At 71.2% G+C, this 55659-nt stretch carries 52 protein-coding genes and 2 pseudogenes (2 of these 54 running past the window's edge); 27 read left to right on the forward strand and 27 right to left on the reverse strand.

Annotation, left to right across the window (positions count from 1 at the left end; genetic code table 11):
* Positions 1 to 823 carry the 3' portion of a mannitol dehydrogenase family protein gene (locus ACM9LD_RS11720; RefSeq protein ID WP_415676826.1) on the forward strand. The gene continues 662 nt to the left of window position 1, outside the view, so the window shows 823 of its 1485 coding nt (coding positions 663–1485); its start codon lies beyond the left edge, outside the window; its stop codon occupies positions 821 to 823.
* Between the two features lie 12 nt (positions 824 to 835).
* Here ACM9LD_RS11720 and ACM9LD_RS11725 read toward each other — a convergent pair whose 3' ends face one another.
* Complete coding sequence (locus ACM9LD_RS11725) at positions 836 to 2251, reverse strand: FGGY family carbohydrate kinase (RefSeq protein ID WP_415676827.1); 1416 nt, start codon at positions 2249 to 2251, stop codon at positions 836 to 838.
* A gap of 93 nt (positions 2252 to 2344) precedes the next feature.
* Between ACM9LD_RS11725 and aztD the strand changes: the two genes are divergently transcribed.
* Complete coding sequence (aztD, locus tag ACM9LD_RS11730; protein WP_415676828.1) at positions 2345 to 3607, forward strand: zinc metallochaperone AztD; 1263 nt, start codon at positions 2345 to 2347, stop codon at positions 3605 to 3607.
* Between the two features lie 9 nt (positions 3608 to 3616).
* Positions 3617 to 4498 carry a dephospho-CoA kinase gene (gene coaE / locus ACM9LD_RS11735; protein ID WP_415676829.1) on the forward strand — a complete coding sequence of 294 codons (882 nt, stop codon included), beginning with the start codon at positions 3617 to 3619 and terminating at the stop codon, positions 4496 to 4498.
* Here coaE and ACM9LD_RS11740 read toward each other — a convergent pair.
* Positions 4483 to 5034, reverse strand: coding sequence for an SWIM zinc finger family protein (locus ACM9LD_RS11740; RefSeq protein WP_415676830.1), 552 nt, complete (start codon positions 5032 to 5034; stop codon positions 4483 to 4485). The genes coaE and ACM9LD_RS11740 overlap by 16 nt on opposite strands.
* Position 5035: 1 nt before the next feature.
* The gene (locus ACM9LD_RS11745) at positions 5036 to 6610 is read right to left on the reverse strand and encodes a DEAD/DEAH box helicase (protein ID WP_415676831.1); all 1575 of its coding nucleotides are present in this window, start codon (positions 6608 to 6610) and stop codon (positions 5036 to 5038) included.
* 206 nt (positions 6611 to 6816) lie between these two features.
* Here ACM9LD_RS11745 and ACM9LD_RS11750 point away from each other — a divergent pair, with 206 nt between their 5' ends.
* Positions 6817 to 7575: a TetR/AcrR family transcriptional regulator gene (locus ACM9LD_RS11750; protein WP_415676900.1), complete on the forward strand. Its 759-nt coding sequence runs from the start codon at positions 6817 to 6819 to the stop codon at positions 7573 to 7575.
* Between the two features lie 3 nt (positions 7576 to 7578).
* On the opposite strand, the gene ACM9LD_RS11755 is transcribed toward ACM9LD_RS11750, so the two are convergent.
* Complete coding sequence (locus ACM9LD_RS11755) at positions 7579 to 8037, reverse strand: ribonuclease FAU-1 family protein (protein WP_415676901.1); 459 nt, start codon at positions 8035 to 8037, stop codon at positions 7579 to 7581.
* 448 nt (positions 8038 to 8485) lie between these two features.
* Here ACM9LD_RS11755 and ACM9LD_RS11760 point away from each other — a divergent pair, with 448 nt between their 5' ends.
* From ACM9LD_RS11760 to ACM9LD_RS11770, 3 genes are all read left to right on the forward strand, one after another.
* The gene (locus ACM9LD_RS11760; protein WP_415676832.1) at positions 8486 to 9517 is read left to right on the forward strand and encodes a TRM11 family SAM-dependent methyltransferase; all 1032 of its coding nucleotides are present in this window, start codon (positions 8486 to 8488) and stop codon (positions 9515 to 9517) included.
* A gap of 56 nt (positions 9518 to 9573) precedes the next feature.
* Positions 9574 to 11736 carry an excinuclease ABC subunit UvrB gene (gene uvrB / locus ACM9LD_RS11765; protein ID WP_415676833.1) on the forward strand — a complete coding sequence of 721 codons (2163 nt, stop codon included), beginning with the start codon at positions 9574 to 9576 and terminating at the stop codon, positions 11734 to 11736.
* 163 nt (positions 11737 to 11899) lie between these two features.
* Positions 11900 to 12343 carry a universal stress protein gene (locus ACM9LD_RS11770; RefSeq protein WP_415676834.1) on the forward strand — a complete coding sequence of 148 codons (444 nt, stop codon included), beginning with the start codon at positions 11900 to 11902 and terminating at the stop codon, positions 12341 to 12343.
* A 5-nt stretch (positions 12344 to 12348) separates the two neighbouring features.
* Here ACM9LD_RS11770 and ACM9LD_RS11775 read toward each other — a convergent pair whose 3' ends face one another.
* The 5 genes and pseudogenes from ACM9LD_RS11775 to ACM9LD_RS11795 form a co-directional block, all read right to left on the reverse strand.
* On the reverse strand, positions 12349 to 14679 hold the full coding sequence (locus tag ACM9LD_RS11775; RefSeq protein WP_415676835.1) for a HelD family protein: 2331 nt from the start codon (positions 14677 to 14679) through the stop codon (positions 12349 to 12351).
* Positions 14680 to 14746: 67 nt separating this feature from the next.
* Positions 14747 to 15016 carry a hypothetical protein gene (locus ACM9LD_RS11780; RefSeq protein ID WP_415676836.1) on the reverse strand — a complete coding sequence of 90 codons (270 nt, stop codon included), beginning with the start codon at positions 15014 to 15016 and terminating at the stop codon, positions 14747 to 14749.
* Entirely contained in the window at positions 15013 to 16194 is a 1182-nt protein-coding gene (locus ACM9LD_RS11785) for an FAD-dependent monooxygenase (protein WP_415676837.1), read from the reverse strand. Before ACM9LD_RS11785 ends, ACM9LD_RS11780 begins: the two co-directional genes overlap by 4 nt.
* Positions 16195 to 16249: 55 nt before the next feature.
* Positions 16250 to 17053: an alpha/beta fold hydrolase gene (locus ACM9LD_RS11790; protein WP_415676838.1), complete on the reverse strand. Its 804-nt coding sequence runs from the start codon at positions 17051 to 17053 to the stop codon at positions 16250 to 16252.
* A 53-nt stretch (positions 17054 to 17106) separates the two neighbouring features.
* A pseudogene (locus tag ACM9LD_RS11795) lies at positions 17107 to 17268 on the reverse strand (CGNR zinc finger domain-containing protein); the annotation flags it as partial.
* On the opposite strand from ACM9LD_RS11795, the gene ACM9LD_RS11800 reads away from it, so the two are divergent.
* From ACM9LD_RS11800 to ACM9LD_RS11820, 5 genes are all read left to right on the forward strand, one after another.
* On the forward strand, positions 17216 to 18214 hold the full coding sequence (locus tag ACM9LD_RS11800) for an alpha/beta fold hydrolase (protein WP_415676902.1): 999 nt from the start codon (positions 17216 to 17218) through the stop codon (positions 18212 to 18214). The pseudogene ACM9LD_RS11795 and the gene ACM9LD_RS11800 sit on opposite strands and share 53 nt — an antisense overlap.
* Before the next feature lie 116 nt (positions 18215 to 18330).
* The gene (locus tag ACM9LD_RS11805; RefSeq protein WP_415676839.1) at positions 18331 to 21213 is read left to right on the forward strand and encodes a hypothetical protein; all 2883 of its coding nucleotides are present in this window, start codon (positions 18331 to 18333) and stop codon (positions 21211 to 21213) included.
* A gap of 18 nt (positions 21214 to 21231) precedes the next feature.
* Positions 21232 to 21963, forward strand: a complete 732-nt coding sequence (locus tag ACM9LD_RS11810) for a hypothetical protein (RefSeq protein ID WP_415676840.1) — start codon at positions 21232 to 21234, stop codon at positions 21961 to 21963.
* Positions 21891 to 22316, forward strand: coding sequence for a hypothetical protein (locus tag ACM9LD_RS11815; protein WP_415676841.1), 426 nt, complete (start codon positions 21891 to 21893; stop codon positions 22314 to 22316). Before ACM9LD_RS11810 ends, ACM9LD_RS11815 begins: the two co-directional genes overlap by 73 nt.
* Before the next feature lie 69 nt (positions 22317 to 22385).
* Positions 22386 to 23429, forward strand: a complete 1044-nt coding sequence (locus tag ACM9LD_RS11820; protein ID WP_415676842.1) for a DNA polymerase IV — start codon at positions 22386 to 22388, stop codon at positions 23427 to 23429.
* 4 nt (positions 23430 to 23433) lie between these two features.
* Here ACM9LD_RS11820 and ACM9LD_RS11825 read toward each other — a convergent pair whose 3' ends face one another.
* Positions 23434 to 24090 (reverse strand): MBL fold metallo-hydrolase, encoded by a 657-nt coding sequence (locus ACM9LD_RS11825; RefSeq protein WP_415676843.1) that lies wholly within the window; start codon positions 24088 to 24090, stop codon positions 23434 to 23436.
* Between the two features lie 51 nt (positions 24091 to 24141).
* Here ACM9LD_RS11825 and uvrA point away from each other — a divergent pair, with 51 nt between their 5' ends.
* Positions 24142 to 27000 carry an excinuclease ABC subunit UvrA gene (gene uvrA, locus ACM9LD_RS11830; protein ID WP_415676844.1) on the forward strand — a complete coding sequence of 953 codons (2859 nt, stop codon included), beginning with the start codon at positions 24142 to 24144 and terminating at the stop codon, positions 26998 to 27000.
* A 126-nt stretch (positions 27001 to 27126) separates the two neighbouring features.
* On the forward strand, positions 27127 to 27384 hold the full coding sequence (gene nrdH / locus ACM9LD_RS11835; protein ID WP_415676845.1) for a glutaredoxin-like protein NrdH: 258 nt from the start codon (positions 27127 to 27129) through the stop codon (positions 27382 to 27384).
* Positions 27385 to 27478: 94 nt separating this feature from the next.
* On the opposite strand, the gene ACM9LD_RS11840 is transcribed toward nrdH, so the two are convergent.
* The 5 genes from ACM9LD_RS11840 to ACM9LD_RS11860 are packed head-to-tail and all read right to left on the reverse strand — an operon-like array spanning position 27479 to position 33680.
* Positions 27479 to 28159 (reverse strand): MFS transporter, encoded by a 681-nt coding sequence (locus ACM9LD_RS11840; RefSeq protein ID WP_415676846.1) that lies wholly within the window; start codon positions 28157 to 28159, stop codon positions 27479 to 27481.
* Entirely contained in the window at positions 28125 to 29756 is a 1632-nt protein-coding gene (gene mhpA / locus ACM9LD_RS11845) for a bifunctional 3-(3-hydroxy-phenyl)propionate/3-hydroxycinnamic acid hydroxylase MhpA (RefSeq protein WP_415676847.1), read from the reverse strand. Before mhpA ends, ACM9LD_RS11840 begins: the two co-directional genes overlap by 35 nt.
* Positions 29753 to 31612: an acyl-CoA synthetase gene (locus ACM9LD_RS11850; protein ID WP_415676848.1), complete on the reverse strand. Its 1860-nt coding sequence runs from the start codon at positions 31610 to 31612 to the stop codon at positions 29753 to 29755. Before ACM9LD_RS11850 ends, mhpA begins: the two co-directional genes overlap by 4 nt.
* A complete protein-coding gene (locus tag ACM9LD_RS11855) occupies positions 31609 to 32544 on the reverse strand; it encodes a fumarylacetoacetate hydrolase family protein (RefSeq protein WP_415676849.1) in 936 nt (311 codons plus the stop codon). The genes ACM9LD_RS11850 and ACM9LD_RS11855 overlap by 4 nt, the downstream gene beginning before the upstream one ends.
* A complete protein-coding gene (locus ACM9LD_RS11860) occupies positions 32541 to 33680 on the reverse strand; it encodes a VOC family protein (RefSeq protein ID WP_415676850.1) in 1140 nt (379 codons plus the stop codon). The genes ACM9LD_RS11855 and ACM9LD_RS11860 overlap by 4 nt, the downstream gene beginning before the upstream one ends.
* Positions 33681 to 33807: 127 nt before the next feature.
* On the opposite strand from ACM9LD_RS11860, the gene ACM9LD_RS11865 reads away from it, so the two are divergent.
* Positions 33808 to 34464, forward strand: coding sequence for a TetR/AcrR family transcriptional regulator (locus tag ACM9LD_RS11865; protein ID WP_415676851.1), 657 nt, complete (start codon positions 33808 to 33810; stop codon positions 34462 to 34464).
* A 268-nt stretch (positions 34465 to 34732) separates the two neighbouring features.
* Here ACM9LD_RS11865 and ACM9LD_RS11870 read toward each other — a convergent pair whose 3' ends face one another.
* The 3 genes from ACM9LD_RS11870 to ACM9LD_RS11880 form a co-directional block, all read right to left on the reverse strand.
* A complete protein-coding gene (locus ACM9LD_RS11870) occupies positions 34733 to 35149 on the reverse strand; it encodes a VOC family protein (RefSeq protein WP_415676852.1) in 417 nt (138 codons plus the stop codon).
* Positions 35150 to 35278: 129 nt separating this feature from the next.
* Entirely contained in the window at positions 35279 to 35623 is a 345-nt protein-coding gene (locus ACM9LD_RS11875; RefSeq protein ID WP_415676853.1) for a hypothetical protein, read from the reverse strand.
* Between the two features lie 83 nt (positions 35624 to 35706).
* Positions 35707 to 36093: a recombinase RecA gene (locus tag ACM9LD_RS11880; protein WP_415676854.1), complete on the reverse strand. Its 387-nt coding sequence runs from the start codon at positions 36091 to 36093 to the stop codon at positions 35707 to 35709.
* Positions 36094 to 36376: 283 nt separating this feature from the next.
* Here ACM9LD_RS11880 and infC point away from each other — a divergent pair, with 283 nt between their 5' ends.
* From infC to ACM9LD_RS11905, 5 genes and pseudogenes are all read left to right on the forward strand, one after another.
* The gene (infC, locus tag ACM9LD_RS11885) at positions 36377 to 37015 is read left to right on the forward strand and encodes a translation initiation factor IF-3 (protein ID WP_074850652.1); all 639 of its coding nucleotides are present in this window, start codon (positions 36377 to 36379) and stop codon (positions 37013 to 37015) included.
* A 47-nt stretch (positions 37016 to 37062) separates the two neighbouring features.
* On the forward strand, positions 37063 to 37257 hold the full coding sequence (gene rpmI, locus ACM9LD_RS11890; RefSeq protein WP_068520473.1) for a 50S ribosomal protein L35: 195 nt from the start codon (positions 37063 to 37065) through the stop codon (positions 37255 to 37257).
* Between the two features lie 50 nt (positions 37258 to 37307).
* On the forward strand, positions 37308 to 37688 hold the full coding sequence (gene rplT, locus ACM9LD_RS11895; protein ID WP_068520470.1) for a 50S ribosomal protein L20: 381 nt from the start codon (positions 37308 to 37310) through the stop codon (positions 37686 to 37688).
* Between the two features lies 1 nt (position 37689).
* Entirely contained in the window at positions 37690 to 38487 is a 798-nt protein-coding gene (locus tag ACM9LD_RS11900) for a TrmH family RNA methyltransferase (RefSeq protein ID WP_415676855.1), read from the forward strand.
* Between the two features lie 56 nt (positions 38488 to 38543).
* Positions 38544 to 39821, forward strand: a pseudogene (locus tag ACM9LD_RS11905) (acyltransferase family protein); the annotation flags it as partial.
* Here ACM9LD_RS11905 and ACM9LD_RS11910 read toward each other — a convergent pair.
* Together ACM9LD_RS11910 and ACM9LD_RS11915 are read right to left on the reverse strand one after the other, a co-directional pair.
* Positions 39816 to 40550, reverse strand: a complete 735-nt coding sequence (locus ACM9LD_RS11910; protein WP_415676856.1) for a 2-phosphosulfolactate phosphatase — start codon at positions 40548 to 40550, stop codon at positions 39816 to 39818. The pseudogene ACM9LD_RS11905 and the gene ACM9LD_RS11910 sit on opposite strands and share 6 nt — an antisense overlap.
* A complete protein-coding gene (locus tag ACM9LD_RS11915; RefSeq protein ID WP_415676857.1) occupies positions 40547 to 41023 on the reverse strand; it encodes an Lrp/AsnC family transcriptional regulator in 477 nt (158 codons plus the stop codon). The genes ACM9LD_RS11910 and ACM9LD_RS11915 overlap by 4 nt, the downstream gene beginning before the upstream one ends.
* Before the next feature lie 93 nt (positions 41024 to 41116).
* On the opposite strand from ACM9LD_RS11915, the gene ACM9LD_RS11920 reads away from it, so the two are divergent.
* On the forward strand, positions 41117 to 42571 hold the full coding sequence (locus ACM9LD_RS11920; protein WP_415676858.1) for an MFS transporter: 1455 nt from the start codon (positions 41117 to 41119) through the stop codon (positions 42569 to 42571).
* Here ACM9LD_RS11920 and ACM9LD_RS11925 read toward each other — a convergent pair.
* Together ACM9LD_RS11925 and ACM9LD_RS11930 are read right to left on the reverse strand one after the other, a co-directional pair.
* Positions 42502 to 43989, reverse strand: coding sequence for a nucleobase:cation symporter-2 family protein (locus ACM9LD_RS11925; protein WP_415676859.1), 1488 nt, complete (start codon positions 43987 to 43989; stop codon positions 42502 to 42504). The genes ACM9LD_RS11920 and ACM9LD_RS11925 overlap by 70 nt on opposite strands.
* Positions 43990 to 44050: 61 nt before the next feature.
* Positions 44051 to 44653, reverse strand: coding sequence for a nucleoside deaminase (locus ACM9LD_RS11930; RefSeq protein ID WP_415676860.1), 603 nt, complete (start codon positions 44651 to 44653; stop codon positions 44051 to 44053).
* 69 nt (positions 44654 to 44722) lie between these two features.
* Here ACM9LD_RS11930 and ACM9LD_RS11935 point away from each other — a divergent pair, with 69 nt between their 5' ends.
* Positions 44723 to 45127, forward strand: a complete 405-nt coding sequence (locus ACM9LD_RS11935; RefSeq protein WP_415676861.1) for an MmcQ/YjbR family DNA-binding protein — start codon at positions 44723 to 44725, stop codon at positions 45125 to 45127.
* On the opposite strand, the gene ACM9LD_RS11940 is transcribed toward ACM9LD_RS11935, so the two are convergent.
* Together ACM9LD_RS11940 and ACM9LD_RS11945 are read right to left on the reverse strand one after the other, a co-directional pair.
* The gene (locus ACM9LD_RS11940) at positions 45096 to 45515 is read right to left on the reverse strand and encodes a DUF5360 family protein (protein WP_415676862.1); all 420 of its coding nucleotides are present in this window, start codon (positions 45513 to 45515) and stop codon (positions 45096 to 45098) included. The two genes, ACM9LD_RS11935 and ACM9LD_RS11940, sit on opposite strands and share 32 nt — an antisense overlap.
* Positions 45512 to 45844 carry a DMT family transporter gene (locus ACM9LD_RS11945; RefSeq protein ID WP_415676863.1) on the reverse strand — a complete coding sequence of 111 codons (333 nt, stop codon included), beginning with the start codon at positions 45842 to 45844 and terminating at the stop codon, positions 45512 to 45514. The genes ACM9LD_RS11940 and ACM9LD_RS11945 overlap by 4 nt, the downstream gene beginning before the upstream one ends.
* A gap of 70 nt (positions 45845 to 45914) precedes the next feature.
* Here ACM9LD_RS11945 and ACM9LD_RS11950 point away from each other — a divergent pair, with 70 nt between their 5' ends.
* The 3 genes from ACM9LD_RS11950 to pheT all read left to right on the forward strand — a co-directional run bounded on the left by ACM9LD_RS11950 (position 45915) and on the right by pheT (position 50190).
* Positions 45915 to 46544 (forward strand): TetR family transcriptional regulator, encoded by a 630-nt coding sequence (locus ACM9LD_RS11950; RefSeq protein WP_415676864.1) that lies wholly within the window; start codon positions 45915 to 45917, stop codon positions 46542 to 46544.
* A 75-nt stretch (positions 46545 to 46619) separates the two neighbouring features.
* Positions 46620 to 47675, forward strand: coding sequence for a phenylalanine--tRNA ligase subunit alpha (gene pheS, locus ACM9LD_RS11955; protein WP_415676865.1), 1056 nt, complete (start codon positions 46620 to 46622; stop codon positions 47673 to 47675).
* Positions 47676 to 47721: 46 nt separating this feature from the next.
* The gene (pheT, locus tag ACM9LD_RS11960; RefSeq protein ID WP_415676866.1) at positions 47722 to 50190 is read left to right on the forward strand and encodes a phenylalanine--tRNA ligase subunit beta; all 2469 of its coding nucleotides are present in this window, start codon (positions 47722 to 47724) and stop codon (positions 50188 to 50190) included.
* Here the strand turns inward: pheT and ACM9LD_RS11965 are convergent.
* A complete protein-coding gene (locus ACM9LD_RS11965; protein WP_415676867.1) occupies positions 50161 to 51567 on the reverse strand; it encodes a DHA2 family efflux MFS transporter permease subunit in 1407 nt (468 codons plus the stop codon). The genes pheT and ACM9LD_RS11965 overlap by 30 nt on opposite strands.
* Positions 51564 to 52178 (reverse strand): NADPH-dependent FMN reductase, encoded by a 615-nt coding sequence (locus tag ACM9LD_RS11970; protein ID WP_415676868.1) that lies wholly within the window; start codon positions 52176 to 52178, stop codon positions 51564 to 51566. The genes ACM9LD_RS11965 and ACM9LD_RS11970 overlap by 4 nt, the downstream gene beginning before the upstream one ends.
* A gap of 65 nt (positions 52179 to 52243) precedes the next feature.
* Between ACM9LD_RS11970 and ACM9LD_RS11975 the strand changes: the two genes are divergently transcribed.
* Positions 52244 to 52849, forward strand: a complete 606-nt coding sequence (locus ACM9LD_RS11975; protein ID WP_415676869.1) for a TetR/AcrR family transcriptional regulator — start codon at positions 52244 to 52246, stop codon at positions 52847 to 52849.
* 81 nt (positions 52850 to 52930) lie between these two features.
* Here ACM9LD_RS11975 and ACM9LD_RS11980 read toward each other — a convergent pair whose 3' ends face one another.
* Positions 52931 to 54763: a flavin-containing monooxygenase gene (locus ACM9LD_RS11980; protein ID WP_415676870.1), complete on the reverse strand. Its 1833-nt coding sequence runs from the start codon at positions 54761 to 54763 to the stop codon at positions 52931 to 52933.
* Positions 54764 to 54902: 139 nt separating this feature from the next.
* On the opposite strand from ACM9LD_RS11980, the gene ACM9LD_RS11985 reads away from it, so the two are divergent.
* A protein-coding gene (locus ACM9LD_RS11985) for a GAF domain-containing protein (RefSeq protein ID WP_415676871.1) crosses the window boundary here: on the forward strand, positions 54903 to 55659 show its 5' portion. 446 nt of this gene lie beyond the right edge of the window; 757 of the gene's 1203 nt are visible here — the first part of the coding sequence; its start codon is at positions 54903 to 54905; its stop codon lies beyond the right edge, outside the window.

A 55659-nucleotide genomic window follows, 5' to 3' on the forward strand; every position in this document is an offset into this window, starting at 1 on the left:
GATCGCCGAGCACGTGCGCTTCCCCAATTCGATGGTGGACCGGATCACGCCCGCGACCCCCGGCGGGCTGCGCGCCGAGGTCGCGGCGCGGGCGGGCGTCGACGACCGGTGGCCCGTGGTCGCCGAGCCCTACACCCAGTGGGTGCTCGAGGACGCCTTCGGCGCGGGCCGCCCGCGGTTCGAGGACGCCGGCGTGCAGGTGGTCGACGACGTCGCGCCCTACGAGCTCATGAAGCTGCGCCTGCTCAACGCGGGGCACCAGGCCCTCGGGCACTTCGCCCGCCTGCTGGGCTACGAGTACGTCCACGACGCCGCCGCCGACCCGGACGTGCGGGAGCTGCTCCGTCGGTACATGCAGGAGGAGGGGCGGCCCACACTGCGCCCCGTCCCCGGCATCGACCTCGACGACTACATCGAGACCCTGCTCGAGCGGTTCTCCAACCCCGCGATCGCCGACACCGTCGCGCGCCTGTGCCAGGACGCCTCCGACCGGATCCCGAAATGGCTCGTGCCCGTGATCGTCTCGCGCCTCGACGCCGGTGCCTCGGCGCCCCTCGCGGCCGCGGTCGTCGCCGCCTGGACCCGCGGCTGCGAGGGAGTCGACGACGCCGGAGCGCCGATCGTGCAGGGCGACCGCGCTGCGGACGCCCTGACGGAGCGGGCCGTCCGGTCCAGGACGGAGCCGCTCGCCTTCGTCACGGCGCCGGACCTCTTCGGCGATCTCGCCGACCGTCCGGGGTTCACCGAGCCCTACCTCGCGGCCCTGACTGCGCTGCGTGCGACCGGCGCACGCGCCCTGCTGCGGGGCCTCCTCGCGCGGTAGGCCGTCCGCGGTTCAGGGGCGGTCGAGCACCAGCGCGGCCGCCTCGCGGTAGCGCGCGTAGACCTCCGGCGTGGCCGCGGCCGTGCGCGATTCGGCGACCGGGCGCTGCCACGTCGGCGCCGGGCCGTCGCCCCGGAGCGCCCACGCGGCCTGCCGGGCGGCCCCGCGGGCGACGTACTCGCCGTCGGCGGGGAAGTCCACGGCGCGACCGAAGATCGCGGGCGCGATGTCGCGCACCGCGCCCGACCGGCCGCCGCCGCCGACGACGAGGATCCGCTCGACCGCCGTGCCCTGCTCGGCGATCGCGTCGAGGCAGAACTGCAGGGAGCAGAGCAGGCCCTCGACGGCGGCGCGCGCGATGTTCTCGCGGGTGAGGTTGGTGCCGGTCACGCCCTGCAGCGATCCGGTGGCGTTCGGCAGGTTGGGGGAGCGCTCCCCGGCGAAGAACGGGACCAGGACCAGGCCCTCCGCACCGGGCGGCGCGGCCAGCGCGAGTCGCGCGAATTCTCCGAGGTCCGCGCCCAGCATCCGCGCGGTCGCCGCCAGGACCGGGGCGCCGTTGAGGGTGCAGACCAGCGGTAGCTGGTGCCCGGTCGCGTCGGCGAACCCGGCGACGATCCCCGACGGGTCGCGCGGCGCCGTCGCCGTCACGGCGCTGACCACGCCCGACGTCCCGAGGGAGACGATGCAGTCCCCGGGCCGGGCGTCGAGTCCGAGCGCGGCCCCTGCGTTGTCGCCCGCCCCGGCGCCGAGCCGTGTGCCCCGGCGGAGCGGGCCGTCGCCGACGGTGACCGGTGTCGACTCCGCGGGCCCGAGCACTCGGGGGAGCGTGGGCCGCCGCCCGCGCAGCGCGAGTTCGAGGAGGTCCGTGCGGTACTCGCCCGTCGCCGCGCTGAAGTAGCCGGTGCCGGAGGCGTCCGAGCGGTCCGTCGCGAGGGCGGCGAGCCCGCCCCCGCCGAGCCGCCACGTGAGCCAGTCGTGCGGGAGGCAGACCGCGGCCGTCGCGTCCGCGTGGGCGGGTTCCGCGTCGGCGAGCCAGCGCAGCTTCGCGGCGGTGACGGCGGCGACCGGGACCACGCCCACCGCGTCGGCCCACCGGTCCGGTCCGCCGAGGTCCGCGATCAGCTGCTCCGCCGCGGCGGCCGATCGGGTGTCGTTCCACAGCAGGGCGTCCCGCACCACGGCACCGTCGTGGTCCAGGCACACCATGCCGTGCTGCTGAGCCCCGACCGAGGCGGCGGCGACGTCGTCGAGACCGCCCGCGGCGCGGGCCGCCGCCTCGAAGGCCTCGAACCAGGCCGCCGGTGCGACCTCGGTGCCGGGCGGGTGCGGAGCGGAGCCGGAACGGACGACCTCGCCCGAATCCGCGTCGCACACCACGACCTTGCAGGACTGGGTGGACGAATCGATTCCGGCGACGAGGGGCACGGTGGCGATCCTCCCAGACCGCGGCGTCGCCCATGCACGTATCGCCATGGTGATCTTTGACAATGATTTTCATCAACGATTACACCTGTCCTCATGCCCAAGCACCTGCACCTCGCCGCGCCCCTCCTCGCCGCCGCCCTGCTGGCCGCCGGATGCGGCTCCGCCCAGCCGGATCCGGCACCGTCGTCGGCGAAGGCCTCCGGATCGGACGCCGCCGCGCCCGATGGCGCGACCGAACAGCGTCGCGCGGCGCCGCGCCTCGCCATCACCTACGAGGGCGGGGTGCAGGTACTCGACGCCACCACGTTCGAGCGCGTCGCGGACTTCCCCGGCGAGGGCTACCTCCGGGTGAACCCCGCCGGCGACGGCCGCCACACCGTGCTCTCCGAGGGCGACGGCTTCCGCCTGCTGGACCTCGGCGCCTGGTCCGTGCCCCACGGCGACCACCAGCACTTCTACACCGCCGCGCCGCGTCGCACCGACATCACGATCCAGGCCCCCGAGCCCGGCCACGTGGTCCGCCACGACGGCCGCACCGTGTTCTTCTCCGACGGCACCGGCGCCGTCACGTCGATCGCCTCGGACAAGGTGGGCGACCCCGACGCGCCCCGCGCGACCTACACCGCCGCGAAGCCGCACCACGGCGTCGCCGTCGAGCGGGCGGACGGCTCGATGCTCATCACCCTCGGCGACGAGAAGAGCCGCACCGGCGTCGCGATCCTCGACAAGGACCGGAAGGAGATCGCCCGCAACGAGCAGTGCCCGGGCGTGCACGGCGAGGGGGCCGCCGAGGGCGGCGTCGTGCTCTTCGGCTGTGAGGACGGCGTTCTCGTGGTGCGCGGCAACGAGATCGTGAAGACCGCGGCGCCGACGCCCGGCTACGCGCGCACCGGCAACGTCGCCGCGACCGAGGCCCATGCCGTGGTGCTGGGCGACTACAAGGTCGACAAGGCGGCGAAGCCCGAGCGGCCCACCCGGGTCAGCCTCATCGACACCCGCACCGGCGCTGTCAAGCTCGTCGACCTGCCCGCCTCCTACAGTTTCCGCTCGCTGGCGCGGGGGCAGTTCGGCGAGGCCCTCGTGCTCGGCACCGACGGCGTGCTCCGCGTCCTCGACCCCAACACCGGCGCCGTCGTCCGCGAGGTCAAGGCCGTGGCGCCGTGGAGCGAGGACGCGAACTGGCAGGAGCCGCGCCCCGCGGTCTTCACCCTGGGATCGACCGCCTACGTCACCGACCCGTCGGCCACGTCGATCGTCGCGATCGACGTCCCCACAGGCAAGGAGCTGCGCCGCGGCACCCTCGAGCACACGCCCGACGAGGTGTCGGGCGTCACCGGGGTCGGCACCACTCACTAGTCTGAGGGCATGTTGCGGATCGGACTGACGGGCGGCATCGGCGCGGGCAAGTCGACGGTGGCGAAGGAACTCGCCGCCCTCGGCGCGGTGATCGTGGACGGCGACAAGATCGCCCGCGAGGTCGTCGAACCCGGGACGCCCGGGCTCGCGGCCCTCGCCGAGGCCTTCGGCGAGGGCATCCTCGCCGAGGACGGCAGCCTGAACCGGCCGGCCCTCGCTGCGATCGCCTTCTCGGACGACGAGTCCCGCGCGAAGCTCAACGCGATCACGCACCCGCTCGTCGGCGCGCGGTCCGCGGAGCTGATCGAGGCGGCCGGCCCCGACGCCGTGATCGTGCAGGACATCCCGCTCCTCGTGGAGAACAAGGTGGCGCCGATGTTCCATCTCGTGATCATCGTCTGGGTCGATGCCGAGGAGCGGGTCCGCCGGCTCGTCGGCTCGCGGGGCATGGCCGAGGACGACGCCCGCGCCCGCATCGCCGCCCAAGCCACCGACGAGCAGCGTCGCGCCGTCGCCGACGTCTGGCTCGAGAACACGGGCACGGAGGACGCGACGCGCGCCGCCGTCCGGGCGCTGTGGGCGGACCGCATCGCCCCGTACGCCGCGAACGTCGCCGCGCACCGTCCGGCCGCCCACGCCCCGCGGGTGGACGACCCTGCCTACGACGAGCGGCTCGTCGGGCGCCTGTGGGTCACCCTCGGCGCCGACGCCGCCTCGGTCACGGCCGACGGTGCCGAGGCCGCCGTCGTGCTCGCCGACAACGTTACCGTCGACGCGGTCGCGGAGAAGCTCGCGGCGGCGGGCTTCGCGCCCACGGGGCCGGGGGAGTTCGCGAGCTCCGACCCGGGCCGCGCGGCGGCGGTGCGGGTCACGACTCAGGGCACCGCGTAGAAGTCCCGCACGTGCAGCGCGGCCAGCGGCGTCCACCGCGGCGCCGGCCGGTCGTCCTCAGCGTCACCCGCGGGCGCAGAGGCGCCGTACGCCTGGATCGTCAGCGCGGTCACCGGCTCGTGGTCGACGAGCGTCGCGAGCGCGTACACCGCGGCGAGCACGTGCACGCACATCGTGCTGCGCGCCTTGCAGGAGCAGTCGGCGGCGTCGAGGATGGGCGCGGGCCGCAGCCCGCGGGCGAGCAGCGCCGCGTGGACCGCGTCGTCGGGCTCGGTGCGGGAGCCCAACTCCTCCCGCAGCGCCGTCGCGGTCGCCGGCGCCATCGCGGCGAACTCGAGGTGCGCTGCGGACGCGCTCGCGCCGCTGTGCACGAGAGCGCTGACCCGGCCACCGTCTAACTGCAGCGTGACGCCGCCGTTGCGGGCGAGCATCCGGGCCCGCGGGGCGTGCGTGTTCGGGGTGCTCGCGGTGGTCGGCTCGGCGATGCGGACGAGGTCGGCGCCCCAGGTGGTGAATCCGAAGGGGTTGGTGGCCATGTCAGTTCTCCCGGTTCCGGCGCAGGACGTCCATCAGGCGCTCGTCGTCGAGCGAGGCGAGTTCGGTCACGATCGACCCGTCGTCGGCGTGCACGCCGAGAAGGGCCTTGCGGCGGTGCATCTCGTCGATGTGCTCCTCGATCGTGGTCGCCGTCGTCAAGGTGGTCACCGTGACCGGACGGCTCTGCCCGATGCGGTGGGCACGATCGGTGGCCTGTGCCTCGACCGCCGGGTTCCACCAGCGGTCGTAGTGCAGCACCTCGCTCGCGCGGGTGAGGGTGAGGCCGGTTCCTCCGGCCTTGAGGCTCATCACCAGGACCTCCGGGCCGGTGCCCGCCTGGAAGGCGTCGGCGATCGCGGACCGCTCGGCGACCGGCATCCCGCCGTGGAAGAACGGGACCGCGCGGCCGAGCAGCGACGAGGCCGCCGCGGCGAGCAACTCGCCCGTGTCCCGGTACTGGCTGAACACGAGGGTCGGCCGGTGCGCGGCGACGTTCGCCTCGAGGATCTCCATCGCCACGTCGAGCTTGCCTGACCTGCCCGGCTCCCAGGAGGGTGCGGCACCGTCGATGAGGCCCGGGTGGTTGCAGACCTGCTTGAGCGCGGTGAGCACGGCGAGCAGCCGGCCGTGCCGCTCGAGCCCGCTGCCGAACCCGTCGCCGGCCGCGCGGGCGAGGATCGCGTCGTAGCGGCGGGCCTGCTCGTCGCTGAGGTCGCACAGGACGGGGTTGTCGATCTTCGGCGGCAGCGCGCCGGCCGCGCGGTCCTTGGTGCGGGCCAGCATCACCGGCGCGACGGCCGCGCGCAGGCGACGCAGGGCGCCGTCGTCCCCGGACTCCACCGCGCGGGTGAACCGGCGCCGGAAGACCGCCTTGACCGGGAACATCCGCGGGGCGACCACCCGCAGGATCGCCCACAGGTCGTCGAGCGAGTTCTCGATCGGCGTGCCGGTGAGGGCGATGCGGAACTCCGCGTCGAGCTCGCGCGCGGCGCGGGAGACCTGGGTCCGCGGGTTCTTCAGCGCGTGCGCCTCGTCGAAGACGACGGCGGTCCACCGGGTCCGCGCGAGCTCCGCCGCCGAGAGCCGCAGCCGGGCGTACGCCACGACGGTGACCTCGTCGAGCAGGGACGGCGCGAACCGCGCGATCTCCCGCTGCCAGTTGGTGGCGAGGCTCGTGGGGCAGATCACCAGGAACGGGCCCGGCCCCAGCCGGGTGAGGGCCGCGATCGCCTGCAGGGTCTTGCCGAGGCCCATCTCGTCGGCGAGCAGCGCGCCGCCGTGGTTGTGCAGGGCGCGGAGCAGCCAGGCCACGCCGGCCGCCTGGTAGGGCCGCGGCTTCGCGTCCAGGACGCCGTCGAGGGACGCGGCGGTCGTGACGGTGTCGACGAAGGCGGTGGTCGCGTAAGCGGCGGAGGTGACGGCGGTCCCCGTCGGGTCCGGCTCGGCATGGGCCGCGATCGGCAGCGGCGCCTCCTCGCCCCGGGTCCGATCGGACCATGCGGTGAGCGAGGCGGACGGCCGCGCGGCGCCGGGCAGTGCCGTGACGTCGACGAGGTCGCAGCGGACGTCGCGCACGGCGAGCGCACCGTCGACCGGAACGACGAGCGGGAGAACCGTGGCGCGGGCGGGATCGCCGAGGTCGTGCGAGGACCAGAGGGCGAACTGGTGCAGGTCGGGGAGGTACGTGGCTTCGAGGCTCAGGGCGCGTCCTTCGCGGGATTCGAATAGAGTACGTCGTACGGAGTACTCGAACAGTGTACACAGTACGGAGAAAGATGTCGATGAATCCCGAGGACGAGGGCCGCGCGCTGGTCAGGTTGCTGTGGCGGGCGGAGGCCGGGGAGCCGGCGCCGGGGCGCAAGGGGCCCAAGCAGCGCCTCACGGTCGACGAGGTGGTCGCGTCCGCGATCGAACTCGCCGATGCGGAGGGCCTCCCGGCGGTGACCATGCGGGCGCTCGCCGCGCGCCTCGGCGTCGGACCGATGAGCGTGTACACCTACGTGCCGACCCGCGACGTGCTGGTCGCGCTCATGGTCGACGCGGTCGCGCTCGCGCAGCCGCCGGCCGAGCGGCTCGCCACGCTGCGCGCCTCCCTGGTCGCGGCCGTCCGTGCGCGCCGCGACGAGTACCTCGCGCACACGTGGCTGCTCGACGCGCCCTCGTGGCGGGACGTGCTCGGGCCGGGGAGGATCGGGCAGTACGAGGCGCAGCTCGCGCTCCTCGAGGACCTCCCGATCGGCGACCTCGAGCGGGACTGGCTGATCGTGCTGTTGGAGAGCTTCGCCGCGGGCGCCGCCCGCAGTTCCGGGGCGCGCGGCGCCGCGTCGCGGCCGATGACCGACGCGCAGTGGTGGGAGGTCGTCGGGCCGGAGCTCGCCGCGCTCATGCCGCCCGGGAAGTACCCGATCGCGGGCCGCGTCGGCACCGTCGTCGGCGAGTACTACAGCGCCCCCGGCGATCCGGATGCCGGCTTCGAGCTGGGCCTGCAGGTGCTGCTCGACGGCCTGGAATCGCGGATCCCCGGCCTGCGGGACGGGTAGCGGTCAGCGCCAGGTGATCGGCGCGCCCTCCGCGGCCAGCCAGGCGTCCACGCTGTGCCCGTGCGTCGCCGTGCCGGTGACGGCCCGGACGGCCGCATGCAGTGCCCGCTCGGCGTCCGCCGCGCTGAGCAGGTCCGCCGCCGAGGCGGCGAGCAGCTCGTCGACGTCGATGAGCTCGATCGGCCTACCCGGGTGCTCGACGAGGTCGAGGTACCAGTCCTCGGTGTACCAGACGTTCCCATCCCGGTGGATCCGGGCGACGTCGAGGTACACGCGCTGGTCGCGCTCGTGGCCCGGCGTGAAGTGGAAGATCGTCGCGCGCAGGTCGAACGCGGGGAGCAGCCACGACTCGACCGCGTCGAACTTCGGGTGGTCCGCGCCCCGGAAGACGTACAGCCCGAAGGGCGTCTCCCGGAACTCCTCGACCTCGCGGACGAAGCCCTTGGGATCGGTGTTGGTCATCGCAGGCGGGTCGAAGACCTCGCGCTTGGGCGGGTGCACGGCGCCGTCGTCGACGGCGGCATCGGCGGCGAGGCGCAGCACCAGCGTGACCTCGGTGTGCCCCCGGGGCCGGCCGGCTACCGCGCCGGAGGGCCGGAAGCCGTGGCGCCGCAGCAGCGCGCCGAGCGCGTCGTCGTGGGTGCGGACGAGGATCCCGTCGAGCCCCGACGCCCGCTCGCGCGCCGCGTCGAGGAGGGCGGGCACGGCGTCCTCCGCCGCATCGAGCACCGTCAGGTCCAGCCAGGCGCCGGTCGTCGCGCCGATCGCCGCCGCCCCGTCGACGGTGAGCTCGAAGGTCACGTCCGCGTCCATTCGTCCACGATACGACGCCTCGTTGGGATTCCCGGGTGGCTGCGCCACGGGACCACGTGACGCGTCCGGTCCGGACTCCCCACGTACGATCTCAGCCGTGCCCCAGTACCTGCTCCTACCCGCCCCCGCTGCCAATCGCGTCTACGCGGAGGCCGCCGCGTCCATGGTGCGCGCCGAGCTGACGGTGCTCAGCCGCGCCGCGCTCGGCGGGCGGGTCGGGCCCGTCGAGACCGCGACCGTCGCGGGCGTCGAGTACCTCGCCTTCGAGGCCGACGAGATGACCGAGCGCGACCTCGCCTTCCTCGGCCTCACCTCCGCGTTCTACGCGCTCTTCGAGGTCGACGGCGAGCTGCTGCGGCCCGTCGCCGTGCCCTCGCCCGACCGCTACCCGTCCGACCTGCTGACGATCCTCAAGTACCAGGGCAAGACGAACGAGCAGTTCACGCGGCTCGTTCTCAACGTGACCGCGGCCTCGACCGCCAAGCCCGACGGGGTGCTCGACCGGACGATGCGGGTGCTCGACCCGGTGTGCGGCCGCGGCACCACGCTGAGCCAGGCCGTCATGTACGGCCTCGACGCGGTGGGCATCGACGTGGACACCAAGGACTTCGAGCTCTACAGCTCCTTCTTCACCACCTGGCTCAAGGACCACCGGTTCAAGCACGCCGCCGCGACCACCCCGGTGCGCCGCGAGAAGTCGGTGATCGCCAAGAAGTACGAGGCCGCCTTCGCCGCCGAGAAGGCCGACTACCTGGCGGGGGAGAAGCAGACGCTCACCTGCTACGCCGCCGACACCCTGCTCACCTCCCAGCTGATCAAGCCCGGCACGGTCGACGTGGTGGTCGGAGACCTGCCCTACGGGGTGCAGCACGGCAGCCGCGGCCCCCGCGGTCTCGTGCGGGACCCGCTCGACCTGCTGAACGCCGCCCTCCCCGGCTGGGCCACGCGGCTGCGCACCGGCGGTGCGATGGGGCTCGCGTGGAACACCCGGGTCGCGCCCCGGGCGCGGGTCGCGGAGGTGCTGGAGGCCGCCGGGCTGACGGTGCTCGACGGTCCCGGCTACGACGATCTGCGGCATCGCGTGGACCGGGCGATCACGCGGGACGTGATCGTCGCGCGGAAGGACTGACCCCTCGCCGGTCCGCTCGCGGAAAACTTGTCGGTGGCGCGGCCTACGCTGGTGCCATGGCATTCGCGGCAGAGCAACCGGTGGTGGCGCACTCCGAGCACCGGCCCATCGGGGATATCGAGCGGGCCCCGGCGGAGTTCACGGTGGTCAGCGAGTACGAGCCGGCCGGTGACCAGCCCACGGCCATCGCCGACCTCGAGCGCAGGCTGAAGGCGGGCGAGAGGGACGTGGTGCTGCTGGGCGCCACCGGCACCGGCAAGTCGGCCACCACGGCCTGGCTGATCGAGAAGGTGCAGCGCCCCACGCTCATCATGGCGCCGAACAAGACGCTCGCCGCGCAGCTCGCCAACGAGCTGCGGGCCATGTTGCCGCACAACGCCGTCGAGTACTTCGTCTCGTACTACGACTACTACCAGCCCGAGGCGTACATCGCCCAGTCCGATACGTACATCGAGAAGGACTCGTCCATCAACGACGACGTGGAGCGGCTGCGGCACTCGGCCACCTCGTCGCTGCTGTCCCGCCGGGACGTCGTGGTGGTCGCGTCGGTCTCGTGCATCTACGGCCTCGGCACGCCTCAGAGCTACCTCGACCGCTCGGTGCAGCTCGAGGTGGGCATGGAGGTCGACCGGGACGCGCTGCTGCGGCTGCTGGTCGACGTGCAGTACAACCGGAACGACACGGCGTTCACCCGCGGTTCCTTCCGGGTGCGCGGTGACACGGTGGAGATCATCCCCTCGTACGAGGAGCTCGCGATCCGCATCGAGTTCTTCGGCGACGAGATCGAGGCTCTGTACTACCTGCACCCGCTCACCGGCGACATCGTGCGGCAGGTCGAGGATCTCCGCATCTTCCCGGCCACGCACTACGTGGCGGGGCCGGAGCGGATGGCCCGCGCCATCGAGGGCATCGAGGCCGAGCTGGAGGAGCGGCTGGCGGAGTTCGAGCGGCAGGGGAAGCTGCTCGAGGCGCAGCGGCTGCGGATGCGGACGCAGTACGACGTGGAGATGATGCGGCAGGTCGGGTTCTGCTCCGGCATCGAGAACTACAGCCGCCACATCGACGGCCGCGAGGCGGGCTCCGCGCCGGCGACGCTCATCGACTACTTCCCGGAGGACTTCCTCCTAGTGATCGACGAGTCGCACGTGACCGTCCCGCAGATCGGTGCCATGTTCGAGGGGGACGCCTCGCGCAAGCGCAACCTGGTGGACTTCGGTTTCCGGCTCCCGTCCGCCGTCGACAACCGGCCTTTGACGTGGGAGGAGTTCACCGAGCGCATCGGGCAGACCGTGTACCTCTCGGCCACCCCCGGCCAGTACGAACTGGGGCAGACCGGCGGCGAGTTCGTGGAGCAGGTCATCCGGCCGACAGGCCTCGTGGACCCGCAGGTGGTGATCAAGCCGACCAAGGGGCAGATCGACGATCTGATCCATGAGATCCGCGACCGCACCGAGCGCGACGAGCGGGTGCTTGTCACCACGCTCACCAAGAAGATGGCGGAGGATCTCACCGACTACCTGCTCGAGGCGGGCATCCGGGTCCGCTACCTGCACAGTGACATCGACACCCTGCGCCGGGTGGAGCTGCTGCGCCAGTTGCGGCTCGGCGAGTACGACGTGCTGGTCGGCATCAACCTGCTCCGCGAGGGCCTCGACCTGCCGGAGGTCTCGCTGGTGGCGATCCTCGACGCCGACAAGGAGGGCTTCCTCCGGTCCACGACCTCGCTGATCCAGACGATCGGCCGCGCGGCGCGCAACGTCTCGGGCGAAGTGCACATGTACGCCGACAAGGTGACCGAGTCGATGCGGGTCGCGATCGAGGAGACCGAGCGTCGCCGCGAGAAGCAGATCGCCTACAACACGGAGATGGGCGTCGATCCGAAGCCGCTGCGCAAGAAGATCGCCGACATCCTGGATCAGGTCTACACGGAGGCCGACGACACGGAGCAGGCCATCGGCGGCTCCGGCCGCAACGCCTCGCGCGGCCGCCGGGCCCAGGGGGAGCTGCGGTCGGCGTCGGCGGTGAGCGCGGGCATGTACGAGGGCGAGGACGTGAAGTCGATGCCGCGGGCAGAACTCGCGGACCTGATCTCCGAACTCACGGATCAGATGATGAATGCGGCACGGGAGCTGCAGTTCGAGCTCGCGGGCCGGATCCGCGACGAGATCGCGGACCTGAAGAAGGAGCTCCGCGGCATGGACGCCGCCGGTTTGCAATGACCTGCGAAGGCCTGCGAATCGGGTGACATCGGTTGCTCCGGTGTGTTCCCCGCCGCAAACGGCCTGTTCCCGGGGACGATGAGGCTATTGTGTCGGAGAAGTAATGCTAGGGCGTGCCCATGGCAGACCTCCGCTGGAGAAACGTAGAGAAAGAGGAGACTCGATGAGTGGCTACAGCACGATCGTCGTCGGCACCGACGGCTCGGAGTCGTCGCTGCGCGCCGTGGAGCGCGCCGCTGCGCTGTCCGGCGACGGCAAGCTGGTGATCGCGTGCGCCTTCCTGCCGAGCGAGGGCGCTGATCCGGCGGCCTCCGACATCCTGGGCGCCGACGCGTACCAGCTGCAGGGTGCGAACCCCGTCAACGACATGCTCCGCACCGCAGAGGGCCGCGCGGTCGCGGCCGGCGCGAAGAACGTCGAGAAGCGAGCCATCAAGGGACAGCCGGTCGATGCGCTGCTGGACCTGGTCAAGTCGCTGCCCGAGCCGGCCCTGCTGGTCGTGGGCAACAAGGGCATGAACTCCCTGACCGGTCGCCTCCTGGGCTCGGTGCCCTCGGATGCCGCCCGCAAGACCTCCGTGGACATCCTGATCGTCCACACCACGTAGCGGCTTCACGCCTCCAGAGCGCGCAGTGCGCGCGGCAGCGACCCGGACGTGACCACGGTCAACGTCTGGGTCGCTCGCGTCAGGGCCACGTACAGGTCGCGGAGCCCCCGATCGAACTCGACCTCGGCGGGCTCGCCCACGATCAGGCCCGGCTCCACCACGATCACGTGGTCGAACTCCAACCCCTTGGAATCGCGGACGCTCATCACCCGAACCGTCGGGGACGTCAGCCGCCGCAACGGGGCCACCAGGGACGACGGTGCCAGCACCGCCGTCAGGCGCTCGTCGTCGCGCGGCAGAACGTCGCGCACGGCCTCGGCCATCGGCCGCGTTCCGTCCGACAGGATCAGGCGCGGCGGCTCGGCCCCCGCCCGCACGGACGCCGGCGGCGAGAGCGTCGGATCGATCTGCGCCAGCACGTCCGCCGCGAGATCCATGATCTCCTTGGGCGTTCGGTAGTTCACCGTCAGTTCGGACACCGTGAACCGGCCCGGGACGTACGGGTCGAGCGCCTCGCCCCAGCTCGTCATCCCCGCGGCGTCACCGGTCTGCGCGGTGTCGCCGACCAGGGTCATCCACCGGTTCGGGCTGCGTCGCATCAGCATTCGCCACGCCATCGCCGAAAGCTCCTGCGCCTCATCGACGATGACGTGACCGAAGGTCCACGTGCGGTCGTCGCGCGCGCGGTCGGCGGTGGAGTTGAACTCGCGGACGGTCTGCCGCTGCGCGAGCTGCTCCGCGTCGATCAGGTCGTAGGCCATGAGGATCTCGGCGTCGAACTCGTCGTCCAGATCCTGTGGCGCCGAGCCGGTCAGGATGTCGAGGGCCTCCTGCGCCTCCTCGAGCCGCTGCCGCCACTGGCGCTCGGCCTCGTCGACATCGGCGTCGTCGTCGCCCAGGAACTCGGCGATCTCGTCGAGCAGCGGGGCGTCGGCGGGGGAGAAGGCGGGCTTGCCGTCGGCGCCCGTCGTCGCGGCCCGGTGGAGCTCGGCGCGCTCGGCGTCCGTGAGATCGGGTGCTGCCTCGGCGAGACGGTCTTCGTCGCGCAGAAGTTCCGTCAGCACGCGCTGTGGCGTCAGCGCCGGCCACAGCTGATCGAGAGCGCCCAGCACCTCGCGATCCTGCGCGAGCTCGTCCCGGATGTCGGAGATGTCGGTGCGGGAGAGCAGCATCGTGTTGTCCACCACCGACGAGCCAATCGTCGCCGCGTGCTGCGCGGCCAGCGCGTCGAGCGCGGACTGCCGGAAGATCGCGCGGGCGGTGTTGTGCGGCCGCCGCGATGAGCGGGCGCGTCCCCGGGCCCGGGTGGCGAGCTTCTTGTCGAGCGTCAGCGGGTACCCATCGAATTTGAGCACGATCGGCTCATCGGGCACCGTCTGCCAGCCCCGGACCGCCTGCTTCATGACCTCGACCATGGCGGTCGAGCCCTTGAGCCGCGCGGCCGCCGCGGTGTCCTCCAGCGTGGCGACGACGCCGGGGAACAGATCGCCGATGGTGCTGAGCAGCACGCCCGTCTCGCCGAGGCTGGGGAGCACCTGGCTGATGTAGTTGAGGAAGGTCTCGTTGGGGCCGACGATGAGTACGCCGGTGCGGGAGAGGTTCTGCCGGTACGTGTACAGCAGGTAGGCGGCGCGGTGCAGGGCGACGGCCGTCTTGCCGGTGCCCGGCCCGCCCTGCACCACGAGGACGCCGCGGTGCTCGGAACGGATGATCGCGTCCTGCTCGCGCTGGATCGTCTCCACGATGTCGGCCATGTGCCCGGTGCGGGCCCGGTTCAGAGCATCCACCAGCGCGGACTCCCCGGCGACGTTGGAGCCCAGGCTCTGCCCAGCGGCGGCACCGTCGGCCCCCTCTCCGGTCAGAGTGAGGCGCTCGGCGACCACGCCCGTGAGGTCGCGGCCGCGGGTGCGGACGTGCCGGCGCACCGCGACGCCCTCCGGCTGCGCGGGCGTCGCCAGGTAGAACGGGCGGGCGAGCGGCGCGCGCCAGTCGAGCAGGAGCGTGCTGAGGTCCTCGTCGTCGTCCAGGACGCCGATCCGGCCGATGCGGCGCACCGCGTCCGACGGGGCCGCGTCTCCGTCGGTCATGTCGAGGCGGCCGAAGTAGAGGTTCTGCTCGGCGGCATCGTACTTCGCGATGTCATCGGTGTAGAGCTGGTGGTACGAGTCCCGCTCGGAGATCTCCTGCGGGTTCTCGCCCACCTCCTGCAGGTTGTCGGCCCGGCGCCGGTTCGCGGTGGTGCGCATGGCGTCGATCCGGGCGTACACGCGATCGAGGTGGGCCTGCTCCTCGGCGAGCAGGGGATCGACGGCGTCGGTGGTCACAGGACTCCTCATGGACGGCAGCGATGAATCAGACCGTCCATTGTCCACGATCCGTCGAATCCGCGCTGTGACCCGCGCGTCACCGCCGGATGATCGACTTCGTCATGAGGTATCCGAGCACCACGGTGTAGGCCAACAGGAGGATTCCGACGATCCGCCGCGTTGCGGTGTCGCTGTCGAGGAAGACCACGGCGCCCGCGGGCACGCCGAGAAACGCGGGCACGAAGAGGAGCACCGCGGCGCGCCGAGTGCGGCGGTTGTCCGGTGAGGGAGTCTCGACGGTGCCGGAGCGGAGTCGTTCGCGGGCGCTGACCTCCTGGACCTGCTTCTCGTCCCACTCCGGGGTCACGACGGTTCTCCTTCCGGGTAGTCGGGCAGGTCGATGCCGTTGATAGCGCGCTCGATCACGGCCATGTCCCAGTCCTCGGGCGACGTCGCCGGCGGTTCGCCCGGGGCGGGGACGGTACGGCTGGCCGCGTTCCACTGCCCGACCTGCTGGTTCGCCTCGACCATCGGCCGCAGCAGGCGCTCGTACGCGGCGAACGCCGGTGCGGGCCGCCAGTCGGCGGCGTCGAGCTCGCCGGCGAGCACGTACGCGCCGACCAGCGCCAGGCTGGTGCCCTGCCCGGACATCGGCGACGAACAGAACGCCGCGTCGCCGAGGAGCGCGACGCGCCCCGTCGACCACGTGTCGAGCTCCACCTGCGCGACGGCGTCGAGGTAGAAGTCGTCGGCGGCGTCGGCGTGCGCGAGGATCCGCGGGGTGAGCCAGCCGAGGCCCGCCATCTTGGCGCGCAGCAGCGCCTTCTGTGCGTCGGGCTCGCGGCTCGCGAGTTCCGCCTCGGTGGCGGCGAAGGAGAACAGCGCCATCCCGAGCGCCGCGTCGCGGATCGGACGCAGGCCCGCCGAGCGGCCGGGCACCACGCAGTCGAGAAGCCAGCGGTCGAGGCCGAACTCGTTGGGGACGTTGTAGAAGGCCATGGCGTGGCCTAGATGACGGAGGTACCGATCGTGCGGGCCGAACGCGAGGGCGCGCAGCCCGGAGTGCAGGCCGTCCGCCCCGATCACCAGGTCGAACCGACGGTTCGGGCCGCCGCCCGCGAGGGTGATGTCGACCCCGTCGTCGTCCTGCGCGAGGGCCGTGATCCGGTTGCCGAACAGGTACTCCACCCGGTCGCGCGTGGCGTCGACGAGCACCTGCGAGAGGTCGCCGCGCAGGATCTCGATGTCGGCGATGAATCCGTCGCCGCCGTCGTCGTCCGCGCTGAAGGTCTGCAGGACGCTGCCGTCCTCATCGACGAACTGCGCGCCGGCGGTCTCGGTCCGCGCCGCGCGGACCGCCTCGTCGAGACCCATCCGGCGGATCACTTCCCGGGCCACCCCGCGCGCGTCCACCGCCTGCCCGCCGGGTCGTAGGCCGGGCGCCCGCTCGACGACGGTGACCTCGGCTCCGTAGCGCGCGAGCCAGTGTGCGAGAGCGGGGCCGGCGATGCTCGCGCCGGCGATCAACACCCTGGGACCGGTCATGGGGTCTCCTCGGTCGTGCGCGGAAACAACGGTGTAATCGTAGTGGTGCAGCCGGTCAGGCTCTGAGCGAACCGAGCCAGTCGGTGAGGAGAGCGGCGACCGTCTCCGGTCGTTCCAGGTGCGGGTTGTGTCCGCAGTCGTCCAGGACGGCGTACGTCGCGTGCGGGTAGGCGTCGAGCAGGGCCAACTGGTCGCGCCAGCCCACGACGGTGTCCTCGCGTCCGGTCACCACGAGGTGTCTGCCGCGGTGAGTCGGCGGCCATCGTGCCGGCTCGCCGGCGTGGGATGCCGCGAGTTCGGCGACCGCCGCGACGTCGTGCGTCTGAAGGCCCGGTCGGACGTGCTGGGCGAAGCGTTCCCACTGGTCGCGGCCCGAGCGGGCGGTGACGGCGCCGAACGCGGTGCGATCGGTGTCGGACAGCGAGGCGAGGAAGGCGAGTTCCTCCGCGGACCGACGTCCGGGGGGAGGGAGAGTACGGAGCCGCCGGGGGAGTACCGCTGGCGCGATCAGGGCCGATCCCAGCACGCGGTCGCCGAACATCTCGGTCAGAGCGATCGCGACGGCCCCGCCGTAGGAGGCTCCGATCACCGCGAACCGGCCGCCTCCGAGGGCGGCGCGGAGGTGCGTCGCAACGACGTCGACGATGTGCCCGGTGCTCATCGGTGTGACGGCGACCGAGCGGCCGTGCCCTGGAAAGTCGATGTAGTGGCGTTGCCAGGGGCCCGTGGCAGCCATGATCGGGTCGATCGGGAGCATCATGCGGTGATCGATCGAGAGGCCGTGAAGGAGAACGATCGGAATGCCCGATCCCCGAACGACCGCGACGAGGCCGTCGGGCTGATGCGCGGCTCCGGTCATGGCCGGGTCAACGACCCAGGGCGTGCGTGTATGCCGCAGGAGTCATCGCGACGTTAATGTCCGGACGAGGGCGAATCGGGAGGTGCCCCGTGGGCGGCGGTGAAGCGCGCCTTCTTCTCCCGGTTGCCGCAGGTGTTCATCTCGCACCAGCGGCGGGTGCGGCTGCGGCTGGTGTCGAAGAAGGCCGCACGGCAGGTGGGAGAGGCGCACAGCGCCCACCACCTGCGCCGGATCGGCCAGTTCCGCACGGTCATCGACGGTCTCGGGATCCACTTCCTCCACCGGCGTTCGCCCCGCGTGGACGCCACGCCCCTGATCATGACCCACGGCTGGCCGGGGAGTGTCGCGGAGTTCGTCGACGTCGTGGACGAACTGGCGAACCCCGCCAACGGAGCGTCGGCCTTCCACGTCGTGATCCCTTCGCTTCCTGGATTCGGGTTCAGCGACAAGCCGGCCGCCACCGGATGGGGGACCGAGAGGATCGCCGCCGCGTGGGTCGAGCTGATGAGCCGGCTCGGGTACCCGCGGTTCCTGGCGCACGGCGGGGACTGGGGCGGGAACATCACGACGGTGCTCGCGGGCCGATTTCCGGAGCACGTCCTCGGCATCCACACGACCTTCGCGGAAGGGCCGCCCGGCCTGGCCACGGAGGGCCTCACACCCGAGGAGCGCGGGTGGGCCGCGGAGACAGCGGACTTCTGGGCGAACCGCGCGGGCTACGCCAAGCAGCAGGCGACCCGCCCACAGACCATCGGATACGCGCTCGTCGACTCCCCGGTGGGGCTCCTCGCGTGGATCCTCGACAAGTTCGCCGAATGGTCGGACACCGAGGGCAGCCCGTTCGAGACCATCTCCCGCGACCGGATCCTGGACGACGTCACGCTGTACTGGCTCACCCGGTCGGGCGCCTCCGCCGCGCGCATCTACGCCGAGAGTCATGCCTCCCTCGATGCGGCGCTCCGCGTCGATGTGCCGACGGCGATCACGATCTACCCGCGCGACATCGAGAAGTACCCGCGTCCGTGGTCGGAGCAGCGGTACCGGCGCATCGTGCGGTGGCGGTCGCCGGACCGCGGGGGCCATTTCCCGTCGCTCGAGGTGCCCGACCTGTTCGTCGCGGACCTGCGGGAGGGCCTGGCGGCGGTTCTGGCCGTGTGCTGAGCGCCCGATTCGAGTACGGCGGTGGGGGATTCGGGTACTCGGCTACTCGTGTGGTTCCCCGGCGTCGCTCGTAGCGTTTCTCGGACCATTCCCACTCTCCGAGAAAGAAGCCGACCGTGGACGACCTGTTCCGCTTCGTACTGTTGCGCCCTGCCGACGCTCCGGATGCCACCGACATCAAGACGCTCGCCCCGCCGTCCCTCGACACCGCGCGAGGCGCGGCCGTCGCCCGGAGGCGGGCGAGCCAACTGCTGCGCCGGGCGGACGCCCTGCGGCACACCGACGACCTCGCCTTCGGGGCCGTCGCCCTCGCCGTCGCCGCCGAACTGGCGGGAGGCCCCCGCCCCCCGGAGACGCTCCGCGCCGTCGTCGAGACGCTCACGGGCGCCTCCGTGGCCGAGATCGTGGCCGACGACGCCTTCGCCCGCGACGAGGGACGCCTCGCCGACGTGCTGGTGGCCACCAAGCTGGTCTCGGATTCCTCGGGCACCGATGCGCGGGGTCTCGCCACCGCCGCCCGCGGGTACGACGCCCTCCGCGCGCTTGCGGACGGCGCGGACCCCGTCGGACTGCGGCCCCTCGCCATGCCGACCTGGGGCGACCACGACCACGACCGCGACGCGGGCGAGCGCGAGCCCGTCGTACAGCCCGATCGTTCCCGCGCCGCGGCGGCCGGGCCCACCGCGCCGGCCGCAGCCCCGTCGGCGGCGGAACCGGACGCGGCGACCGCCGCGGAGGTCCAGCGCCTGGACGAGGCGCTGGCCGAGCTCGGCCGCCTGCGCGCGGGCGACTTCCTCATCGAGCGCGCCCTGCCTCCGGAGGCGACCACGACGGGTGACGCCCGCGAGGCGCGTGCCGCGCGGCCCGAGACCCGCGAGGGCAGGGAACCGACGCGGGAGCAGGTCAACCGGCCGGCCCCGCGGTCCGCGGAGCTGCGATCCCCGTGGCAGCTGTCGGAGACCACAGTCGGGCGGATCTCGTCCGCCGCCCGCGCGACGATCGCGAGCCTGGACTTGGACCTCGCCACGGACGCGCTACCGGCGGTGATGAGCAGACTGCACGATGCGCGCACCGAGTTGCTGACCGCGGCCGACGCCCGATTGGCCACGGCATCGAAGACGATCGTCGCGATCGGATCCTCGCTCCTCGGGGCCGCGGCGTCCTCCGACTACGTCGGGGCGCCCGCCACCGCGATGCCGACCGGGCACGGCTCCATCCGGCCCGTCGGCATCGGCGATCTGCTCCTGGTTCGCCAGCACGTCCTGCGGTACGAGGGCGGCGAGGTCGGCCACATCGAGAACGTCCTCAAGACGGAGCGCCTCAACCGCGAGACCCGCCGCCTGGACCGCACCGAGACGACGATCCTCACCGAATCGGAGACGACCCGGGAGGACGAGCGCGACGTGCAGTCGACGGACCGGTTCTCCCTCAAGCGCGAGACCAGCCAGACGCTCAAGCAGGACACCGAGTTCAAGGCCGGCGTCTCCGTCGACGCGAAGTACGGCCCGTTCGTCGAGGTCAAGGCCAACGCCGACTACAGCACCAAGAGCTCCAGTGAGGAGTCGGCCAAGCAGGCGTCCGAGTTCAGCAAGGACGTCGTCGCGCGGTCGGTGAGCAAGGTGATCGAGCGGGTCCTCGAGCGCCGTTCCACGACGACGATCAACGAGTTCGAGGAGAAGTACAGCCACGGCTTCGACAACACGACCGGCGGGGGCAACGTCAGCGGTGTCTACCAGTGGGTCGACAAGGTGATGCAGGCCCAGGTCTACAACTACGGCAAGCGCCTGCTGTTCGACGTGACCGTGCCGGAGCCGGGGACCGCCTTCATCACCGCACAGAACGCGAACACCGCGGAGGGGGAGCAACTCAGCAAGCCCGTCCCGTTCGCCCTCACCGCGGACCAGATCACCGAGGCCAACTACACGACGTGGGCGCACCGGTACGACGTGACCGGGCTGGAGGCGCCGCCCCCGCCCGTCCGCACCGTGGCGAAGGCCTTCGACGCCGTGGTCAACCAGTCGCCCTACGAGAGCTCCAAGTCCCAGGACCTGGCGATCGACGACGGCTACGTCGCCAAGTACGCGCTGTTCCAGTGCGGCTTCTGGTACTACCCGAACTCGGCCGCGTGGCACGTCATGATCGGCAGCAACTGGGTCGACGCGATCAACGGCGTCGGGTACGTCGACATGGCGGGCGAGGTCGGCTCGGTCTCGGTCGCCTACTTCGGCCACGGCATGCGGAACCTGGCCGCGACCGTCGAGATCTTCTGCGAGCGGACGCCGCGCGCGTACAAGGCGTGGCAGCTCAAGGCCCATGCGGCCATCACCCAGGGCTACCTGGCGAAGGTGCAGGCCTACGAGTCCGCGCTCGCGGAGGCGGCGGCCAAGGCCGGCGTGGTCATCTCCGGCCGCAACCCCGGGTGGAACCAGCGCATCACGACCACGGAACTGCGCAAGCAGTGCCTGACCATGATCACGGCGCAGCACTTCGACGCGTTCGGCGCACTGAGCCTCTCCGCCGAGGGGTACCCCCAGCCGCACCTCGCGCGGGCCGCCGCGCAGATGCCGTACGTGCGGTTCTTCGAGCAGGCCTTCGAGTGGGAGCACCTCGTGTACTTCTTCTACCCGTACTTCTGGGGATGGAAGCCCGGCTGGTCGCACCGCATGCTGCTCGACGACGTCGATCCGCTGTTCGCGGACTTCCTCAGGGCCGGCGCCGCGCGTGTGGTCTTCCCCGTCCGCCCGGGGTTCGAGGCGGCGGTGCTCCACTACCTGGAGACCGGCGAGATCTGGAGCGGCGGGCCCGCGCCCGACGTCACCGATCCGCTGTACGTCCCGATCATCAAGGAGATCCAGGAGGCCACCGGCGCGCCCGGCAACGAAGTGCCGCAGGGCGAGCCGTGGCTCGTGCACCTCCCCACCACTCTCGCCAAGCTCCGTCCGAACGACGACCTGCCGTCGTGGACGAAGGTCGGCGACGACTGGCAACCGGTCGACTGAGCGGGCGGGATCGCCGAGATGAAACAGGTTCTGTTGGTCGCGGGGGTCGACTACGAGTTCAAGGGCGTCGACTTCCGCGAGCTGGCGGACAACCGTCGCCGGCTCCTCGACCGCCGCAACACCGCGCGGGTCGACCTGCGGTTCGTGACGATGGACGTGCGTGCGGGCGAGGTCGAGGTGCGCGACATCACTTTCCCCGGCGGCAAGCGCACCGAGACCGTGACCAGCACAAAGCCCTTCTCACCGGTCACGCGCGCGAGCTACACGACGGCCGGCGGGCACACGCGGTTCAAACCCGGGCAGTGGACCGTGATGGGCATGCTCGAGGTCTATCAGCGGGTCCAGGACATCGGCGCTGCGGCCCCGGGGACGCTCGCCGAGCTGAGCATCTTCAGCCACGGCTGGATGGGCGGGCCGATCCTGGTCAACAGCGACGACGACCGGAGCTTCGAGCTGACGATCCCGAACCCGTTCGGCGCACCGTCGGCGATGACGGTGCCGCTGACGGGCACCGTGCGGGACCCCGACGACAAGGACGCCCGGCCCCGACTCGACTTCCAGCCCCCGACGATGGAGGCCGCGCAGCTCGCCCAGTTCCGCACAGCGTTCGCGTCGGACGGCGTCTCGTGGCTATGGGATGCGCCTTCCCGAAGGTGGTGCACCACACGCTGTGGGCCGTGGAACGGGCCAAGGGCTACTCCGGGACCAGCCTCGACGGTGACGTGGTGCTGCAACTGGACGCGGTGGTGAACGAGGACGTCGACCTGCTCAACCAGCTCCTCACCGGGGTGCCGGGGTTCGCCCCGTTCCCGCCGCGCAGCTCGACGGTGGCGATCGCCTTCAAGTTCCTCAAGCACGCCTTCTGCCGCGCCAACCAGGCGTCCTACGCCGCGGCGCTCGCGGAAGCGTCCCAGGCGGCGGTCCACGCGGCCCCGCTGGGGACGTACTCGGAGTACGACGTCGGCGGAGACAAGCTGATGAACGTGTACAGCGGCTTCACCGCGCACTTCACGTTCTACAAGAACCATCTCGGCTTCACCCTCGACCCCGAGGGCCGGCGGTACGCCGTCTACCGGCCGGGGCTCAGCTGCCCCGCCCCGTGAGCGGGCGAATCGTGCGCGACGTTCATGCGGGGAGGCACGGATCACCGCGCCGCGCTGCACACTGGACGCATGACACGGTGGGTGCTGCACGTGGACATGGACCAGTTCCTGGCCGCGATCGAGATGCAGCGCCGCCCCGAGCTGGTGGGCCTCCCCGTGGTCGTCGGCGGACGCGGCGACCCGACCGAACGGGCCGTGGTGTCGACGGCGTCGTACGAGGCCCGCGCGTTCGGCATCCGGTCCGGCATGCCGCTGCGCACCGCGGCGAAGCGATGTCCGGACGCCGTCTTCCTCCCCGTGGACTTCCCGGCCTACGAACAGGTGTCCGCCGAGGTCATGGCAACTCTCCGGGTTTTTCCCGCCGCGGCCGTGCAGGTCCTGGGGTGGGACGAGGCGTTCGTCGGGCTGGACACCGAGGACCCGGCCGCGGCGGCCGCCGCCATCCAGCGCGCGGTGCTCGACGCGACCGGCCTGCACTGCTCCATCGGGATCGGCGACACCACCGTGCGTGCGAAGAACGCCACCGACCTCGGCAAGCCGCGGGGAACTTTCCAGCTCACGTGCGAGAACTGGCTCGCGGTGATGGGCGAGCGACCCACGCGCGACCTGTGGGGGATCGGATCGCGGTTGTCCCAGCGGCTGGCGGGCCTGGGCATCGGCACGGTCGCGGACCTGGCCGCCGCCGACGAGGTCACCCTGGCCGCGGAGTTCGGGCCGCGCACCGGCCCCTACCTGCGGGGGTTGGGATGCGGCGCTGGTCCCGACCGCGTGGACGAGACGCCGTGGGTCGCCCGCGCCCACGGGCACGAGCGGACCTTCCAAGCGGATCTCGTGACCCCCGAGCAGGTGCGCGGCGCGCTGGACGAGCTGGCGGGCGCAGTCGCGGCGGACCTGCGGGCGGAGGCCCGCCCGTGCATGCGGGTGCACGTGAAGGTGCGGTTCGCGCCCTTCTTCACCGTCAACCGCGTGCGCAAGCTGCCCGAGCCGACCTTCGATCCGGCGACCATGGCCGACACCGCCGAGGCGCTGTACCGCGCCCTCGACGACGACCGCCCGGTGCGGCTTCTGGGCGTGCGCGGCGAGATGGTGCCGCCGGAGGGCGGCTACCCCTGATCGGCTACCAGCCGCGCTCGCGCCATTCGGCGAGGTGCGGGCGCTCGGCGCCGATCGTCGTGCCCTTGCCGTGGCCGGGGTGCACGACGGTGTCGTCGTCGAACCGGTCGAAGAGCTTGGTGGTCACGTCGGCGAAGAGGCGGTCGAAGTCGCCGGGCTGCCAGGTCTTGCCCACGCCGCCCGGGAACAGGCAGTCGCCGGTGAACAGGTGGACGGGCGCGCCGTCGAACTCGGGGCGCAGCGCGAGTGCGATGGAACCCGGCGTATGACCGACGAGCTCGATGAGATCGAAGGTGAGATCGCCCACGGTGAGTACCTCGCCGTCGGAGAGGGTGCGGTCGGTGGGGGCGTCGATGCCCTCGGCGTCGTTGACGCCGGCCGCCGCGGGCACGCCGAGTCCCGCGCGGACGTCGGCCAGTGCGTACCAATGGTCCAGGTGGCGGTGGGTGGTGACGATGAGCTCGACGCCGCCGGTCTCCCGTGCGACCTCGAGGATCCGCTCGGCCTCGTTGGCGGCGTCGATGAGGAGCGTGCGCCCGGCGGAATCACTCACCAGGTACACGTTGTTGTCCATACCGCCGACGGAAATCTGCTTGATCGTGGTGGTCACGACCTCGACGCTACCGCGCGGCGAAAACTTGTCAGTGCGGTTGCCTAGCATTGACGAGGGCCCGCGCTGTGGGCCTGCAATGAGTCTGATGAGGGGATCACGGTGGTCGATCGTTTGATCGTGCGCGGCGCGCGCGAGCACAACCTGCGGGGTATCGACGTGGATCTCCCGCGCGACAGCCTGATCGTGTTCACGGGGCTCTCGGGCTCCGGCAAGTCCAGCCTCGCGTTCGACACGATCTTCGCGGAGGGGCAGCGGCGCTACGTCGAGTCGCTCTCGGCGTACGCGCGCCAGTTCCTGGGGCAGATGGACAAGCCCGACGTCGACTTCATCGAGGGCCTCTCGCCCGCGGTGTCGATCGATCAGAAGTCGACCAACCGCAACCCGCGGTCGACCGTCGGCACCATCACCGAGGTGTACGACTACCTGCGACTCCTCTACGCGCGCGCGGGCACGCCACACTGTCCCGAGTGCGGCTCGGTGATCGCGCGGCAGACGCCGCAGCAGATCGTCGACCAGGTGCTCGACATGGAGCAGGGCACCCGCTTCCAGGTGCTCGCGCCCGTCGTCCGCACCCGCAAGGGCGAGTTCGTCGACCTGTTCAACCAGCTGCAGACGCAGGGCTACTCCCGCGCCCGGATCGACGGGGTGGTGTACCAGCTCGCCGAGCCGCCGAAGCTGAAGAAGCAGGAGAAGCACGACATCGAGGTGGTGATCGACCGCCTGGCGGTGAAGGCGACCGCCAAGCAGCGTCTCACCGACTCCATCGAGACGGCCCTGCGGTTGGCCGACGGCATCGTCGTGCTCGATTTCGTGGATCGGGAGGAGAACGACCCCGAGCGCGAGCGGCGCTTCTCCGAGAAGATGGCCTGCCCCAACGGCCACCCCATCGCCGTCGACGACCTCGAGCCCCGTTCGTTCTCCTTCAACTCGCCGTACGGCGCGTGCCCGGAGTGCGACGGCCTCGGTGTCCGTAAGGAGGTCGATCCGGAGCTCGTCGTCCCCGACCCGCTGCTCTCGCTGGCCGACGGTGCCATCGCGCCCTGGTCGTCGGGCCAGAGCGCGGAGTACTTCCTGCGCCTGCTCTCCGGCCTCGGCGACGCGATGGGCTTCGACCTGGACACCCCGTGGAAGGACCTGCCGACGAAGGCCCGCAAGGCCGTCATCGAGGGCTCCGAGCATCAGGTGCACGTGAAGTACCGCAACCGGTACGGCCGCACCCGCTCGTATTACGCCGAGTTCGAGGGCGTGATGCCCTTCCTGCACCGCCGCCTCGAGTCCACCGAGTCGGAGCAGATGAAGGAGCGGTACGAGGGCTACATGCGCGACGTGCCGTGTCCCGCCTGTTCCGGCGCGCGGCTGCGGCCCGAGATCCTCGCGGTGACGCTCGACCACCCGCGGTTCGGAGAGAAGTCGATCGCGGACGTCGCGGCGATGTCCGTGGGGGAGTGCTCCGACTACCTCTCCGACCTCAAGCTCGGCGCGCGCGAGGCCGCGATCGCCGGCCGCGTGCTCAAGGAGGTGCAGGCCCGCATCGCGTTCCTGCTGGACGTGGGCCTGGAGTACCTCTCGCTCTCGCGCGCCGCCGGCTCGCTGTCGGGCGGCGAAGCGCAGCGCATCCGGCTCGCCACGCAGATCGGTTCGGGCCTCGCCGGCGTGCTGTACGTACTCGACGAGCCGTCGATCGGCCTGCACCAGCGCGACAACCGCCGGCTCATCGACACTCTCGTGCGGCTGCGCGACCTGGGCAACACGCTCATCGTCGTCGAGCACGACGAGGACACGATCCGCACCGCCGACTGGGTCGTCGACATCGGCCCGTACGCGGGCGAGCACGGCGGCAAGGTCGTACACAGCGGGACGTACAAGGCGCTGCTCAAGAACAAGGACTCGCTGACCGGCGCCTACCTGTCGGGGCGGCGGGCGCTGCCGGTGCCCGCGGTGCGGCGGCCGATCGACAAGAAGCGGCAGCTCAAGGTCGTCGGCGCCCGCGAGCACAACCTGCAGAACATCGACGTCGCCTTCCCTCTGGGCGTGCTGACGGCGGTCACGGGCGTCTCGGGCTCGGGCAAGTCGACCCTGGTCAACGACATCCTCGCGACGGTGCTGGCGAACAAGCTCAACGGCGCGCGTCAGGTGCCGGGCCGGCACAGCCGCGTCACCGGCCTCGACGGCCTCGACAAGCTGGTGCAGGTCGACCAGTCACCGATCGGCCGCACCCCGCGGTCCAACCCGGCCACCTACACGGGCGTGTTCGACAAGATCCGCACGCTGTTCGCCGCCACCACCGAGGCGAAGGTCCGCGGCTACCAGCCCGGACGCTTCTCGTTCAACGTCAAGGGCGGCCGGTGCGAGGCGTGCTCCGGCGACGGCACGATCAAGATCGAGATGAACTTCCTGCCGGACGTCTACGTCCCCTGCGAGGTGTGCCACGGCGCGCGGTACAACCGCGAGACGCTGGAAGTGCACTACAAGGGCAAGAACATCGCCGAGGTGCTCGACATGCCGATCGAGGAGGCCGCCGAGTTCTTCGAGGCGGTCACGTCGATCCACCGCTACCTCAAGACCCTCGTCGAGGTCGGCCTCGGCTATGTGCGGCTGGGCCAGCCCGCGACCACGCTGTCCGGCGGCGAGGCGCAGCGCGTCAAGCTCGCGGCGGAGCTGCAGAAGCGGTCCAACGGCCGCACCGTCTACATCCTCGACGAGCCCACGACGGGTCTGCACTTCGAGGACATCGCGAAGCTGCTGCAGGTGATCGACGGGCTCGTCGACAAGGGCAACTCGGTGCTCGTCATCGAGCACAACCTCGACGTGATCAAGACCGCCGACTGGATCGTCGACATGGGCCCCGAAGGCGGTAGTGGGGGCGGCACCGTCGTGGCGCAGGGCACCCCCGAGGACGTGGCCGCGGTGCCGGATTCCTACACAGGCACCTTCCTCAAGGAGGTTCTATCGACGTAGGGGAGTCGCGGCCCTGGGGATGCGGCTGTGGACGGACGGTGGATCGCCTGGGGACGCCTGTGGAGCGCGATCCACAGCATCTTGTGTAAATTGCATGCGTGTGACACTAGATGTAGTATTGAGGGCATGAGCAGCAACGTGATCGTCTACACCAAGCCCGCGTGCGTGCAGTGCTCGGCGACCTACCGTGCGCTCGACAAGGCGGGCGTCGAGTACACCTCGGTCGACATCAGCCTCGACGAGGAGGCGCGGGAGTACGTCCTGGCGCTCGGCTACCTGCAGGCGCCGGTCGTCGTGGTCGACGGTGCCGACCACTGGTCGGGCTTCCGGCCCGACCGCATCAAGGCGCTGGCGTCCGCGCCGGCGGCGGTCGCCGGCGCGTAGCGCGCCACCTCAGAAGGCCGAACGGGCCCTCAGCCGCGGGGATGCGGCTGAGGGCCCGTTCGTTTTCGGCCGTGGGCTGTTCGTGGGTGTCGGCTCAGCGATGTGGGTAGCAGTGGCCCGGGCCCGGCGTCCGGGGATCCAGCGTCCCGGTTCGCGCTCGGTCGACCCCGGGCGTACCTGCCTGGCTTTCGCGGCACGCCGGCCTTCGCCCCCGAGTGCGCGCTACGTCGCGACGCGCGAGTTCACGGGCGCTCCCGGGCGACGGCGTCCCGTCGGATTTGGTGTCGGGTACGAGGATGATCACCGCGACCAGCGTGACCGCCGCGAAGATCGCCGTTCCGTAGAACGTGGACCGCCAGCTGAACTCCTCCAGGAGTGCGCCGCTGAGTACGAGTCCGATGACCGCTCCCGCGGCGGCGAATCCCGACCACAGGGCCACTCCGCGCTTCCTCTGATCCGCCCCCAGGATCGTGGTGATGGTCGACAGTGTCGCCGGCATGGCCATCGCTGCACCGACGCCCATGCCAGCGCGCATGGCTATCACCAATTCGACGGAGTCGGCGGTACCCGCGATCGCGGCGGCGACGCCGAAGACGATCGTTCCCGCGATCAGTACGCGCTTGCGACCGAAGTCGTCGCCGATGGCTCCGAACGGAAGGACCCATGCCTGACCGCCGACATGACCAGGACGAGGGTGACGCAGCACGCTATGACCGCGTTCGCGGTTCGGTTCTGACGCATCATCGTTCCTCTGTTTCGTCTGTGGCGGATGCATTGTTGAGATTCCTGGACCGAGGCGATCGGTCTGTGTCGGCGCGGCCTTGGAGGGGGAGCACGGTCGGGATCTGGGTATAGATCTCACGAACTGAACGGCCCGCGGCCATGACGGTGCCGTCGGGACGCACCACTGCGGCGACAGCGCGGTGGGCGGCCAACCAGTCGGCGAGGCCACCCGCGGTATCGACGAGTACCGTTGCCCCACGACGTGAGATCTCGAACCGGTGCTCGGCGGTGGGCTCCACGCGGCTGATCAGCACGAACCCCGGAGGTCTGCCATCGAGTCGTCCTCCGCCCGGGTACGCTGGCGTGTTCGGGGCGAGTGTTCCCGGCAACGCGGCCGCAGTGCCCGTCGCGCTGCGGAGCGCCGCGGGCAGGCGGCGGGCGCTCCCGCGGACGTAGTAGGACCGTGCCAATGGTGGGGTGGCACTGTCAGTGAGTCGATTCGCAACGGCCGGCGTGCGGGCGAGGATCGGAGCGACACAGCGGCGCGCACGGTCGCCGCCGCGGCCGCCGCCGGTCATCAGTGCGCCCGTCATCATCGCGAGCCGGATCAACGCGACGGCGTGCGGTTTCCGTTCGTCCTCGTAGCTGTCGAGGCTTGCCGACGGAACGCTTCCGGACAGCGTTGCCGCGAGTTTCCAGCTGAGGTTCGCGGCGTCTCTGACACCTGCGCCCATCCCCTGCCCGATGAACGGCGGGGTGAGATGTGCGGCATCGCCGAGCAGGAAGATCCGTCGATCCCGCCACCGCTGCGCCACCCGAGCATTGAAGGTGTACTCCGCAGAGCGGATCAGCTGCAGGTCCGGGTGCACGAGGTGCGCGAGCCACGGGCGCATCAGCGGGCGCACGGCGTCGAGGTCAGCGAAATCCGAGGTGCTCTCGTCCTCGCGGAGTTGGAATTCCCACCGGTACCGGGTGTCCCCGATCCGCATGAACGTGGCCGCGCGCTGCATGTCGCACACCTGCTGGACGCCGTCCCATTGTCGAAGATCGGCTGTGGTCTCGATGTCGATCACCAGCCATCGCTGGCTGAAGCCGAGGTCGCGCCACCGGGTGCCGACCACGGATCGCGTCACGCTGCCGGCGCCGTCGCAGCCCAGGAGATACGCACCCTCGACGGTGAACGGTTCCCCGGTGGCACGGTCGGTGGCGTGAACGGTCACCGCCGTATCGCCCTGCGTGATGGCACCGACCTCCGTGCCGCCGCGCAGCGTTACCAAGTCACCGCGGCGCGCCACGGCGTTGCGCAGGATCCGTTCGAGCTCGGGCTGGTCGAACATCGACGCCGCCGGGTAGCCGTGGACGCCGGGGTCGGGGTCGCGCGCGAACTCGGCGATGAGGTCGAGATTGCTGGTGACCAGGCGCAGGCCGCGTCCCGGCCGTGAGATGGCGGCGAATTCCTCGGCGAGGCCGAGGCGACCCAGGACACGGTAGACCTCGTCGTCGAGGTGGACGGCTCGGGGCTGGGGGTAGACATCGTCCCAGCGCTCGAGGATCACGGACGGCACGCCGTGATCGGCGAGCAGCGCCGCGGCTGTCAGGCCCGTGGGTCCCGCGCCGACGATGACGACACTCGTGTGCGCGGTGGTCATGACGGCTGCGCCCATTCCCACGTGACCGGGAACGCGTCGAGTACCCGCGTCGCCGCGCCGCGATCAGCGGGAGCGGTGACGACCGCGACGATCGCGCCGTCGTCGATGCGGCCGGCGACGACTGTGTCGCAGCCCGCTCCCGCGAGCGCGGTCCGCAGCGCGCTCGTCGTGGCGTCGGCGCGGAGCCGGAGCTTGTAGGGCTTGCCCACGTCGGTCATCGGCAGCGCGTCGACGACGGTGACCGCCTTCGGGGCGGCGGCCGCCTCCGGAACCCGAGCCGAGGCCCAGGTCGCGAGCTCCTCGTCGGTGACGGCCGCATTCGCTCGGACGGTCACGTAAGCGACGGGAACCTCGCCGCTGTGGATGTCGGGCCGGCCGACGGCGCCCGCGCCCGTCACGTCGGGATGGCTGAGGAGAACGTCCTCGATGGCTCCCGGGTCGATGTTGTGGCCGCCGCGGATGATCAGGTCCTTCGCCCGGCCGGTGAGGGTCAGGAAGCCATCGGAGGTCACCGACCCGAGATCGCCGGTATCGAGCCAGTCGCCGTGCACACTGCCCGCCCGGTCGAGCTCGAAGCCCGAGGCGGTCCGCGAGCAGACGTATCCGGCGAACACCGTGGGGCCCGATATCAGGATCCGTCCCACGGCGCCGGCGGGAACGTCGTCCCACCTCTCGTCGACCGCGCGGATGTCCTGGTACGGCATACGTTGCCCCGCCGACCCGGGAGGTTGTCCGTCGAGGAAGCTGCGGACGCTGGCGCAAGTGGCCTCGGTGAGGCCGTAGCCCTCCAGCAGTGGTGTGCCGGTGTGGGACTCGAACGCGGCGCGCACCGCCGGGGGCAGCATCGACGCCCCGACGAGGCAGGCCCGCAGGCTCGCGATATCGGCGTCCACCGGGCATTGCGCCAGGACCGAGTACACCGTGGGAACGGCGCTCATCGCGGCGATCCGGTGCCGTTCGACCAGGCGCCAGAAGATGCCGTAGAGCGCGGGGTCGCGGTACCCGAGGGGACCGGCCCACACCACGGTCTGTCCCCGCAGCACCGGTGCCAGCAGGGTGACCATGAGCGCGTTGACGTGGAACAGTGGCAGCGCTGCGAACAGCACGGAATCCTCGTCGAGGATGCTGTTGGCGGCGATCATCCACGCGTTGGCGATCTCGTTGCGGTGGGTGTGCGCCGCCAGCTTCGGCGTGCCCGTGGTCCCGCCGGTGTGGAACAACGCGGCGATGTCGTGTTCGGAGGCGGTGTCGTCCACGCGCGGGCCTGCGGGCGCCTCGGCGAGGTAGACCGTGTGCACGCCGCGGATCGTGGGGGCCTCGGTCACGGAGCCGTCCGTGGGGCGCAGCAGGAACACGGTCTCGATCTGTGTGCCGGCGACGATGTCGGCGAGATTTCCGGCGACGCCGCTGTCCACGTCCGGCCCTGCGGCGACGAGCACCCGTGCACCCGACCGGCGAAGGAGGTCGGAGACGTGGGCGCCGTCCATGGCCGGGTTGATGGGCGCGACGATCCCCGCATGCTGCGCAGCGAGGATCGTCTCGATCAGTTCGAGACAGTTGGGGGACAGCACGGCCACCGCATCGCCGCGGTTCACGCCCGCTGCGCGCAGGACGGAGGCGTGGTGCTCGACCGCGGCGAGCAGTTCGGCATAGGTGCGTCCGACGGGGTGTTCCCATCGGGTCGCGTCCGGGAGCACCCGGATCGCGATGCGCTCGGGCCACGCGTCGGCGGCGCGGCGCAATGCGTGGAAGGTGGTGGCGGGCAACCCGCGTTCGTCGAGCCGGACGGACTCGATGACTGCCAGGTCTGCGGGCGAGTCGTAGCGCGGCCACAGCGCGGTCTGCGGGGCGGTCATGCGTACCGCACCACCGTGCGCTGCGTGCCCAGGTCCAGGGTCCCGTTCCCGGAGCGGATGACGGCCTCGACGACGTCGCCGTCGCGGAGGTACTTGGGGTTGCCGGCCTGGCGTTTGAAGAAGGCCTTCCACTTGACGTGCGGTGGCAACAACGAGCCGATGATCTCGATGGGTTTGGCCGGCGCGGTCAACGCCGTGCCGCCGGGCGTGCCGGTGAGCAGCAGGTCGCCGGGGTCGACCCGCTGGAACCGGTTCAAGGTCCGCAGGGCTTCGAGCGGGCTGTAGATCATGTCCGCGACGGTGCTGTTCTGCCGGGTCACGCCGTTGACCCGCAGCTCGAGGGTGAGGGTGGAGAAGGCCTTCCAGTCGCCCGGTTCGAGCAGTACCAGTACGGGGCCGACCGGTGTGAACGTGGGGTAGGACTTCGCCTCGTAGAACTGTGTTTTCGGCAGCTGCACATCTCGTGCGGACACGTCGTTGGTGACGACGATGCCGGCGACGGCGTCGGCGAGGACGGCGGCGTCGATCGCCGATCCGACGGGCACGGTCTTACCGAAGACGATCCCGAGCTCGACCTCGTAGTCGAGCAGGGAGACGTGCGCGGGTTTGACGATGTCGTCGAACGGCCCGGAGATCGACCCCGACGACTTGCGGAAGAACGTCAGGGGGACCTTGTCCGGGTCCATTCCCGAATCCCTCACGTGGGAGACGTAGTTCGTCATCTGCGCGATCACGCGGCAGGGCGCGGTCACCGGCGAGACGAGCGCAAGGGTCGCCGGATCCACGACATCACCGCCGTCTGCGGCCGCCGCAACGGCGGGCGTGTCGGCGATCAGTTCGGCGGTGGTGGTGGCTGCGGTCGCGATGCGGCGCGCACCGGCGGGCACCAGGACCCACCAGGCGTCGGAGGTACGGAGGACGGAGTAGCTCATGAGCGTGCAACTTTCAGTAGGCCGAGAAGGCGTTGGACATCGAATTCGTTGTCGGATTCCCGCAACGACGTGAGGATCGAGGTGAACTCCTGCAGAGCGGCGCGTCCGGGCTTGACGCCGAGGAAGTCCGCGGTGGCGGGTGGGCCCCACTGGTTGAGTCCCGATGCGGTCATCGGCGCCCAGCCGGCGGGGACGGTGTTGTCGAACAGATCGCCGTCGGTGAAGTGCTCGACGAGCAGGCCGTCGGGGTCACGCCAGTAGTCGAAGATCTGGCTGCCCTGGATGTGGCGCCCGACGCCCCAGGAGCGGTCATGGCCTCGATCGAGGAGGAACTCGCCGCCGGCGGAGAGCGCATCGAGATCGCACACCTGGTAGGCGGAGTGCACGTAGCGATTCGCCGGGCCGAGGGCCATCGCGAGGGTGTGATGGTCCGCGGGCTCCGTGTCGCGGTCGCAGCGGATGAAGCTCATGACCGGACCGCGGTCGCGCTGCCCCGGGTAGTAGAGGAAGTCGCTCACGATGAGTCCCAGGTGCTGGAGGTACCAGTTCACCGATTCCAGGTATCGATTCGACTGGAGGACGACGTGGCCGAGCCGTTCGACCACCGCCGGCGCGCGCGGTGGCCGCTGAGTCGTATTGGTCCGGTGCAGTGCGCGGGCGAAGTTGAACGAGTCGCGCGCGGATTGCACAGGCAGCGCGGGCCATTCCGTCACGTCGGCGATCACCCGCACACGGCAGCCGCTCGGATCGCGGGTGGTGACCGCGTGGCCGCCGAGTGCCTCGTCGAGGGGGTGGACCTGCTGTCCCCACGCAGCGGCCACCGTCGTGAGATCTGTCCGGTCGGCGGCGCGGAAGGCGACTCCGGTGAACGCGGTGCGCCGTGCCCGCCGGACGATCACGCACGGCGGTCCGGCGAGCGCGCCGCGCAAGTGCAGCTCGTCGGGGGTCTGCAGGACGGGCGTGAGACCGAAGTCGACGGCGAACGCGGCCGTGCGGGCCAGGTCCGGTTTATCGAATTCCAGCCACGCGATGTCGCGCACTTTGATCACGGGGTTCGGATGACGGCCAGCGTGCTCGCCCGGCAGCGCACCTTCGTCGGTGTGCAACCCGTCGTGCACATCGTGGGTGAGGGACATCGCAGCTCCGATCAATAGACTGACGACATCGTCACCTACGATGGTATCGTCAGTCAAGAGTTGATTCTGACGTTCTCGTCAGAGATGGCCGCGTGTGACCATGAAGACCGACGAAAGGGGCCCTCCGATGACCGAACCCGAGACACTCAGTCGGGCGGAGCGACGGAAGCTGCGGACCAGGCAGTCGCTACTGCGCGCGGCGCAACAGCTGTTGGCAGAGGAACGAACGGCGGTGTCGGTGCTCGAAATCACCGCCCTCGCGGATGTGGGCAACGGATCCTTCTACAACCATTTCGCGACGAAGGACGAGTTGTTCGACGCTGCGGTCATGGCCGTCATCGATGACCACGGGGCCGCGATGGACCGGCTCACCGAGGGCATCGCCGATCCGGCGGAGGCGTTCACCCAGAGTTTCCGCATGACCGGGAGACTGCACCGGTTGTTCCCTCAGATGAGCCGGATCGTCGTGAACAGCGGCTCCCGACTCCTCGCCTCCGACACCGGACTGCTGCCTCGCGCGCGCCGGGACATCACGGCTGCGGCCCTCGCCGGCCGCTTCCCGGTCGACGACCCCGAACTCGCGCTCACCGTCGCTTCCGGTGCCGCACTGTCGCTCGCAGTCCTTCTTCTCGAGCACCCCGAGCGCGATGACGCCGAGGCCACGGACGCCGTCACGGCGCATGTTCTGCGCGGCTTCGGAGTCACCGAGAGCGACATCACGACCCTCGTGGACCTACCGCTGCCCGCATCGAGCCTGCAGTCCGAGAGCCCTCGAGAACTGTGACCCACCGGCGCGCCGACGCCGGCATGGGTCGGGCCGGTGTGCCGTGAACTACGTCGTCGTCGACGGGGCGGGGCTGTATAACCCGGCCGGGGCGCGCATTCACAGAGACACTCCGGCACTGCTGGGCTTGCGCTCGTTCTCGGCAGTGCGCCCATCACGGCGAGGCGCCGGCGCCGATTCCTCCCTCCTCGCGGAAAGCCGAACGGGCCCACAGCCGCGGAGGTGCGGCTGCGGGCCCGTTCGTTTCGGCCGGGGTCGGGAGCGCTCGTCACTCTCCGGCGTACGCGCTGAACGTCCAGACGTGTCCTTCCGGATCCGCGCAGGTGTATTCGCGCACTCCCGCGATCGCCACGTGGACCGGGTTGAGAATCGCCGCCCCGGCGGCCTCCGCGCGCCGCGCATGAGTGTCCAGCGCATCGTCGGGCACGCGGACGCACAGTGCGACGGTGCTGCCGCCGAGAGCAGAGGGTGCGCGCATGCGGTAGCGGTCGCCGGGTTGCTCGCGGCCCAGGAACACCAGATCGTCGGCGACGCGGAGCTGTGCGTGCTCCACTCCGCCGTCTTCGGCGTCGACGACGAAATGTGGCGTGAACCCGAAAGCCGCCGTCAGGAAGGCGATCGCGGCCCGGGGATCCGCATAGCGCAGATTCGGGAAGACCGACTGTTCGCGCGAACCGCTCACCATGAAGTGGACGCTACGCCGATCGAGCATCGTTGTGACTGCTGCTCACGGAAATGCCGAACGGGCCCCCGATCGCGAGAAGCGATTGAGGGCCCGTTCGTTTCGGCCGTGGAGGGTTGTTCGGTTATCGGCTCACCGGTGCGGGTAGCAGCGGCCGGGGATCCACCGGCCGGGAACCCACCGGCCCTGCTCGTACCAGCCGGGATTCCACCGCGGCTGCACCCAGTAGCCGGGATGCCAGCCCCACCGATCCACCCAGCCGGGCCGCCAGTAGCCGCCCTGCCAGTAGCCCGGGTGCCAGCGGCCCTGGGTCCAGTAGCCGCCCACCCAGCGTCCGGGCTCGCACCATCCGTGCCCGGGGTGCGAGACCGCGGGGGTCGGGGCGGCGGCCGCCGTGGTGGCGGTCATCGTCCCCAGGGGTGCCATTACTCCAGCAGCGACCAGTACGCCGGCCGCAAGCGTTCTCATCCTTGTCATGCCGTGACGGTACGCCTGGTGTGACCTGGAACACTAGACCTATTTACACAGGTCAGGGTGTTTTTGGGGGATAACCCTGAGGGTTAGCTGTACACCGGTCCCGTGTACTTCTCGCCCGGACCGTGGCCCGGTTCGTCCGGGTAACTACTGTATTCACGGAAGGCGAGCTGGAGCGACTTCAGTCCGTCGCGGTACGGGCCCGCGTGCGGACCCAGGTACTCGACGGACGCCGTGGTCAGGCCGGCCAGCGCGGTGATGAGGCGCCGGGCCTCGTCGAGGTCGAAGTGCGGGCTCTCGCGGGGGTCGAAGGCGTTGGCCTCGTCGCCGTCCGCGCCCGTGAGGCCGAGCTTCTCCGCCGCGGCGCTCATCAGCAGCATCCAGGCGCTGGAGATGACCTCGATCGACGGCGAGTCCGCGACCAGGCGTTCCAGGGTGTCGGGCTCGGGGGACGAATTCGGATTCTCACTCACGACTGCTACACTGTCATGTGCGACCGCTCCGGCTCTGTCCGGGGCAGCAAGTGGAGTCCACTCCCACCACGTCGACCTCCGGTCGGCTGGTCCGGTCGCCGCCGCGGATTCCGTGAGGAATTTCCGCTGCGGTCTCCTCGTTGGAGGAGGGGTCGATCGTCGGCGTACGCCGTCGGGGGCCCGAATCGGTCGGTGTGGGCCCCCGTCAGGCGACAAGCCTGGTCGGGGCCTTTTCGCTGTGTGGGACTTGGGTGGGCCTCGTCGGCTGCGCGGCGGTCTACGAGTGAAGACCGCTCGCACCACGACACGAGCACCTATTCAAGGAGGCCCCATCAGCACTGAGACACGCACCAACGGTCAGATCCGCGTTCCCGAGGTCCGACTCGTCGGCCCCGGCGGCGAGCAGGTCGGGATCGTGCGAGTTGAAGATGCGCTCAAGCTGGCGTACGAGGCGGATCTCGACCTGGTCGAGGTGGCGCCGAACGCCCGCCCGCCCGTGTGCAAGATCATGGACTACGGCAAGTTCAAGTACGAGGCGGCGCAGAAGCTGCGCGAGTCGCGGAAGAACCAGCAGCTGACCGTGATCAAGGAGCAGAAGCTCCGCCCGAAGATCGATGACCACGACTACGAGACCAAGAAGGGTCACGTCGTCCGGTTCCTGGAGCAGGGCTCCAAGGTGAAGGTCACGATCATGTTCCGCGGCCGCGAGCAGTCGCGTCCGGAACTGGGTTTCCGTCTGCTGCAGCGCCTGGGCGCCGACGTCGCCGAGTACGGCTTCGTCGAGACGTCGGCGAAGCAGGACGGGCGCAACATGACCATGGTTCTCGCCCCGCACAAGGGCGCGAAGACCCGCGCCAAGGCGCAGCAGGACAAGGAAGCCCCGGTGGCGCGGCCCGCCGCGCCCGAGGCTCCGGCCGAGTAGCGACGCACGTCGCGCCCGGCAGTAGAACGAGACAGAGAGACGAACACATGCCGAAGAACAAGTCCCACAGCGGTACCTCGAAGCGCTTCAAGATCTCGGGGAGTGGCAAGGTGCTGCGCCAGAAGGCCGGCCGCCGCCACCTGCTCGAGCACAAGAGCTCGCGCGTGACCCGTCGCCTCGACGGTGTGGCCGAGGTCGCGCCCGCCGACGTGCGTCGCATCAAGAAGCTGCTCGGCAAGTAAGCCGCTCCCGGTACCCGCTAGAACTTTTCATCACGTAAGGACGAAGACCTATGGCACGCGTCAAGCGCGCAGTGAACGCTCAGAAGAAGCGTCGTTCCATCCTCGAGGCCTCGAAGGGCTACCGCGGTCAGCGGTCGCGCCTCTACCGCAAGGCCAAGGAGCAGCAGCTCCACTCGCTCACCTACGCGTACCGCGACCGCCGCGCGCGCAAGGGCGACTTCCGCAAGCTGTGGATCACGCGTATCAACGCCGCCGCGCGGGCCAACGACCTGACCTACAACCGCCTGATCCAGGGCCTGAACCTGGCCGGCGTCGAGGTCGACCGCAAGAACCTCGCCGAGATCGCCGTCTCCGATCCGGCCGCCTTCACCGCGCTCGTCGAGGTCGCCCGCAAGGCGCTCCCCGCCGACGTGAACGCGCCCGTCGCGTAACTTGACGCAGCACTCGCAACGACCCGCGGACCAGCTCTTCACGGAGCGGACCCCGCGGGTCGTTGCCGCTTCCAAGCTCCTCCGCGCCGCCGGTCGCCGCAAGGCGGGCCTGTTCCTCGCCGAGGGATCGAACGCCGTCACCTCCGCGCTGGAGGCCGGGCTCGTCGACGAGCTCTTCGTCACCGAGGAAGGGGCCGCGCGCTACCCCGAGCTGCTCACGGGCCGCGAGGCGTACGTGACCGAGCGCGCCATGCGGGGCCTCTCGGACACCGTCACCCCGCCTGGCATCGTCGCGGTCTGCCGGGCCCTGCCCGAGGCCTCCGTGCCCGACGGTGCGCGGCTGGTCGCCGTGCCCGTCGACGTCGCGGAGCCCGGCAACGCCGGCACCGTCATCCGCGTGGCCGATGCGGTCGGCGCCGACGCCGTGGTCCTCGCCGGCGACGCCGTCGACCCGATGAACGGCAAGGTCGTGCGAGCCTCCGCCGGATCCGTCTTCCATCTGCCCGTCGTGCAGGGGCGCGATCCCGCCGCGGCGATCGTGCGGCTCAAGGACTCGGGGCTCACGGTCCTGGCCACCGCCGCCGACGGCGACGTCTCGCTCGATGACGCCGACGAGTTGCTCGCCGGCCCCACGGCCTGGCTGTTCGGCAACGAGGCCCACGGTCTGCCGCGCGCGCTGCAGGATCTCGCGGACCACCGCGTCGCCATCCCGATCCGGGGCCGCGCCGAATCGCTCAACCTCGCCACCGCCGCGTCGATCTGCCTGTACGCGAGCTCGCGCGTGCAGAATCGGGGATAGGTCCTCACCGGTTCCGGGTAGGACTACTCATCCCTGACGGCGCTCGCGCCGGAAGCATGGTGACCATGAGATTCCTGCCCGCCCGCGCCGCCGTCCTCGACGGCACCCCGGACACCCGTGACCGCGCGATCGACGTCGCCCGCCTCGCGAGCCTGCTCGTCGTGATGTTCGGCCACTGCGTGCTGCTGCTCGCCACCGTCACCCCGTCGGGCGTGTGGGTGGGCAACACCCTCGGCGCGCAGCCCTCGCTGCAGCCGATCACGTGGGTGCTGCAGGTCATGCCTCTGTTCTTCCTGGCCGGCGCCGCGAGCAGCGCCTACGGGCTCCGACCCGGGGCGCCCTGGGGCGGGTGGCTGCTCGGGCGGGCGCAGCGGCTCGCCCGCCCGGTGTTCTGGTACCTGGCGTTCTGGTCGCTCGCGCTGGGCGTGACGCGGCTGATCCTGGGGGAGTCGAGCGCCGAGCGGCTCGGCGGCGAGTCCGTCGCGCTGCTCTGGTTCATCGGCGTGTACCTGCTGGTCCTGGCGTTCGTGCCCGCGCTGATGCGGTGCGGCGCCGCCGCGCTCGGCGGGATCGTCGTTGCGCTCCTGGCCGCGTCCGCCCTGTTCGACGGTGCGCGCCTCGGCACGGGATCGATCGAGTGGGGCTTTCCGAACTTCCTGGTTGTGTGGCTGATCCCCGTGGTCATCGGCGTGGCCTACGCCCGCCGGATGATTCCGGCCCGGTTCGCGCCGGCCGCCGCCGCGGTCGCGTTCGTCGCGGCCCTGGCCGCGGTCGTTCTCGGCCCGTACGACGTGCCGCTCGTCGTGACCGGCGCCGAGACCTTCTCGAACACCACGCCGCCCACGTTCCTGCTCGGCCTGCACTGCGTGTGGGTGAGCCTGCTGTTCGTGATGGCGGCGCCCGCGATCGGCCGCTGGGCCCGGCGCCCGCGGGTCTGGTACCCGGTGGCGGTGGGCAACGGCGGCGCGATGACGCTCTACCTCTGGCACATCCCCGCGATCGCCGTCGCCGCCTTCGCGCTGCACGCGGTCGGCATCGACGCGGTCGATCCCGCGCAGGCCGGCTTCTGGGGGCTCATGGCGCTGCGGGCCGCGGTCTTCGCAGTGGTGATGTTCGCGCTGTTCGTCCTGCTGTCGCCGCTGGAGCACCGGCGTCTACCGTGGTGGGACGCACGCGTGACGGCCCGTGGTGCGCGAGGTGCCCTCGCGGGTGGTCTCGTCTGCGTCGCCGGGGCGGCGGTGTTGCTCATGGCGAAGGAGGGGCTCGGCTCGTCGACGGGGTGGTGGGCCCTCGCCGTGTTCGTCGTCGCCCTGCTCTTCGCGAGGGCGCTATGCAGGACGGAAGCGGTCGCCGTCGAGCAGCGGCACCCGGGACGAGGAACCGACCTCAGCGGCGATGGCCACGTCCTCGCCGAATCCGAGAGCGATCAGCTCGCGGCCGGACGAGCAGTCGCGCAGGGGCGGGCCGACGTCTGAGACGGCCCGCCACGCGTCCCGCGCCGTCCGCGCCTCCGGCGAAAGCGAGTCCTCCGGAAGGCCGTCGATCACGGCGCCCGCGCCCCAGAGGTCCTCGATCGCGGGGCGTAGGCCACCATCGGGCCAACGCTCGCCGGACGGAATCACGGCGACCGTCGACGGTCCACGTGCATTGATCCACTGCGCGACCGCGGCCGCGTTGCGCAGCGACGCCGCGAGGACCGTAGCCCCGCTCTCCGTGAGCTCGTGCACGATCGTCGAGCCGTTGGGCGAGGGCAGCACCAGCCGGGTAAGGCCGGCGGCGGCGCGGATCGTGCCAGGGGAGAGGCTCACCTCGCCGGGGCGGGCGCTACTGCGGCCCACGGCCAGCGAGGCGTCGTGCTCGGCCGCCAGGTCCGCAGCCGATTCATCACGCCAGCGGTGCGGGAAGACCTCGACGCCACGATCTGCGGCGACGGTGACGCAGGTTGTGAACGACAGAACGTCGACGACGACCACGATCTCCGCGCCCGGTGCGACAGCCCGCGCGCCGTCGAGGCCCCACTCGCAGCGGATGGGGTAGCGGGCCTGCCGGTGCTCCGGATTCATGCGTCCGCGGGCTGCAGGCCGGGGCTGAGCGGCCGGGGCTTCACCGGGCTGGAGAAGACCACGTTCGTGGTGATGTGGCCGTAGGTGGCCAGTCCGCTCGCCAACTGCTCGAGGTGATCCATCGACCCCGCGACCACCTTGATCAGGTAGCAGTCCTCGCCGGTCACGTGATGGGCCTCGAGGACCTGCGGAACTCCGGCGAGGTACTCGTGGAAGGCGGCGGTCCGGCCGGGGCCGAAGCGCAGCCGGATGTAGGCGGTCACGTCGTGGCCGAGAGCCGCGGGCTCCACGACGGCCGTGTAGCCGCCGATCACGCCGGCATCGGTGAGGCGGCGGACGCGATCGGCGGTCGCGGACGGCGACAGGCCGACGCCTCGCGCCAGGTCGGCGGTCGTCGTGCGGCCGTCCTCGAGGAGGAGCGCGAGGATCGCGCGATCGGTGCCGTCGAGGGTGATCTGTGGATTGCTCGTCACTTCATCGAATCTACGCGGGAATCATTGGCGGCTTTGCGACATGACCGTGGATCATCGGTTCCGACGGGCGTTCGACGCTTCTATCGTCGTAGCGTGCCTGCATTCGGAGAATTCGACCGTCGCTCGACGGCCACCCTTGCCGCGGTCTGCCTCGCCGCCATGATGAGCGGTTTCGAGATCTCGAGCGTCCCCGTGATCCTCCCCACTCTGGAGGCGAGTATCGGCGCCGATGCCGTTGCGCAGCAATGGATCGCCGACGGATACACCGTCGCCGTCGCGAGCGTGCTGATGGCCACGGGATCGCTCGCCGACAGGTTCGGGCGGCGCCGCGCCTTCGTCGCCGCGACCGTGCTGTTCACCGCTGCGACGCTGTTGTGCGGCCTCGTCACCGCGCCGGGGCCGCTGATCGCCGCGCGCGTCCTGCAGGGTGTCGGCGGCGGCGCGATGCTGACGACCCTCGTGGCGGTCCTGGCGCATGCCTTCCCCGCTGGGCGCCCGCGCACCGTCGCCTTCGGGGTCTGGGGCGTCGTTTTCGGCGCGGGCCTCGGTTTCGGGCCCATCCTGGGCGGCCTGATCTCGTCGGCGTTCAGCTGGCAGTGGGTGTTCCTGGTGAACGTTCCGGTCGGTGTGGTCACCGTGGTGTTGATCCTGGCGGCGGTCCGCGAGTCGCGGGACACCGGCTCCGCGCGGGTCGACGTGCCCGGCGTGATCAGTCTGAGCGTGGCAGTCGCGGCCTGCGCCTTCGGCGTCACCGAGGGGGTCTCCGGCGGGCTCACGAGCGAGTCCGCCCTCACGGCCTTCGGTCTCTGCGCGATCGCCGCCGCCGTGTTCGTCGCCGTCGAGCGGAGGAGCACGCACCCGATGGTGGACTTCGCGATCTTCGGCCACCGCGACTTCTCCGGGGCGCTCCTCGGTTCGGCCGGGATGAACTTCGCGTTCTGGCCCGCGATCGTCTACCTGCCGGCCTATCTGCAGGCGGGGCGCGGGTATTCGGTCGCCGGGGCCGGCCTGCTCCTGCTGGGGTACACCCTCCCGACGTTGCTGCTGCCGCCGATTGCCGAACGTCTCGCCGTCCGGTACGGCGCGCCGCGCACGATTCCGGCGGGGCTCGCGACGATCGGCGCCGGGCTGTTCCTGCTGTGCGCCGGTGGGGCCGTCGTAGATGCGCCCGCGGTGCTCCTGGCCGGCTTCGTGGTGGCGGGCATCGGTCTCGGACTGACGAACACGCCGGTCACGAACACGACCACGGGGTCGGTGAGCGCCGACCGCGCGGGCATGGCCTCGGGGCTGGACATGAGCGCCCGGATGGTCTCACTGGCCGTGAACATCGCAGTGATGGGCGTGCTCTTCAGCGCGGCCCCCTCTCCCACCGACGGGCTGGTCCGCTTCACCCTGTACGGGGGTGTCGCGGCGGTGTTCTTCGCCGTCGCGAGCGCGCTGGTCTTCCGCCGCCCGACGAGGGCCGCCGCCGGGGCGGCTCAGGCGGACGCGCGCGTGCCCTGCTCCTGCGTGGCCGACGGTGCCGCGACGGCACCGTCCGACACCTGACCGGTGCGCTCGACTTCGTCGGGGACCCCGACCGCGGGGCCCGCCGCCACGATCGACGGCTGTGCGGGCGCCCCCGGGAGGAGGACGTTGAACAGCAGGTTGAGCAGCACCGCCACGATCGCCGCCGCGCTGATGCCGGAATGGAAGATCACCACGAACCAGGCGGGGAACGCGTGCCAGAAGTCGGTCGAGACGACGGGGATGAGCCCGAAGGCGATCGCCGCCGCGACGATGAGCAGGTTGTTGTTGCCCTGGTAGTCGACCTTCGCGAGGGTGCGGATCCCGCTGGCCGCGACCGTGCCGAACAAGACGATCCCGGCGCCTCCGAGGACCGGCCCGGGGATCACGCTGAACGCGGCCGCCGCCATCGGCGACAGCCCGAGGAGTAGGAGGATCGCGCCGCCGGCGGCCACGGCGAACCTGCTCTTGATTCCGGTCAGGGCGACCAGCCCGACGTTCTGCGCGAACGCGGTCGCGGGGAAGGAGTTGAACACCGGCGCCAGCAGCGAGGACGCCATGTCGGCCCGCAGCCCGTCCGCGACCCGCCGCGCGTCGACCTTGGTGCCCACGACCTCGCCGACCGCCAGGATGTCCGCGGTGGTCTCGACCATCGTCACCAGGATGACCACGGTGAGCGAGACGATCGCGCCGATCTCGAACATGGGCCCGCCGAAGGCGAAGGGGTGGGGGAGGGAGAACACCGACGCGGATCCCACGGCGCCGACGTCGGCGCGGCCGAAGATCAGGGCGACGACGGTGCCGACCACCAGCCCCAGCAGTACCGACAGCCGGGAGAACACACGCACCTTGCTGAGCAGGACGACGGCGAGGAACGTGAACATCGCGAGCCCGATGCTCGGGAGCGCCGCGAAATCCGGATTGGCGACCTTCTGCCCGTCGACGGTGATCGTCGGCTGCCCCGTGATCCATCCCGCCGCGACCGGCATGAGCGACAGGCCGATCACCGTGATGATCGACCCGGTCACGACGGGTGGGAAGAAGCGGATCACGCGCGCGAAGAACGGGGTGATGGCCAGACCGATCGCCGCCGCGACGAGCAACGATCCGAAGACGACACGGAGCCCGTTTTCGGGGTCGCCGGCGAGGATCGTGAGGATGGTCGAGACGGTCGCGAAGCTGGTGCCCTGCACCAACGGCAGCCTGCTGCCGAAGAACGGCACGGCGAGCGTCTGCAGCATCGTCGCCAGGCCGCTGACGAACAGCCCGCTCGCGACGAGGAGCGCCTTCTGCGCGGTGTCCAGGCCCGCCGCGCCGCCCACGATCAGCGGGACGGCGATGACACCGCCGAACATCGCGAGGATGTGCTGGACCCCGTAGCCGAGAGTCTTCCCGACGCCCAGGTACTCGTCCTCGGGTCGCGTGTGCGGCGTGCCGCCGTCCGTCGTCGTGATCGCCATGGCCCGACGGTAGGCAGCCCGATCCGCTGATCGATTGCCTCGATGTGACGACGGTGTTGCATCATGCGAGCGCGATGTTGCCCGACGCCGTGCCGTCCGCGTTCTTGCTCGCCTGGTACGTCCGGGACAGCTCGTCGTAGGCAGCGATCAGGTCCTCCAGCCGGTCGGGGCACGCTGCTCGCGCGAGCGGCATGAGGTCGGTCGCGCGGAAGAACGCATTGCTCCGGTTGTACAGGTCACGGCCGGGCGCCGGTGCCGTGCGGTCGGGGTCGGGGACGGCATAGACCTCGGTCAGGATCCGGATGTCGTGCGGGATCGCGAAGGACCGTTCGGAGTCGCTGTGGCTGAACAGGTAGGAGAAGTTGTCGAAGCCGGACCAGGCGATGCCCGACAGGCACAGCGAGCACGGTTCGTGCGTGGCGAGGAAGACGCAGCCGGCCGGCGCAGGGCGGTCGTCGAGCTCGTAGAACTGCTTGATCGCGTGGATCTCGCCGTGCCAGAGCGGGTTCGACGTCTCGTCGTTGGTCGCCGCGACCACGGTGCTCAGGTCGCTCTTGCGGAGGATCGCCGCACCGAACAGTTTGTTCCCCGCCGCGACGCCGGCGCGGGTCAGCGGCACGATCTCGTCGGCGATCACGGTCAGCAGGCGGTTCACGTCGGTCATGCGCTCATCACACCGCATGTCGGCACCGGGCGCTCGCCCACCGCCGGCTCCGCGCGTACCGTCGGGATCGTGAGGCGAGCGGCGCGAATCGAGGACGTGGCCGCGATCGCGCTCGCCCTGCCGCGCGTCGTGGAGGTCGCGGCGTGGGGAGGCCGCCCGGCGTGGCAGGTGAGCAAGAAGGTGTTCTGCGGCAACCGGTCGCCGCGGCCCGACGCGGTCGACGCCGACGGCGTCCGGCTCGACGACGTGATCCTGATCCGCACGCCCGACGAGTCCGACAAGCTCGCGCTGGTCCAGGCCGACGGGCCGTTCTTCACCACGCCCCACTTCGACGGTTACAACGCCGTCCTGATCAGGGCGTCCCGCCTCGGGGAGATCAGCCGGGATGAGCTGGCCGAGGTGATCGAGGACGCGTGGTGCGCCTGCGCCCCGAAGACAGTGGTCAGGGCGTGGCTCGCCGAGCGCGCTCGCTGACCTCGGAAGGAGTCCGGGCGAGGTCGGCGACGACGATCACCGCCACCACCATCAGGCCGATGTTCGGCCCCCACCAGGCGAGGTCGACGTCACCCGCGAACGCCCAGAACGAGATCGCCATCAGGCCCGCGCAGAAGGTCAGAGCGCAACCGATGGTGAGCACGATCCGGCCGGTCTCGGGTCGGGTGCGGACGAGCCGCAGGCCCGCTGTGCCGAATCCGACGGCGAGCGCGTCGAGCGGGAGGAACGACCAGTTCCACGCCTGGACCACGGGGTTCGTGTAATCGCGAAACCGCCATTGCTCAGGGATCGCGCCGGCGATGATCGCCGCCCAGTAGGCAGTGAGGGCGACGTCGACGAGGAGCAGGAGCGCCTTTGCGCCCCTCATTCGGCTGCCGTCGACAGGTTGATGATCGCGACACCGACCACCGTCACGGCTATTCCGGCGATCGTGGTCGCGGAGACCCGATCGCCGAACAGGAGTGCGGCGGCGGCAGTGACGAGAACGGTGCCCGCCGCGGACCAGACCGCGTACGCGACGCCGACCGAGATCTCGCGCAGCGACAGCCCGAGGAAGGCGAAGGCGCCGAGGTAGCCGGGGACCACGGCGGCGAGTGGCCAGAGATTCTTGTAGCCGTCCGTCGCGCGGAGCGCGAGGGTGGCCGCGACCTCGCAGACGATGGCCGCCGCGAGTAGGAGAACTGCGGTGCGGGACATTCCACCTCCAAAGAATCAGACCGGTTGGTATGTTTCACGGAGTGGGTGCGCACTGTCAAGAGGGGGAGCCATGCAGGAACGGGCCGCACGGACGCGGGAGGCGCTCCTCGACGCTGTGGCGGAGATCGTGGACGCCCGCGGTTACGACGGGGCCTCGCTCGCCGACGTCCTCGCGCGCGCCGGCGTCACTAAGGGGGCGATGTACCACCATTTCCCCTCCAAGGCGGCGCTCGTGGGCGCCCTGGTCGAGGAGCAGTTCGCGCCGATCCTCGCGTCGCCGACGATCCCGGGGATGCCGGTCCTGCACGCGGCCGAGATCACGCTGCAGGCGCTCGCGGCCACCGTCGACGACGTGCGGTTCCGTGCTGCCTTCGGCGTTGTCGTCGACCGCCCCCATCCCGAACTGGCGCCGTGGTCGCGACCCGTCGACGAGTGGAGCGAGGTCTTCGCGGCGCAGTTCGCCGCCGCGCGGGACGTGGGTGACCTCGGGGACGGCGTCGACGTCGCAGCCGAGGGTGAGGCCGTCGTCGCGACGACGATCGGGTGTTTCTGTATGGCGCGCGCCGCCGGTGTGCCCGGTCGCGCCGTCGAGGCCGTCGCGACGGCCTGGGGAATGGTTGTCGACCGCGCCGTCGTCGCGGGCCGCCGTGCCGCGCACCGTCGGGCGCTGACCGAGCTGGTGGGCGCGTACCAGCGGTAATGCGATTCCGTCCGCGGAATCCCGTCGACTAGTCTGGTCGGGTACCGTCCCACCCTCACCGAGGAGCCCAGAGCAGTGTCGGAAGACCAGATCGCCCCTGTTGACGACCTCAGCGAAGCCGCGCTCGACGCGTTCGCCGCGGAGGCCGCGCGGGCGTTCGACGCCGCGTCCGACCTCGAGGCCCTGAACGCGGCCCGGCTGGCCCACCTCGGGGAGAAGTCGCCGCTCGCGCTGAGCAAGCGCGCCCTCGGCTCCATCCCCAAGGAGGAGCGCAAGGACGCCGGCAAGCGGGTCAACGTCGCGCAGGGCCGGGCCCGCGCCGCGTATGAGCAGCGCAAGGCGGTCCTCGACGCCGAGCGCGACGCCGCGGTGCTCGTCTCCGAGTCGATCGACGTCACGCTGCCGTCGGCGCGCGCGCCGCAGGGCGCCCGTCACCCCGTCAGCATCATCGCCGATGAGGTGGCCGACTTCTTCGTGGGCATCGGCTGGGAGATCGCCGAGGGGCCCGAGGTCGAGACCGAGCACTTCAACTTCGACGCGCTCAACTTCCTCCCGGACCACCCGGCGCGCTCGATGCAGGACACCTTCTACGTCGCGCCCGAGGGCTCGCGGCAGGTGCTGCGCACCCACACCTCCCCGGTACAGGTGCGCTCGATGCTCACGCGCGACGTGCCGATCTACGTGGCCTGCCCCGGCCGTACCTTCCGCACCGACGAGTTGGACGCCACCCACACTCCGGTGTTCAGCCAGGTCGAGGGCCTCGCGGTCGACAAGGGCCTGACGATGGCGCACCTGCGCGGCACTCTCGAGGCCTTCGCCAAGGCGATGTTCGGCCCCGAGACCACCACCCGCATGCGGCCGAACTACTTCCCCTTCACGGAGCCGTCGGCCGAGGTCGACGTGTGGTTCCCGAACAAGAAGGGCGGCGCCGGCTGGATCGAGTGGGGCGGCTGCGGCATGGTCAACCCGAACGTGCTGCGCGCCTGCGGCATCGACCCCGAGGAGTACTCGGGCTTCGCCTTCGGCATGGGCCTCGAGCGCACCCTCCAGTTCCGCACCGGCCTCTCGGACATGCGCGACATCGTCGAGGGCGACGTCCGCTTCACCCTGCCCTTCGGCGTCCGCGGCTAGCGCCGCCCACCGCTTCCACAGCCACACCAGGAGAAGGACTTCCACCGTGCGCGTTGCACAGTCATGGCTCACCGAGATCCTCCGCCGCGACACCCCGGACTGGGGCGTCACCGCCGACGAGCTGGACGCGGGGTTCGTCCGCGTCGGCTTCGAGGTCGAGGAGCTCGACTCGCTCGACACCGTGACCGGCCCGCTGAAGATCGGCCGCGTCGTGGCGATCGAGGAGCTCACGAACTTCCGCAAGCCGATCCGGTTCTGCCAGGTCGACGTCGGCGAGGCCGAGCCGCGCGACATCGTCTGCGGCGCCCGCAACTTCGCCGAGGGTGATCTCATCGTCGCGGCGCTGCCCGGCGCCGTGCTGCCCGGCGGCTTCGCGATCGCCACGCGCCAGACGTACGACCACACCTCCGACGGCATGATCTGCTCGGTCTCCGAGCTCGGCCTCGGCACCGACCACTCGGGCATTCTCGTGCTGCCCGCCGGTACCGCGGAGCCCGGCGACGACGCCAAGCAGGTGCTCGGCATGGACGACACCGTGATCGAGCTCAACGTGACGCCCGACCGCGGCTACGCCTTCTCGGTGCGCGGCCTGGCCCGCGAGCTGGCCTGCGGCTACGACCTGCCCTTCACCGACATCACCACCCCGTCGGACAAGGCAGGGAGCGGCGCCGGCGGCGTGGACGTCACCGTCGAGCCCGAGTCGGGCTGCACCCGCTTCACCGCGCTGCGCGTCGAGGGCATCGACCCGAAGGCCGTCAGCCCGTGGTGGCTGCAGCGCCGCCTGCTCACCTCCGGCGTGCGCCCGATCAGCGCTGCGGTGGACGTGACCAACTACCTCATGCTGCTCAGCGGCCAGCCGCTGCACGCCTTCGACGCCGACAAGGTGCGCGGCGGCCTCGTCGTGCGCGCGTCGCGCCCGGGCGAGACCCTCGAGACCCTCGACCACGTCGAGCGGAAGCTCGATCCCGAGGACGCGGTCATCGTCGACGACTCCGGGCCCGTCTCGCTCGCCGGCGTCATGGGCGGCGCCACCACCGAGGTGGGCGACGACACCGTCAACGTGATCCTCGAGGGCGCCATCTGGAACCCCGTCAAGGTGTTCCGCACGGGCAAGCGGCACAAGCTCAGTTCGGACGCGGCCAAGCGCTACGAGCGCACCGTCGATCCCGCGATCTCCGTGTGGACGGTCCGCGAGGCGGCCCGCCTGCTCACTGAGATCGCCGGCGGCACCGTCGTGGGAGAGCTCACCGACCTCGGCGGCTACTCCGAGCGCCCGCAGGTGACCATCGCCGCGGACCGTCCGGACCGCGTCGCGGGAATCACCTACGCCCCGGGCACGACGGTGCGCCGCCTCACCCAGATCGGCTGCGAGGTCGAGGGCGAGAGCAGCCTGACGGTGACCCCGCCGACGTGGCGGCCGGACCTGAACATGGTCGCCGACCTGGTCGAGGAGGTGCTGCGGCTCGAGGGGCTGGAGCAGATCCCGCCCGTGCTGCCCGCCGCGCCCGGCGGCCGGGGGCTCAGCGCCCGGCAGCGTCGCCGCCGCACCGTGAGTCGCTCGCTCGCGCACACCGGCCACGTCGAGGTCCTCACCAGCCCGTTCCTGCCCGCCGGGGTCTTCGACACCTGGGGGCTGGAGGCGGACGACCCGCGCCGGAACACCACGAAGGTGCTCAACCCGCTCGAGTCGGACCGGCCGTCGCTCGCCACCACGCTGTTGCCGGGTCTGCTGGAGATCCTGGCGCGCAACGTCTCCCGCGGGCAGCGCGACCTCGCGCTGTACACGATCGCCCAGGTGGTGCTGCCGTCGGAGAAGACGGTCGCCGTCGACCCGATCCCCGTCGACCGCCGTCCCACCGCCGAGCAGGTCGCCGAGCTCGACGCCTCGCTGCCGAGCCAACCCGAGCACATCGCGCTCGTCTTCACCGGCCAGCGGGTCCTCGCCGGGCCGTCCGGGCCGGGCCGGGCCGCCGACGCCGCGGACGCCTTCGAGGCGGTCCGCGAGATCGGCCGCGCGAGCAACGTGGAGCTGACGCTGCGGTCCGCGCAGTTCGCGCCGTTCCATCCCGGACGGTGCGCCGAGGTCCTCGTCGGCGAGGCGGTCGTCGGGCACGCGGGCGAGCTGCATCCCGCGGTGCTGGAGCGCGCGGGCCTGCCGGCGCGCACCTGCGCCGTCGAACTGGACCTCGACGCGATCCCGCTGGCCGAGAACCTGCCCGCGCCCGTCATCTCGCCGTTCCCGGCGGTGCTGCAGGACGTCGCCGTCGTCGTCGACGCCGAGGTCCCCGCGGAGGCGGTCAAGGCCGCGCTGGCCGACGGTGCCGGGGAGCTCCTGGAGGCCATCTCGCTGTTCGACGTCTTCGCCGGCGCGCAGGTGGGCGAGGGCCGCAAGTCGATGGCCTTCTCGCTGCGCTTCCGCGCGGGCGACCGCACGCTGACCGAGGACGAGGCCTCCGCGGCGCGCGACGCCGCGGTGGCGAAGGCGTCAGAGCTCGTGGGCGCCGTCCTGCGCTGACCCGCGCCGGCGGTACAGGAGCAGCCCGGCGACGCCGCACCCGATCGCGCTGCCCACCAGCGGGATCGCGGCGAGGTGGAATCCGGACGGCGGGCCGCCCGGGGCGGAGGCGACGAGCACGGCGCACAGGGCGCCGCCCAGCGAGCCACCGATCCGCTGCAGGATGTTGACCTGCGTGATCGCGCCGGGGAGCTGGTCCGCGGTCACCGCGCGGTAGGCGGCCACCGTCACGGGCGTCGCGACGAGGCTGATCGAGGCGCCGAACGCGACGAGCAGCGCCTGGACCAGCCAGGTCGGCGCGTCCGCCGGCAGCATCGAGAACGGTGCGACGGCGGCCGTCGCGAGGACCGACCCGACGAGGACCACCGGCGCGGGGCCGAACCGGTCGACCCACCGGCCGGTGAACGGGGAGATCACGCAGGTCGCTCCCGCGAGGCCGAGCAGGCTGGTGCCCGCGTCGAGCGGGCTCTGCCCGCGCCCGAGCTGGAAGTAGAGTGCGAACAGGATCCCGCTGCCGAAGATCAGCGTGCCGGCGAAGAAGGCCCCGAGGGCGCTCGCGCGGAAGCCCGGGGCGGTGAACAGGCGCAGGTCGAGTAGGGGATGGTCGGTGCGCAGGCTGGCGGCGCCGAACCATCCCAGCGCGAGGGTCGCGGCGGCGCCGATCACCAGCACGTCGGCCGTGGGGCGGCCCGTCTCGCCCCAGCGGGTCGCGGCGAAGACCAGGGCCGGCAGTCCGAGGGTGATCAGCACGAGCCCGGTCCGGTGTAGCGGCACCGGCGGTGCCGTGGGGAAACGTGGGATCAGCCGGTGACCGAGGAGCCCGGCGGCGATGCCGATCGGCACGTTGATGAGGAAGAGCCACGGCCAGGGCGCGGCGGCGAGGACGTGGCCGCCGATCAGGCCGCCGGCCGCGAGCGCCGCCGCGACGGCGAGTCCCAGGGTGCCCATGACCCGGCCCAGCCGCTCCGGCCCCACGGCCAGGCCGAGGATCGTCTGGCCCGTCGGGATGAGGACACCGCCGGCGAGGCCCTGGACCACCCGGGCTGCGATGAGCGTCTCCACGGTCGGCGCCGCCGCGCACAGGACGGAGGCGAGGGTGAACCCGGCCAGGGCGGCCAGACACAGGCGCCGCACGCCCCACCGGTTCCCGAGCCGCGCCGCCAGCGGCAGCGAGACGGCGAGGGCGAGCAGGTAGGCGCTGGCGACCCATTGGGTGAGCGACAGCGGCGCGCCCAGGGCGTCGCCGATGGAGGCGAGGCCCACGTTGACGATGGTCGCGTCGAGCCCGCTGGCGAAGGCGCCTGCGGCGATCACGCTGCACAGCCGCCAGGTGCGGCCGTCGATCCGGTCGCCGGTGCGCGCCGCGGTGGCGGTCATGACGCCCGCGCCGCGCGCAGGGGGCGCAGCGCCTCCGACCAGGCGAGCACCTCGTCGAACATCCGGTGCAGCGCCGGCTCGTGGAACGCGGCGGGGGCGAAAGCGCCCTCCTGCCGGACGTCGGGCAGGTCGAAGTCGGTGAACAGGTTGAGGGCCACCGTGGTCCGGACGCAGGCCGTCTTCGTCTCGGCGAGGACGAGGCGGAGGTGCTCGACGGCGCGGACGCCGCCGTGGATCCCGAAGCTCACGAAACCGGCCGTCTTGTCGTTCCACTCGGCGAAGAGGTAGTCGATCGCGTTCTTCACGGCCGCGGGCGCGGAGTGGTTGTACTCGGGGACCACGAAGACGAAGCCGTCGAACGATCCGATCACCTCCGCCCAGCGGCGGGTGTGCGGGTGCCGGTACCCGCCGACGGCGGCGGGGAGGGGCTCGTCGAGCAGCGGCAGGTCCTGGTCGGCCAGGTCGACGGTGGCGACGACGGCCCGGCCCCGCAGGTGTTCGGTCGCGGCGCGGTGCACCCACGCGGCGACCTGATCGGTGCGGCGCCCGGGGCGGGTGGACCCGATGATGACGGCGATGCGGGGAAGCTCGGTGTGCGGTGTGGTGTCCATAACCCAATGTACAACGATCATTGCACTAGATACAATGGTGATTGTACCTATGGAAGGGTGTGGTCATGCGTGAGGACAAGCGACAGGATCTGCTGCGCGGCGCGGTGCGGGTGTTCGCCGCCGACGGCTTCAGCCGCGCGAGCATCCAGAGCCTCGCGGCCGAGGGCGGCGTCTCGACGCGGACCATCTACAACCAGTACGGCAACAAGGAGGACCTGTTCCGCGCCGTCGTGCTGGACAGCGCGACCCGCGTCGCGGAGAGGCAGATCGCCGTCGCCGAGAAGTACCTCGGCCGGATCGTGGACCTGCGCGCGGATCTCATCGCCTTCGGCCGCGCCTGGTCGGTGCGCGACCCCGACAGTCGCGACCACTTCCGGATGGTCGGCCAGATCAACGCCGACGTCGACCACATCGCGCCCGACGTCCTCGCCGGATGGCGCGCCGCCGGCCCGGACCGGGTCCGGGCCGCGATCGGCGAGCTGCTCGTTGCGCTCGACCGGGACGGACATCTGCGCATCGACGACGGCGAGCTCGCGGCGGTGCACCTGATCAACCTCACGGCCGGCGCGGTCGGCGGCGTGAGCGGCACGGGGCGCACCGTCGAGCCCGCCGAGGAGGAGCGCATCGTCGCCGCCGGCGTCGACGTCTTCCTCGCGGCCTACGCGCGCTGACCGCACCGTCGACCCCGGACGTGGAGCCGGCCCCGGCGGCGCATCGCGTGCTGCCGCCGGGGCCGGAGTCGGTGGGGCCGCCTAGCTGGTGTGATGCACCTCGGCCAGCTGGTAGACGGGGGTGTCGATGCCCTCGTAGCGGGCCTTGAGCTGCAGTGCCAGGTACAGCGAGTAGTGCCGCGACTGGTGCAGGTTGCCGCCCATCATCCACAGGCCGGGCACCTGCGTCGGCTTCCACATGTTGCGCTGCTCGCCCTCCCAGGGGCCGGGGTCCTTGGTGGTCGCGGAGCCGAGGCCCCAGCACTTGCCCAGCGTGTCGGCGGTCTCCTGGCCCATCAGGTCGGCGGCCCAGCCGTTCATCGAGCCGTAGCCGGTCGCGTACACGACCAGGTCGGCGGGAAGCTCGGTCCCGTCCTTCAGGACCACGCTGTTCTCCGTCAGGTGGTCGACGCCGCCCTTGGCCAGCTTGATCGAGCCGTCGATGATGAGACCGGCGGCGCCGACGTCGATGTAGTAACCCGAGCCGCGGCGCAGGTACTTCATGAACAGGCCCGAGTCGTCGTCGCCGAAGTCGAGTTCGTAGCCCGCGTCCTCAAGGCCCCGGTAGAAGTCGGCATCGATCTCGCGGACCTTGTCGTAGATCGGCTTCTGGAACTCGTTCATGATCTTGTACGGCAGCGAGGCGAAGATCATGTCGGCCTTGTCGGTGGTCACGCCGTTGGCCAGGGCGCGCTCGCTGTACAGGTCGCCGAGGCCGTGCTCCATGAGTGACTCGGACTTGATGATGTGGGTGGAGCTGCGCTGCACCATGGTCACCTCGGCACCGGCCTCGATGAGCGCCTTGCTGATGTCGAGCGCCGAGTTGTTGGCGCCGATCACCACGACCTTCTTGCCCGCGTAGGCGTCCGGTCCCGGGTGCTTCGACGAGTGGTGCTGCTCGCCCTGGAAGACGTCCATCCCCTCGAACGCCGGGATGTTCGGCTTGCCGGACATACCCGTCGCGAGCACCAGTTGCTTGGGGTGCAGGGTCAGGCGCTCGCCGTCCTTGTTCACCTCGACGGTCCACTCGCCCTTCGCCTCGTCGTACGACGCGGACAGCGCCTCGGTGCGCGACCAGTACGGCACCTCCATGACGCGCGTGTACATCTCGAGCCAGTCGCCGATCTTGTCCTTCGGGGCGAAGACGGGCCAGTTGGCCGGGAAGGGCAGGTACGGCAGGTGGTCGTACCAGACCGGATCGTGCAGGCAGAGCGACTTGTACCGGCCGCGCCACTGGTCACCCGGCCGGTCGTACTTGTCGACGACGAGCGCCGGCACGCCCAGCTGCCGCAGGCGGGCGCCGAGCGCGATGCCGCCCTGGCCGCCGCCGATGACGAGGGTGTCGGGCTGGATCGACCGGCCGAGCTCGGCCTCCTCCTGCTCGCGGCGCTCGGCCCACGTCGGAGCGGCATTGTGCGCGCCGTGCACCGCGCCCATGGGCCGGTTGGTGCCGAACGACTCCTCGTGTCCCTTGAGCTCCCGGAGCGTCGTCAGGAGCGTCCACGCCCGGTCGACGCCGTCCTCGCCCTGCCGGATGCGCACGTGGCCCTTGCCGCGGCCGACGCCGGTCTCGAAGCCGATGAACGCCTCGGCCACCTCGTCGCCCGACGCCGGGTCGGTGGTCGCGAAGGCGCTGGGTGCCGTCCCGTCCAGGCGCTCGGTGAGCATCGCCGCGATCTGGTCGCGGCCCTCGCTGGTGTGCAGGTTCCAGGTGAACGACACCAGGTCGCGCCAGAAGCCGCCGGGCTCGAAGAGGTCCGCCGCCGCGGCGACGTCGCGCGCGGCCAGAGCCGCCTCGAACTTCGCGAGCCAGGCGTCGACCCGCTCCTGGGGGCCGGTGGCGACGTCAGGCGCCGATTCCGCGATCGCGGTCATGTCCTACTCCTTCACGTTCTGTGTGCTGCTGTGGTGTGCATCACACGCCCGATGTGACGGGGGTTACAAGGGTTGCGTCCCGTTGCACGGTTCTGGGCGATCGCCCCTGCCGCGACGGGCGGCGATGCAGAATCGAGGGGTGGCACACGCAGTGGAGCCGGCGGTGGCGCACGGAGAGGACCCCCGGACCTACGCGCGCCTGCTGGCCGAGGTGTACGACGCGACGATGGCCGGGGAGCGGCCACCCGCGCGCCCGCGGGAGGTGATCGGCGACTCCTGGGAACGCGTCATCGCCGCAGGCCTGCGGCCCGATTCCGGCGCGGGCCCCGCGATCCACTCCGCCGACCTGTCCCGGCTGCGTCGGGAATCCGGGCTCGCGGGCCTCATCGACGACTTCACCACGGGCCTCGCCCCGATCACCGACGCCGGGTCGAGCATCATGGTCGTCTCCGACGCCGACGGTCGGCTGTTGTGGCGCAGCGGCTCGACGCGTGTGCTCCGCGAGGCCGACCGACTCGGTTTCGTCGAGGGGGCCGCGTGGTCGGAGAGCGACGTGGGCACCAACGCCATCGGCACCGCGCTGGCCTCGCGCGCCGCCGTGCAGACCTTCTCGGCCGAGCACTTCGCCCGCAACCAGCACCCCTGGACCTGCTCGGCGGCACCGATCCGCGACCGTCGCACCGGCCGGCTCCTCGGCGTCGTCGATGTCAGTGGACCGGCGTCGACGGTGCATCCCACGACGCTCGCGCTGGTCGCGGCCGTCGCCGGCCTCGCCGAGGCGACGCTGCGCGAGGCCCACCTGGCCGGGCTCGACCAGCTGCGCACCGTCGCGGCGCCGATCCTCGCGGGGCTCGCCGGCCCGGGCCTCGTGGTCGACTCGCACGGCTGGGTCGCCG

The sequence above is a fragment of the Tsukamurella hominis genome, from assembly GCF_965137015.1.
Taxonomy (GTDB): Bacteria; Actinomycetota; Actinomycetes; order Mycobacteriales; family Mycobacteriaceae; genus Tsukamurella; species Tsukamurella hominis.

What these genes read in the sequence shown, in the direction of transcription:
- aztD (WP_415676828.1), top strand. Translation starts at nt 2,345, where the DNA reads ATGCCCAAGCACCTGCACCTCGCCGCGCCCCTCCTCGCCGCCGCCCTG.
- coaE (WP_415676829.1), top strand. Translation starts at nt 3,617, where the DNA reads ATGTTGCGGATCGGACTGACGGGCGGCATCGGCGCGGGCAAGTCGACG.
- ACM9LD_RS11740 (WP_415676830.1), bottom strand. Translation starts at nt 5,034, where the DNA reads ATGGCCACCAACCCCTTCGGATTCACCACCTGGGGCGCCGACCTCGTC.
- ACM9LD_RS11750 (WP_415676900.1), top strand. Translation starts at nt 6,817, where the DNA reads ATGAATCCCGAGGACGAGGGCCGCGCGCTGGTCAGGTTGCTGTGGCGG.
- ACM9LD_RS11755 (WP_415676901.1), bottom strand. Translation starts at nt 8,037, where the DNA reads ATGACCAACACCGATCCCAAGGGCTTCGTCCGCGAGGTCGAGGAGTTC.
- uvrB (WP_415676833.1), top strand. Translation starts at nt 9,574, where the DNA reads ATGGCATTCGCGGCAGAGCAACCGGTGGTGGCGCACTCCGAGCACCGG.
- ACM9LD_RS11770 (WP_415676834.1), top strand. Translation starts at nt 11,900, where the DNA reads ATGAGTGGCTACAGCACGATCGTCGTCGGCACCGACGGCTCGGAGTCG.
- ACM9LD_RS11775 (WP_415676835.1), bottom strand. Translation starts at nt 14,679, where the DNA reads ATGAGGAGTCCTGTGACCACCGACGCCGTCGATCCCCTGCTCGCCGAG.
- ACM9LD_RS11785 (WP_415676837.1), bottom strand. Translation starts at nt 16,194, where the DNA reads ATGACCGGTCCCAGGGTGTTGATCGCCGGCGCGAGCATCGCCGGCCCC.
- ACM9LD_RS11790 (WP_415676838.1), bottom strand. Translation starts at nt 17,053, where the DNA reads ATGACCGGAGCCGCGCATCAGCCCGACGGCCTCGTCGCGGTCGTTCGG.
- ACM9LD_RS11810 (WP_415676840.1), top strand. Translation starts at nt 21,232, where the DNA reads ATGAAACAGGTTCTGTTGGTCGCGGGGGTCGACTACGAGTTCAAGGGC.
- ACM9LD_RS11820 (WP_415676842.1), top strand. Translation starts at nt 22,386, where the DNA reads ATGACACGGTGGGTGCTGCACGTGGACATGGACCAGTTCCTGGCCGCG.
- ACM9LD_RS11825 (WP_415676843.1), bottom strand. Translation starts at nt 24,090, where the DNA reads ATGCTAGGCAACCGCACTGACAAGTTTTCGCCGCGCGGTAGCGTCGAG.
- nrdH (WP_415676845.1), top strand. Translation starts at nt 27,127, where the DNA reads ATGAGCAGCAACGTGATCGTCTACACCAAGCCCGCGTGCGTGCAGTGC.
- ACM9LD_RS11840 (WP_415676846.1), bottom strand. Translation starts at nt 28,159, where the DNA reads ATGCATCCGCCACAGACGAAACAGAGGAACGATGATGCGTCAGAACCG.
- mhpA (WP_415676847.1), bottom strand. Translation starts at nt 29,756, where the DNA reads ATGACCACCGCGCACACGAGTGTCGTCATCGTCGGCGCGGGACCCACG.
- ACM9LD_RS11850 (WP_415676848.1), bottom strand. Translation starts at nt 31,612, where the DNA reads ATGACCGCCCCGCAGACCGCGCTGTGGCCGCGCTACGACTCGCCCGCA.
- ACM9LD_RS11855 (WP_415676849.1), bottom strand. Translation starts at nt 32,544, where the DNA reads ATGAGCTACTCCGTCCTCCGTACCTCCGACGCCTGGTGGGTCCTGGTG.
- ACM9LD_RS11860 (WP_415676850.1), bottom strand. Translation starts at nt 33,680, where the DNA reads ATGTCCCTCACCCACGATGTGCACGACGGGTTGCACACCGACGAAGGT.
- ACM9LD_RS11865 (WP_415676851.1), top strand. Translation starts at nt 33,808, where the DNA reads ATGACCGAACCCGAGACACTCAGTCGGGCGGAGCGACGGAAGCTGCGG.
- ACM9LD_RS11870 (WP_415676852.1), bottom strand. Translation starts at nt 35,149, where the DNA reads ATGGTGAGCGGTTCGCGCGAACAGTCGGTCTTCCCGAATCTGCGCTAT.
- ACM9LD_RS11875 (WP_415676853.1), bottom strand. Translation starts at nt 35,623, where the DNA reads ATGACAAGGATGAGAACGCTTGCGGCCGGCGTACTGGTCGCTGCTGGA.
- rpmI (WP_068520473.1), top strand. Translation starts at nt 37,063, where the DNA reads ATGCCGAAGAACAAGTCCCACAGCGGTACCTCGAAGCGCTTCAAGATC.
- rplT (WP_068520470.1), top strand. Translation starts at nt 37,308, where the DNA reads ATGGCACGCGTCAAGCGCGCAGTGAACGCTCAGAAGAAGCGTCGTTCC.
- ACM9LD_RS11910 (WP_415676856.1), bottom strand. Translation starts at nt 40,550, where the DNA reads ATGAATCCGGAGCACCGGCAGGCCCGCTACCCCATCCGCTGCGAGTGG.
- ACM9LD_RS11925 (WP_415676859.1), bottom strand. Translation starts at nt 43,989, where the DNA reads ATGGCGATCACGACGACGGACGGCGGCACGCCGCACACGCGACCCGAG.
- ACM9LD_RS11930 (WP_415676860.1), bottom strand. Translation starts at nt 44,653, where the DNA reads ATGACCGACGTGAACCGCCTGCTGACCGTGATCGCCGACGAGATCGTG.
- ACM9LD_RS11940 (WP_415676862.1), bottom strand. Translation starts at nt 45,515, where the DNA reads ATGAGGGGCGCAAAGGCGCTCCTGCTCCTCGTCGACGTCGCCCTCACT.
- ACM9LD_RS11945 (WP_415676863.1), bottom strand. Translation starts at nt 45,844, where the DNA reads ATGTCCCGCACCGCAGTTCTCCTACTCGCGGCGGCCATCGTCTGCGAG.
- ACM9LD_RS11950 (WP_415676864.1), top strand. Translation starts at nt 45,915, where the DNA reads ATGCAGGAACGGGCCGCACGGACGCGGGAGGCGCTCCTCGACGCTGTG.
- ACM9LD_RS11965 (WP_415676867.1), bottom strand. Translation starts at nt 51,567, where the DNA reads ATGACCGCCACCGCGGCGCGCACCGGCGACCGGATCGACGGCCGCACC.
- ACM9LD_RS11970 (WP_415676868.1), bottom strand. Translation starts at nt 52,178, where the DNA reads ATGGACACCACACCGCACACCGAGCTTCCCCGCATCGCCGTCATCATC.
- ACM9LD_RS11975 (WP_415676869.1), top strand. Translation starts at nt 52,244, where the DNA reads ATGCGTGAGGACAAGCGACAGGATCTGCTGCGCGGCGCGGTGCGGGTG.
- ACM9LD_RS11980 (WP_415676870.1), bottom strand. Translation starts at nt 54,763, where the DNA reads ATGACCGCGATCGCGGAATCGGCGCCTGACGTCGCCACCGGCCCCCAG.